This window comes from Fluviirhizobium alvei (assembly GCF_030551875.1).
Lineage (GTDB): Bacteria > Pseudomonadota > Alphaproteobacteria > Rhizobiales > Rhizobiaceae > Rhizobium_E > Rhizobium_E alvei.
Genome location: NZ_JAUOZU010000014.1, coordinates 1 through 56,210, shown reverse-complemented (window position 1 = coordinate 56,210; position 56,210 = coordinate 1). Strand labels below are relative to the sequence as shown.

Below are 56,210 nucleotides of genomic sequence, written 5' to 3'. Positions count from 1 at the left end.
GGCATGCTGATCTGGCGGCCCTTGAGGCCGAGAGGGTAGCCCTTGCCATCCAGCGATTCATGATGGAGATGACAGACATCGAGAATGATCTCGGAGATCTCCGGTTGCCGTAGCAGCAGATCATAGCCGAGCGTGGGATGTTGCCGCATCGCGACGAGTTCTTCCTGGGTCAACCGGCCGTTCTTGTCGAGAATGCTGTTGGGCATGAGATTCTTGCCGATATCATGCAAGAGGCCGGCAGTCGCTAGCTCCTGCTGCATCTCGATATCGTAGCCGAGCTTGTTGCCGACCTGTGCCATCAGGCCACCGACCGCGATCGAATGCTGAAAGGTGCTCTCGTTCTTAGTCCGCATGCGACTGAGCTGCTGGAAGGCATTGGGAGCTTCGACAGCGAGATTCTGCATGATGGCGGCCGCCGGGACGATCCTGTCCATATCGACGGTCTGGTTTTCCCGGAGGTCGCCGATGCTTTCCTTCAGTTGGGTGACCGTGTTCTGCAGCAATTCAGGTGCAGCTGCAGCCAGGACCGGATCGTCCTGCATCACGCGTTTGGACGCGCTTTGTCGCGGCTTTGATTGGCCGGCACGCGTGTTGATGAGAACCTTGACAGCTGAGGTTGCCTGAATCGCGGCCAGTTCCGAAGGGTCGGTCAGAAGAAAGCGGCGGCGCGAAAACTCGGCGACGGGGCACTCGACGGCCTCAACGAACATTCCCGGTTTAAGCTGCTCCTTGGCAATATGCACAAGCATTCGGATCTCCGGTCCCAGAACGCGATCTAAGACTCAGATTCATGAAAAATGTCCTAAAACAGTGGGTAATCCATTTTTTCTTCGGTTCGATCAGCGACGGCGCAGCAGTGTGGCGATGACGAACAGCGCTCCGATGGAACTGGTGATGACGCCAACAGGAAGCTCCTGCGGCGGCAGGATGGTTCGCGCCAGAAGATCGCTGCCGAGTAGAAGGCCGGCACCGAGGAGGGCCGAAAGCAATGCAAGCCTTAGATGGAGGGGACCGGCGAGCGGGCGGGCAATGTGGGGAACCATCAGTCCGATGAAGCCGATCACGCCCGCGACCGAGACGAGAAGTGCCGTTGCAAAGCTCGAGACGACGAAGGTAACCGTGCGTAGCTGCGTTACCGGCACACCGAGGCTCTCGGCGGTCTGCTCGCCGCCCAGCAACGCATCGAGCTTGCGATGACGCACAAGCGCATAGACGAGCGCCAGCATCGCCCCGGCAATGCCGATGCCGATATTCTGCCAGTTCGCGAGACCCAGCCCGCCCATGGTCCAGAACAGCACCGAATGGGCAGCGCGCTGATCGCCGGAAAAGACGAGATAGTTGGTGAGGGCGGTAAAGAGGAAGGAGACGGCAAGCCCGGCCAGGATCAGCCGTTCGGGCCCGTGGCCACGGGTGCGCTGAATGAGGAGAAGCACCACGAAGGTCGCACACATGCCGCCGGCAAAGGCAGCCAAGGGCAGGGTCAAGGTTCCCACCGCATCGCCGATACGGGTGATGACGGCAACGGCACCGGCGGCGGCACCCGCCGAAAGACCGAACAGGAACGGATCGGCGAGGTCATTGCGGGTGACGGTCTGCAACAGCAGACCCACCACGCCGAGACCGGCCCCGACCGCGATCGCCAGGATGGCGCGCGGCAGCCTGAGATCGACGACGATCCGGTCGATCGGTCCCGCAACCGCTTCTGGTGCCAGCCCGGTGGCGCGGGCAAGTGCAGACAGGACCTCATCGATCGGAATGACGGTCGAACCATAAGCGACCGAAAGGCAGGCCAGAAGGACGACGGCCAGAAGGGCCGCCGACATTGCCACGGTGAAGGTCGGTTTCACCATCAGAATGCTTCGGGATGCAGCGCCCTGGCAATCTTGCCGATCGCCGCGATATTGTCCGGACCCGGGGTCAGTTCTTCATAACGAAGCGCCACGAAACGTTCGTTCTTCACGGCATCGGTTTCCTTCATGGCCGGATGGGCCTTGAGGAAATCGAGCAGTTTGCGGTAGCCGGCACCATCCTGGTAATCGAGGAGAACGAGGAATTCCGGATTGCGGGCGGCAACGGATTCCCAGTCGGTCGTACCCCAGCTGGTTTCCATGTCGGACATGATGTTTTCGCCGCCGGCAGCGGCAATCATGGCGGTGGTGATGGCAAATTTGCCGGCCGTGAACGGCTTGTCCTCGCCGGAATCATAGAGGAACACGCGCGAACCGCCCTTGTCGCCGACCTTGGTCTTGATCTCGGCCAGTTCCGCCTTCCAGCCGGAGACCAGCTTTTCGGCTTCGGCATCCTTGCCGAAGATCTTTCCGAGCTTCTCGATATCGCCGAACAGCAGATCCATCGAGGCAGCCGGACGGTTCTTGTCGAGATGGACGCAGCTCTCGGTCAAGACCAGCGTCTTGATGCCGTGCGGCGCCAGCGTGTCCGGCGTCACTTCGCCACCCGGCTTCATGCCATAGTACCAGCCGGCGAAGAAGAAATCCGGATTGGCGGCGAGGATATTCTCCATCGACGCATATTTCGGCGACAGTTCCGGGATAGAGCCTTGCTGCGCCTTGAACGTATCGTCCAGCTTGTACCAGCCGGAAATGCCGGCAACGCCGACAATCGACGGCTGCAGGCCAAGGGCGAATGCCATCTTCGACATGTTGATGTCCTGGATGACGGCGCGCTTGGGTGCCGCGTCAAAGGTGATCGGCGTACCGCAGCTTTCCACCGTCACCGGAAAGGCAAATGCGCTCGATGCAGCGAGGGAAAGCAGCGAAGCCAGAATAAGGCGCTTCATGAAAACTCCTGTTGTTAAAGTTGGGATGGAATGTCGAACACGGTCACCTGACGGTTCTCGACCGGATGGGGAAGCCGGAAGAGATCGATGCCGAAAACCCGCTGGACCGTCTCGCGCGACAGGGCCTGGTCGGGCGGTCCGCAGGCGACGATGCGGCCGGCATCGACCACCGCGACCTGGGTTGCGAATTCCGGCACGACATGAAGGTCATGCAGCACCGCCACCACCGTCAGATCGAGCCCGGCGACGAAGCGCATCAGGTCCGAACGGGCGCGGGGATCGAGGTGATTTGTGGGTTCGTCGAGGAAGAGGATGCGCGGTTCCTGGGCCAGTGCGCGGGCGATCTGTGCCCTTTGCCGCTCGCCACCGGAAAGCGACCCCATTTCGCGTCCGGCGAAGGCTTCGATGCCGGTCCGCACGAGCGCCGCATCCACAATGGCCCTGTCATCGGTTTTCTTCACCTGGCCATGATGCGGAACGCGCCCGAGCCCGACATAGTCGCGAACGCAGATACGATGGTCGGGCTGGTCGACCTGGCCGACAACGGCCACCAGTCGGGCGCGATCGACCGGGCGCATGGCCCGGATATCGCGATCGTAGAGCCGCACGGTCCCGCTCGTCGGACCTTGCAAGCCGGCGAGAAGGCGCAGAAGCGTAGTCTTGCCGGCACCGTTGGGACCGATGATGGCAAGCCTTTCGCCATCGGCAACGGAAATCGACACATCCTCAAGAAGGTTGCGGCCCGAGCGAGGGGAATAGGCGAGGCTGTCGCCCGCAATGGCGAGATTGGTCATGGGTTCCAGCCTCCGCTTGCCGGAATGCGGGCCAGCGTCTTGCCGCGCAGACCTTCGGGCCGGTGACCCTCGTTGCACCAGCCATCGTCAAGCCTTGAGTAGAGCGCTCCAAACGCGAGCAATGCCGGGATATCGTTTACGGGGTCGATGTCGCCAAAGAGATAGGAGGCCTTGTCGGGTGCGGTGAAACCCACCACCATCGGCCGTTCGCAGCCCGCCATGCAGCGCACGGACACAACGCGGGCGCCGCAATCCTCGGCTTTTGAGGCCAATTGCTCGGTCAAGTCGTTGATGGCCTGCGGATCCCGGACCTTGTCCGTACCGCAGCGATCGCAGACATGAATGGTATAGGCGTGCTTCGACACGTCTTTGATCCCTGTCAGGATCGGGGTCTGGGGAACGGATGAGAGACCGCCATCGCACAGGCGCGGCGCTTTCAAACGCTTCCGGCACACCCCGTCCGGTTTGTCGCTCACTGGATACGGCAGGTCTCCTGGCTCGCGGGTCGATGGTTTGTCGGCCTTCCCGATCTTCCGATCAGTGGCGTTTTCGACGAAACCTCACCGCTTACAGTTGCGGGGGCAGCCGCGGTTTCGGCCCCGTTTGACGGGTCGTCCTCACCGCGTTCCCTTTTAATCCCTCCGGCTTGGCCATCGGGAACCGTCCGTCCAGTTAGTTGACGAATGACCTTTCTGTCAAGCGGCCTGCCGGTCCCAGCGTTCGAACGGATCCGGCAACTGGCGCCATTGTTCGGGCGTGAAGGTCGCGCTCTTGACCAGGCAGGCATCGAGTTCTGCCCTCAGAACCGCTTCGTCCATGTCGGCTGTGCCGATGAAGACGATCTCCTGGCGTCGGTCGCCCCAGACCGGATCGAGATAGGGGCGCATGCGGGCAACGAAGTCGGGATCCTGCGGCCAGCGGTCGAAGGGAACCGACGCCCACCAGAGCCCTGCCTTTCCGGAGCGGACCTGGGCGCCTGCCTGGCTGATCTCGCCGACATGGTTCGGCCTTGTCGCGAGCCAGAAGAAGCCCTTGGCACGCACCACCTCCGGCCAGGAGCGGTCGATGAATCGCTTGAAGGCGGCGGGTTCGAAGGGAGCCTTGGCGCGATAAACGAAGGAGCGGATGCCATATTCCTCGGTTTCGGGCACATGGTCCTTGAAACCATGCAGTTCCTTGAACCAGAGCGGATGTTCCGAAGCGCGCTCGAAATCGAACAGATTGGTTCCCAGCACGTCCTTCAGCGCCACCTGGCCGAAATCGGCCTCGATGATCCGTGCATCGGGGTTGAGGGCGACGACGATCTTGCGCGCCGCATCGCGCTCTGCCGGCGTCGCCAGACCGATCTTGTTGAGCACCACCACATCGGCGAATTCGATCTGCTCGACCAGAAGGTCGACGATCGTGCGCGTATCGCCTTCGCCGGCGATTTCGCCGCGATCGGCCAGGAAGTCGGAGGAGGAATAGTCCTTGAGCAGATTGGCGGCATCGACAACGGTCACCATCGTATCGAGCCGGGCGACATCCGACAGGCTCTGGCCGTCTTCGTCGCGGAAATCGAAGGTCGCGGCGACGGGGAGTGGTTCGGCAATGCCAGTGGATTCGATCAGCAGATAGTCGAAACGACCCTGTTCGGCGAGCGCGCGCACCTCCTTGAGCAGGTCGTCGCGCAGGGTGCAGCAGATACAGCCATTGGTCATTTCGACCAGTTGCTCCTGCGTGCGCGACAGGTTGGCGCCGCCATCACGCACCAGTGCCGCATCGATGTTGATCTCGCTCATGTCATTGACGATCAGTGCAACGCGCAGACCTTCGCGGTTGGCGAGGATGTGGTTGAGCATTGTCGTTTTGCCGGCGCCGAGAAATCCCGACAAGACGGTGACGGGCAACCTGTTCTTCATGCTTGGTCTCCTTTGGTCGTTCCGGTCCGCGCCGCCTGCGCGCTGGCAGGCTGCGCCGTTCAGACGGATTGAACGAGTTGATGATTTTCTCCGGCAGTCGGAGCGTCAAAATCGCCGCGCTATTGGGCTGCAACCGGCAAGGCCCTGCACTTGCCGAACCCGTCGGTGAGAATGTCGCGCGGCAGGTTCCGTCCGATGAAGACGAGGCGGGAAAGGCGGGTTTCTCCGGCCTTCCAGGCGCGCTGGTGGTTGCCTTCCATCAGCATATGCACCGATTGCACCACATAGCGGTCGTCATCGTCTTCGAAGGACAGAATGCCCTTCATGCGCAGGATATCGGTGCCGTAGGCCTGGACGATATACTCGATCCAGCGGAAGAATTTCGACGGATCGAGCGGCATCGACTCAAGGAGCGAAATGCTGGCGACGTGGTCGTCATGATCATGCTCATGCACCTCTTCCAGAAAGCCGGGCTCTATTTCGAGGATGCGATCGAGATCGAAGGCGTGACGGTCGAGCAGGCTCGCAATATCGACATCGCAGCGGCTCGTGCGCTCAATCGAGGCAAACGGGTTGAGGCGCCGGATGCGCGCTTCGACTGTTGCAATCTCCGCTTCCGTGACCAGATCGATCTTGTTGAGAATGATCGTGTCGGCAAACGCCAGTTGCTCCTGCGCCTCGTGGGCCTCATCGATCTCCCCGAGCAGATGTTTGGCATCAACGACCGTGATGATTGAATCAAGGCGCGTTTTGGAGCGAACGTCGTCATCGACGAAGAAGGTCTGGGCCACAGGCGCCGGATCGGCAAGACCCGTCGTTTCGATCAGGATCCCGTCGAAACGGCCGCGCCGCCGCATGAGACCCTCGATGATGCGGATGAGATCGCCGCGCACGGTGCAGCAGATGCAGCCATTGTTCATCTCGAACACTTCTTCATCGGCATCGACGATCAAGTCGTTGTCGATCCCGATCTCGCCGAATTCGTTGACGATTACCGCATATTTGCGCCCGTGCGGTTCGGACAGGATGCGGTTGAGAAGCGTCGTCTTGCCGGCACCAAGATAGCCGGTGAGCACGGTTACCGGTGTCGGAGCGATCGGCTCTGGCTGTGTCTCGGTCATGGTTTCATCCTCGCGGGCAATGTCTGATCGGGGATTGCTTGAATGTAACGGTATAACATTCAAGTTGACGAACGTAATAACATTACATAGGACATTGCTGTCAAGTGCCACCGGCGGAAGCTGCGCAAATTGACGATCAGGAAAGGGGGAAACCCATGACGACACTTCTTGCAAATCCGCTCGCGCGGCAATCGCCCGAAACGCTCGCGGCCTCGCGCAACCTGAAGAAATGGGCTCGCGAACTGCTCGATCTCGGCTTTGCCGACATCATCTTCGTCAATGAACTGGCCTGTTCCGTTCCCGGCTGTGCGCCCAAGGAAACGGTCATCATCTTCATGCCCAGCGGACAACCAAATTGGCAGGTTTCCATCCACAAGGCGCTGGTCGAGATCACCCACACGGACCTGGTTGCCGTTCTGACCTGACCGCCACGCCTGTTGTCCCGGCATCATTGCGCCGAAGCGCAAAAGCCCTAATATCGGTGTCTGTCCGGTTCGGAAAATCATTCCGGAGGACAAACCGAAAGGCGCCTGCACAACGTGAACCGCTATGAACTGAGCGAATTCGTCCTGACACTGATCGACAAGGCGAACACCCACACGCCCTTGCGGTTCCAGCAGTTCATGATCGATCTGGTCCGCGACGTGATCGTCTTCGATGCGGCCTGGTGGGGTTGGTCGCTGTTTCGCGGCGGCCGCATCTCCATTGTCCACACCAATCTCAGCGGCCTGCCGCCGGAATTCGAGACGGCGGTGCGGTCGCGTCTGCTCAGCGATCCGTTCGTACGCACGGGCCGCACCCTCAAACTGTTCACCAAGTCGCTCACCATGGCGGAGTCTGCCGTGGATCCGACCTTTCGATCCCTGGGCGACGAATTCAATCTGACACAGATGCTGAACGGCCATTGCAATGTGCGCGAAGGACCGTTCAATTTCTTCATGTCGCTTTATCGGTTCGGCAAGGCGCCCGCCTTCTCCGAGACCGAGAATGCCGATTTCCTGGCCATCCTGCGCCACCTCGAACAGGCCCTGTCGCTCAGCCTGCAGTTTGATCTCAGCCTGCGGGTCGATCCGCACAGCCAATGGGCGCTGCTCGATCATGATGGCGAGCTGTTTCTGAGTTCGTCCGGGTTCGATGCGGCCCTGACATCGACCCTCAATCGTGGCGAGCGAAGGCCCACGCGTTTGCGCGAACTGGCCCAGCAGGAGCGCTTTTCCAGCCGTCACGGCACCGTCTTTTCCCGCCAGCGCTATTCGGACGAACTGTGGATCGTCTCCGTCCAGCCTCGCAGCCCCTGGAAGATGCTGTCGACCAAGGAGCGACGGATTGCGGAAATGATCTGCGCGGGCATGACGGCCCGGGTGATTGCGGACAGTCTGGGCGTGTCGGTCAATACCGTGCGCAACCAGACAAGTTCGATCTACCGGAAGATGGGCGTTCACAACAAGGTGGAACTTGCACGCTTTGCCGGTCCGCAGGACCAGGACAAGGAACGTCTGCCGGTGGAGGCAGCAGACTGATCCTCAGGGATCGCCTCTTCATAGGGCTGACGTAAAAGCGCTCCTGTAGACGATTTGCTGCCGCTTTGTAGTGCAAATGCACTATATTCTCGTCTTAAGGCTCCCCTAAGATCAACCACAACAAAAGCCCTGTGTTGAAGCATGGAGGCGATGTCCGGAACGGACAAGCGTGAACTGGGAGGTTCTCGAACATAGAAGTCGCTGCCGCTGGCAGTGGCCTGAAAGGACAACGGACGGAGCCATGCTCCGCGCTGAACGCTGGCGGCTGCTCTGCACGCTGCCTGTCATGAACATGAGAAGGTTTTGGGGAAGACATGAACAAGACAGCCGACCTGATTTTGACCGGAGGACGCATCTATACCGCCGATCCTGGCGGGCGCTGGGTGGAAGCCGTTGCCGTTCGTGGTGGCCGCATCCTCGCCATCGGCACAGCGGCGGAGATGAAGGGACTGCAAGGAACCGACACCGAAACCGTCGACCTTGCCGGGCGCATGGTCATGCCTGCCTTCAACGATGTCCATAATCACATTCTGCTCGCAGGCCAGTCAGCGCTTTACGAGCTGCAATTTCCTTCGAGCGCCTCGGTCGACGAGATCTGCGACCATGTCCGCAACCATGCCAGCCGCATGAAGCCCGGCCAGTGGGTAGTGGGCAATGCCTGGGGCGCCGACATGATCACGGCGCTCAACAAGGAGACCTCGCTTGCCAAACTCGATGCGGCAAGCCCCGACAACCCTGTGATGCTGCGTGACGAATCCATGCATAACCGCTGGGTCAACACAGTCGCGATGCGGATCGTCGGCATTTCCGACAATGTCAGCCCGCCGCCCCAGGGTGGTTTCGGTCGCGATCCGGAAACCGGTCGCCTGACCGGCATTCTGATCGAAGCCGCCTCGGGCGCGGTGGAGTTTGCCGCCGACCAGGCCTTCACGGACGAGATGCGCAAGGCTTCGGTGAAGCGGGCGGTCGAGATTGCCAATGGTCTCGGTATCACCGGCTTCCAGGAAGCGGCCACGGCGCTGCCGATCCTGCAGGCGCTCGCCGATCTCGATCGGGCCGGCGAACTGAGTGGCTGGGCCGTCGGGTCGCTGCCGCTGGTGCAGCCGGGCTTCCTGTTCGGCACGGCAGGCGATGCGCTGCTCGACGTCCGTCATCAGTATCGCACCACGCATGTGAAGCCGAATTTCACCAAGCTTTTCCTCGATGGCGTTCCCGGAGCCCAGACAGCTGCCTTCCATGAAGCCTACTTGCCGGATGGCGCTCATCCGCATGGCCATCGTGGCGAGATGCTGGTCGAGATGCCGGAACTGATCCGCATGATCGACAAGTCGGAAAAGCTCGGCATGGCGCTCAAGATCCATTGCACCGGTGACCTTTCGGTCAGCACCATGCTCGATGCCGTCGAGGCTGTCCGTCATTTCAACGGGCCGACCACGCTTCGGCATCAGATTGCTCATGCAAGCTATATCCGGCCGGAGGACATCAAACGTTTCGCCGAGCTTGGCGTCGTGGCCGATCTCTGCCCGATGATGTGGTTCCCAACCGCCTTCCTCGAAGGGCACAAGGAAGTCATGGGCGTCGAGCGTGCGACTGCCTTCTGGCCGATCGCCGACCTCAAGAATGCCGGCGCGCTGATTGCCGGTGGGTCGGACTGGCCCGTGGTTCCGCTGCCCAATCCGTGGATCGGCATCGAAGGCATGGTGACCCGCCAGAACCCGTTCGGCGATTTTCCGGGCGTCTCGCTCTGGGCCGAACAGGCAATCGATCTCGAAAGCGCCATTCGCGCCTATACGATCAATCCGGCGACGGCCATGGGTATCGACGATCTCACCGGCTCGCTTGAGCCGGGCAAATCGGCCGATCTCATCATCCTCGACCAGAATGTCTTCGATGTGCCTGCAAGCCGCATCGGCAAGACCAAGGTCCTGACTACCTATTTCGAAGGCCGTGTCGTGCATCAGGCATGAGGCGGCGCGCAACAAAGATCACCTGGATCAAAAGAAAAGGGGAGACTACATATGAAAACCAGACTTTTTGCCGCGGCCATCGGCGCATTTATCAGCATGGCCTTGCCCTATGGTGCCGCTCAGGCCGCACCGACCTGCGAGGCCGGCCCGATCAAGATCGGGTCCGTTTCCACCATCACCGGCATCGTCGATTTCTCCGATGCGCCGAAGGCTGCCAAAGCGGTGTTCGACCAGCTGAATGAGGCTGGCGGCATCCATGGCTGCAAGATCGAATATACGATGGCCGACGACAAGGCCGATCCGCAGGTGGCCGCGCAGGCTGCTCGCGACCTGATCGACAACCAGGAAGTCTATGCCCTGTCGGGCGGCGCCAGCCTGCTCGATTGCGCCGTCAATGCCGGCACCTATGCCAAGAATGACGTGCTTTCGGTTCAGGGCGTCGGGGTCGATCCGCTCTGCTTCAATGCGCCGAGCGTTGCGCCGGTCAATGTCGGTCCCTACACGCTCACCACCGTAATGCTGGATTATGCGACCAAGAATCTGGGCGCTGAAAAAGCTTGCGCCTTCATCGCCGTTATCGGTGGCACCCAGGAAGCCTATGCCGGTGCCATCGCCGACTGGGAGAAGATGAGCGGCAAGACGATTACGCTTGCCGACTATACGCTGCCGTTGCAGGGCGATCTCACCCCCTACCTCATCAAGGCTCGCGATGCCGGCTGCGATGCGGTGATCACCAACCAGGTCGAACCGGGCATCGTCCAGTGGATCAAGACTGCGGATTCGCAGAAGATCTCCGGCATCAACTGGCTGTTCCTGGCGCCTGGCTACACGGAAGGCGTTGCCAAGGCGCTCGCCGACAGCAAGCAGCCGCTCTATATCGGCACCGAATGGGAGCCCTACACCGAAGCATCAAGCGATGCGAACAAGGAATGGGCTGCCACCATGGACAAGGCCGGCCTGCCGAAGACCGCTTTCTCGCAGGGTGGCTACATGGCGGCGAAGGTAATCATCGACACGATTTCCGGCATCGAGGGCGAAGTGACACGCGAAAGCCTGACAGCCGCACTGAAGGCAGGCAAGCCGCTCACCTATCCGATCGCCGGTACGCCCTATGTCTTTGGCGATGCTGCAGTCCATTCGCCGATGAAGGCCTCCAAGATCATGCAGCTGGTCGATGGCAAATGGACCGTCAAGACACCGGAATGGTTCACCCTGACCAAGCCTGAGTAAGGCGTTTGCGCGGACGGCCCGGATCCGGTGGTCCCCATCGGATCCGCCTGTCGCGCCATCGGGGCGGGACAAGGACAGGGCGAAAGCGATCCGCCCCTGCGGTCCCGATCTCACCGCAGCAACCTTCTTGTCTTTCGGCACATTGGCTGGGTTAATGCTTGCCTTGCAGAGACCCCGTGACCATTGGAGCATTGCGTGAACTCTCTCCTGACTGCCGCGGTGGCGGGACTTTCGGCCGGTGGCGCCTATGCCATCCTCGGAGTCTGCGCCATCTTCACCTACCGCCTCGTTGCGGTCGTCAATTTTACAGGTGCCGCCATCGGAGCTGCCGGTACCTTCGTCATGGTTGGCCTCTATGATCTCGGCACGCCGCTGTTTCTTGCGTTGATCCTCGGCATTCTAGGCGGGGCGATTGCCGGTATTCTTGTCGGCCTAGTCATGACGACCTGGTTTGCCAATGCCAATGCCTCAACCAAGGCGGCCGTTACGGCAGCCCTTCTTGTCGGCGTCATCGCCCTGGGCCTGCGGCTCACCGGCGGCCAGCATCCGCACTATTTTCCCGAGCTCATAGAGGGTTCGGCCTTCCGGCTTGCCGGTGTCGAGGTGACCTGGGCGTCTATCGCAACGCTGGTGCTGGCGATCGCCTTTACGATCGCGACCGAACAGTTCCTGGCCCGTACGCGGACCGGCCTGCAATTGCGGGCGCTTTCGCAGCGACCGATGGCAGCGGAACTGATCGGCATTCGGGTGCGGACGCTGGCACTGGGCGTCTGGGCCGTTACCGGAGCTGTCACGACCTCAGCGCTCATGATCATCGCGCCGCTGCGCTCTCCCGATTTCGCCTCGCTCAGCCTCCTGGTCGTGCCGGCGCTCGCTGCTGCGCTCATCGGCGCCTTTACGAGCCTCAGGGCCGCCCTTCTCGGTGGTGTCCTGATCGGGGTAATCGAGGGCGCCGTCAGCGCAGTGGATTTCGTCAGCCAGTATCGCAGTACGGTCCCCTTCCTCATCATTCTCGTCGTTCTCTTGTGGTCGCAGAGGGGAGCCCGCTGGGATGAAGCACGCTAACATGAAAGGCGCTCTCACCACGGCGCTGTCGCTTGCGGTCATTGGCATTCTGGTGCTGTTGCTGCTTCCGAAATACTGGGTCTTTCTGCTGACTGCGGTCTTCATCGTCGGGATTGCGCTGCAGAGCCTCGGGCTGGTTGCCGGCCGAACCGGCATGATCTCGTTGTCACAGCTGTCCTTTGCCGGCGTCGGGGCCTGGGTCACGGGCTATCTCAACGTTATCGATGCGCCGGGCGGGCTCGTCGTCTGGACGATTTTGGGCGGACTTGCCGCCGTTCCGGTCGGCATTGCGCTCGGTCTGCCTGCACTCAGGTTGCGCGGCATCAATCTGGCCATCGTTACGCTTGGATTTGCCGCCGCTTTTGATACGGTTCTCGCAACAATCACCTTTCCGGGCCAGACCACCTTCACGCAGGTTGCGCGTCCGGCACTGTTCGATACCGACCGGGGCTATTTCGTCTTCGTGCTCCTGGTCTATGGTGTCATTGCCGTGGCGCTCGAATTTCTCAGCCATTCGCGGCTCGGGGCCTCCTGGCTGGCGGTGCGCCATTCGGAGCGGGCCGCAGCGGCCCACGGCATCTCGATCCCGCGCGCCAAGCTCAGCGCCTTTGCCATCAGTGCCTTTATCTCGGGCATTTCGGGCGGATTGCTTGCCGGCTATCTCGGTACGCTTGTCGCCGATAATTTCTCGATGATGCAGTCGCTGGTTCTGTTCGCCGTCTCGACCATGGTGGGGGCGCATTTCGCCCTCGGTGCCATCATCGGCGGGCTGATGATCACACTGTTTCCCGAGATTCTGCGCCGGCTCGGCCTGCCGCAGGATATCGGCAATGTCGTCTTCGCACTCGGCGCCGTCCAGGCCCTTTCCACCGGAGAAACGATCGCGGAAACCTGGATCAGGCTTGGCCGCAAGTTTCGTCGGACCAAAACCATCGAACGATCTGCCGGCGCTTTGGATCATCTGCCGCAGAAGGCGCATCATGCCAGCGGGACTGCGCTTGAGATCCGCGATCTGACGGTGCGCTACGGTTCGGTTACGGCGCTCGACAAGGTCACATTGTCGGTTCCTGCCGGCAAGGTTGTCGGCCTCGTCGGACCGAACGGTGCCGGCAAGTCGACGCTTGTCGATGCCATCGCGGGATTTCTGGCCCGCTACGACGGTTCGATCCTGCTCGAGGGCCGGCCGCTCGAGGGACTGTCTGCCACCGATCGCGCCCGTGCTGGCGTGCGGCGGACCTGGCAGACCACCCGCATCGCGCCCGAACTCAGCGTCGGCGAGTATATGAAGCTGGCGGCCGGGGGCGTTTCCGCGAGCGAAATCGAGGCGCTGCTAGCCTGGGCGGGCGCGCCGGCACCCGAGACCCCGATCGCCGCGATCGATGCCGGGACCCGTCGCCTGCTCGATGTCGCCGGTGTCGTCGCGGCCCGGCCGCCCGTCATTCTGCTCGATGAGCCGGCCGCCGGCGTATCCTATGACGAGGCGCTGAAGCTCGGTGAGCGGATTGCGGCCATTCCCGCGACCTTTGGTAGCGCGGTGCTACTGATCGAGCATGACATGGATCTCGTGCGCAGCGCCTGTTCGGAAATCACGGTGTTCGACTTCGGCCGGGTCATCGCGCATGGAGCGCCCGAAAGCGTGCTTGCCACGCCGATCGTCCAGAAAGCCTATATGGGAATTGAGTTCGAGGAGGCTGCGCAATGACATCGCTCCAGATCGAAGGGCTGAAAGTCGATCGCTCGGGTATTGCCGTGATCCGTGGCGTTGATCTTGTTGCTCAAAGCGGCGAAATCAGCGTCCTGCTTGGCTCTAACGGCGCAGGCAAGACCACGCTTCTCGAAAGCCTTTCGGGCATCATTCCATCCCGGGCGGGCTCGATCAGCCTCAACGGGGTGGAACTCGCCCGGCTGCGGCCGGGTACAAGGGCTAAGGCAGGCATCAGCCACGTGGAGCAGGGGCGCACCGTCTTCAGCGACATGACCACCGAGGAAAATCTCAAGGTGGCCCTGCATGAGGAGGCCGACCTCTCGGACGCCTATGACCTCTTCCCGGAACTCCTGCAGCGGCGCAACGTCAAGACCGGCATGTTGTCCGGCGGCGAGCAGCAGATGGTCGTCATCGCAAGGTCGATCGTCAATCGACCGCGTGTGATCATGATCGACGAGATGTCATCGGGTCTGGCACCGGTGATCGTCAACCGTCTGATGCGGGCTGTGCGGAAACTGGCCGATTCGGGCATGGCGGTGATTCTTGTCGAACAGTTCGCCTCGCTGGCCCTGTCGATCGGCGACCGCGCCTATGTTCTGCGGCGGGGGGAAATCGTTTATGATGGTGGCTGCAAGACACTCGCCGATGATCCGGCCCTCATGCACCGGCTCTATCTTGGCGAGGGAGAGAAAGCGGCTGCTCTTTGAGCGGCGCGAGAGCCATGTCGCTGGTCTCGATCCCCCGACCGATCGTCGTTCCGTAAAGATGCCAGGTTCCCTTGCCGGTGGCCTTGCCGTGGTAAAGCGCCGTATCGGCTTTGCGCATCAGTTGATCGAGCGTCTCGTTGTCGCCTGACGACAGCGTGGCGCCAATCGTGGCACCGATCCGCAACTGTTCGCCGCGATAGCTCATAGGTCGACTCATCACGGCCTGCACCGAGGCACAGAGTGACGCGATCTCATGGGCGGCGGCAAAATCGGGAATGACGATGACGAACTCGTCGCCACCCATCCGGCACAGAATGTCGTTCTCGCCGACCAGGGATCTGAGGCGCTTCGCGGTTTCCATCAGCACGAAATCACCGGCGGCATGGCCGAGATTGTCGTTCACCAGCTTGAAACCATCGAGATCGATCATGGCCAGGGCCACTTCGGCCCCGGTGCCTTGCAGCCTGTTGCGGATATGGTCCCAGCGCCTTTCCAGGTCGCGGCGGTTGGCAAGTCCGGTCAGGGGATCCTGATATGCTGCAGCACGAAGTTCGGTCTCCAGTCGCACGCGCTCGGAAATATCTTCGAAAAGTGCGACGCCGATCTTCAGATCATGCAACAGGATGCCACGATTTTCAAAGGTCGAAATGGTGCCGTCGCGTCGTTTGACCTGATACACCTGCGTTCTTATTTCCGAGACACCGGTCAAACCGTCGGCCCACAGGTCTCGCCAGGTCTCGCGCGCTGTTTGCTGCTGTTCGGGAAGTGGGTAATATTGTTCGACCCAGTCTTCCACAGTGATGCAGGTTGGTGGCAGGTAGCCGAAAGTGTCGTGAAATGCGCGGTTGTTGAAACGGATGATCCGATCGGCAAGGGTCGCGTAGGAAATCGGAATTGGCAGGAAATCGAGGATGGCCAAGCCCTTGTCCTGCAGAGCATCGGCGATATCTGCAATCGCACGCATGTGCATTTCCTGACCTCATAGTACCAGCGTTCGCGACATCGGAAGCCTGTTGGAGGTTTCCTCATCGAGCGAGACTATGAGCAGTTTCTTGTGAATTGATTATCAGCAGTTTCTAACGCTTGCAGATGGTTAAGAAAGTCTGACGCGTTATGCCAGACCAACCCCGATCAGATCGAACGCCTGTCCTGAAAGCCTGCTAGAGCACTTCCTGCAAATTCCGGGTCATTCTGACGGAGCGATTTTGCGGCAAGATCAAGCAAAGGCCCGCAGGGCATATCCTTAGATACGTTCAAGGGCCTTTGTGCAGGAATTGGTGCAAAAGCGCCCGTCTCTTCGGGTTTCTGATTGGTGGGTGCCCGATGGCGATGCGGTCTTGCCCGATACATCAGTATCGCGCTTCAACCGGCTCACCACCGGATCACACGCACCAATCAAGAAACAGAACTGACCCCGAATTGGCAGGAAGTGCTCTAGTAAACCTGACCCTTAGAGGATTGCGGCAGTTCTGCGCCGTCTCGGAAGCTCTTGAGCAGGTTGGACGTGGCATTGACCAGGAGGCCAACATCGCTGCCGATTCCGACAAACGTTGCGCCCAGCTCGACATAGCGACGTGCGAGCGTCTGATCGGCGGTCAGAATACCGGCGGCCTTGCCGAAAGACTGGATCCGCACGAGCGCGTCGGTAACGGCTTTCTGAACCTCTTCGGCGCCGGGCTTTCCAAGAAAACCCATATCGGCGGCAAGATCGGCCGGACCAATGAAGACGCCGTCGACGCCGTCAGTCGAGGCGATCGCATCGATATTGGCAAGGCCCGCCCGGCTTTCGATCTGCAACAACAGGCAGACCTCGTCATTGGCGGTTTGCAGGTAATCGGGAATGCGGTTGAAGGCGGATGCGCGCGCCAGCGAAGCGCCGACACCGCGGATGCCGTGCGGCGGATAGCGCACGGCCCGTACCAAGGCTTCGGCCTGCTCTTTCGATTCCACCATCGGCACAAGAATTGTCTGGGCACCGATATCGAGAATCTGTTTGATCAGCCAGGCTTCGCCGATCGGTGGGCGCACGATTGCATGGGTAGGATGCGGCGCCATCGCCTGCAGCTGCGCGACGAGCGTCGGAATGTCGTTGGGCGCATGTTCGGCATCGAGCAAAACCCAGTCATAGCCCGCGCCAGCGCAGATTTCGGCAGTGAAAGGGCTCGTCAAGGCAGCCCAGAGACCGATCTGGGTGCGGCCTTCGGCGAGCGCTGCCTTGAAGTTGTTCCTGGGCGCGGGCATGGTCAATCCTACTTGAAATGGCAGCTGATGGTGCCGTAAGGGCCGAAATCGCCGGTGATCGTGTCGCCATGGCGCGCTTCGATCGGCCGGATGAAGGAGCCGGCAAGCACGATCTGGCCGGCCTCGATCCCGTCGCCATACTGGGCGAGACGATTGGCAAGCCAGGCGATGCCGCGGGCCGGATGGTTGAGCACGCCGGCGCCCAGACCGGTTTCCTCGACCTCGGCGTTGCGCGAGACGATCGCACCCATCCAGCGCATGTCGACGCTATCGGGACGCATCTGGCGGCCACCGATGACGATGCCGGCATTGGCGGCATTGTCTGAAATCGTATCGACGATCGTGCGCGTCTTCTTCGTTTCAGGATCGACACGCAGGATGCGGGTGTCGAGGATCTCGAGTGCCGGCGTCACATAATCGGTGGCATTGAGCACGTCGAACAGGGTAACGCCCGGACCCTTGAGCGGCGACTTCATGACGAAGGCGATTTCGGCCTCGATGCGTGGCTGGATGAAGCGATCGGGAGCGATCACTGCGCCGTCTTCGAACGCCATGTCATCGAGCAGAACACCGGAATCGGGAATGTCGATGTTGAGCGCATATTGCATCGCTTTCGACGTGAGCCCGATTTTCCAGCCGATGACGCGCCGACCGGACGCGATCTTCTGGCGCACCCAGGCGGCCTGAACGGCATAGGCATCGTCCATGGTCATGTCCGGATGCCTGAGCGACAGGAGCCCGGTCTGTGTCCGGCTCCTCTCCGCCTGTTCCAGCGCGTCGGCGGCGGCAGCGATCTGGTTCTGTGTCAGCATGGGTCAGCCCTCGTCGGCGATCGTGTTGCGCAGAAGACCGATACCATCGGCCTCGACTTCAACGACATCGCCCGGTTTCAGCCAGATCGGCGGATCGAACCGCGCACCTGCGCCGGTCGGCGTACCGGTGACGATCACATCGCCGGGCACGAGCGTCGTGAAGGTCGATATATAGTTGATGATCTTGCGGAAGGAAAAGATCATCCGGCTGGTGCGGTCCTGCTGGCGCACTTCGCCATTGACGCGGGTGGTGAGTTCGATGTCGGCGATCTGGCTTTCATCGGTATAGGGCACCAGCCAGGGGCCGATCGAGCCGGTCCGGTCGAAATTCTTGCCCTGGGTGACGTTGAATTTCGCGTGCCGCACCCAGTCGCGGATCGTGCCTTCGTTGCAGAGCGAGAGGGCTGCGATGTGATCGAGCGCATCGGCTTCGGCAATGCGGCGACCGCCCTTGCCGATGACGATGACGATCTCGCCCTCGTAATCGAGCTGCGGACTTTCCGGCGGCCGGATCAGCGGCTGGTCGTGGCCGGTGAAGGAGCGCGGAAAGCGGATGAACAGCGACGGATTGGAAGGTGCCGCCTGGCCGTCCTTGTATTCCTCGTTGCGATCGGGAAAATTCACCCCGACGCAGATGAGCTTTTCGGGCTGCGGAATGGGGATTTCGAAGCGGAAGCTTCCTGGCGCGAGATCCGGCGCAAGGTCGGCGCCTTCCTCTGCCAGTTTCGCGAGCGCACCGGCTTCGATGACTTCGCGCAAGGTCGGCCATTCCGGATGGCGGGACGAGAGATCCACCAGGCCATCATCCTTCAGGAGGCCATAGCCATGGCCCGATGCGGTGGAGTAGGTGACAAATCTGGCGGTCATTTCGGTTCCTTGCTCATGCTGGGCGGATGCAGGCGGATCAGGTCCGCCTGCTCGTTTTCTGAAATGTCTGGCGTCGGATCAGGGCGCGATGATCGGTTGCGCTTTGAGATCGGATTCCCGGACATCGGCGCCGGCAAACAGGCTGCCTTCCTCGAACCAGGAGCGCGGGGCAGGCGCCCCCCACAGCGTCTGGCGCTGCGGATCCTTGAGGTCCCACTTGATCGGTTCGAGATCGGGATCGACCGTCTGGTAATCCGAGCAGTAGATCTCGATACGATGGCCATCGGGATCGCGGACATAAAGGAAGAAGGCGTTCGAGATGCCGTGGCGGCCGGGGCCGCGTTCGATGTTCGGCAGCCAGCCGGTGGTCGACATCAGATCGAGCAGGTCGATGATGTTGAGCGGCGTCGGCACCCAGAAGGCGGTGTGGTGCAGGCGCGGACCGCGGCCATTGGTAAAGGCGATGTCATGCACACCGCCCTTGCGGTGGGTCCAGGCTGCCCAGAGACGACCGGTTTCCTCGTCGGCGGTATATTCCGTCACCCGGAAGCCGATTTCGTTATAGAAGGCCACGCTTTCATCGACATTCGGCGAGAAGCAGTTGAAATGGTCAATGCGGAGCGGCTTCACACCCTTGTAGAGCGCGTATTTCTGATGGATCGGCGGCAGACGGTCCATCTTCGAATAGAATTCGAGCGGCGTGCCGTGCGGGTCGCGGGTGCGGAACGTGCGGGCCTGATAGGGCCTCTCGACCCATTCGACACCGAGGCCCTTGGCGTCGAAGAATTTCGCCGCCTTGTCGAGTTCGTCCTCGTCATAGACCTTGAAGCCGAGGTCGCGGGCTTCGGCCTTGTCGGACTTGCGCAGCACGATGCAGTGATGACCGCGTTCCTCCATGGCGCGCAGATAGATCGCGTCGGAGGTTTCGTCGGTCACCTGCAGGCCGAGCGTATCGACATAGAAGGCGCGCGACTTGGCAAGATCGGTGACGCCGAACTCGACATGGCTCAGGCGCACGATGTTGAAGGGCGGGTAGAGATTGGGGGTCGGCAGAGCCATGGGTTCCTCCTCGGGTAAGATCAGCCGCCAAGCTTCTGGATGGCGTGGGCGGTGTTTGCGAAAGCGATGTTCTTGGTTTCCATATAGAAATCGAACGACCAGTCGCCGCCGTCGCGGCCGATGCCCGAATTCTTGACGCCGCCGAACGGGGTCGGCAGATGGCGCACATTTTCCGAATTCACCCAGATCATGCCGGCTTCGAGCGCATCGGTGAAGCGGAAGGCGCGGGTGACATCATTGGTCCAGAGATAGCCAGTGAGGCCATATTCGACCTCATTGGCGAGGGCGAGCGCCTCAGCCTCGTCCTTGAAGGGGATGGCGGTGAGAACCGGTCCGAAAATCTCCTCCTGGGCGATGCGCATCTGGTTGTTGGCGTTCGTGAAGAGGGTGGGCGACACGTAGCAGCCACCGCCGGGGCCATCGAACTTCTCGCCGCCGGCAGCGACGGTTGCGCCTTCGCTCTTGCCGATGCCGATATATTCGAGAACCTTCTTCTCATGAACCGGATGGATGAGCGGGCCGATAACTGTTGCCGGATCGAGCGGATGGCCGACCTTGATGCGCTTGGCCTTCTCGGCCACCATGGCGGTGAACTTGTCGTAGATGCTTTCCTCGACCAGCAGGCGCGAGGACGAGGTGCAGCGCTCGCCGTTGAGTGAGTAGATCATGAAGACGGCAGCATCGGCGGCGCGCTCGAGATCTGCGTCGGCAAAGACGACGACCGGGTTCTTGCCGCCCAGTTCGAAATGCACGCGCTTCAGCGTATCGGCACCCTGCTTCATGATCATCGAACCGGTACGACTTTCGCCGACGAAGCCGATCGCCTTGATGTCGCGATGTTCGGTCAGCGCCCGGCCGGCATCTTCGCCGAAGCCGTTGACGAGGTTCCAGACGCCCTTGGGCAGACCGGCCTCTTCGGCGATCTCGACCAGCAGGCGGGCGGTCAGTGGCGAAAATTCGGCCGGCTTGTGGACCACCGTGCAGCCGGCGGCGAGGGCTGGGGCGATCTTCCAGGTCGACAGCATGAAGGGCGTGTTCCAGGGCGTGATGACACCGACCGGGCCGATCGGAACCCGGGTCGTCATGTTGATCTGTCCGGGGCCGCGCAGAGCCTTGCCATCACGGGCTTCGGGTGCCCGGTCGGCAAAGAAGCGGAAGTTTTCCGCACCGCGCAGGGCCGCTTTGGCCATGAATTTCAGCGACTGTCCGGTATCCATGCATTCGACGAAGGCGATTTCTTCGGCACGCGCGACGATCGCATCGGCAATCTTGTGCAGGAGCTTCTTGCGGGCGGTACCGTCCATGGCGGCCCAGGCCGGAAACGCGGCCTTTGCCGCTTTCGCTGCGCGATCGATATCGGCAGCCTTGCCGCGTGCGATCCTGGCGAGCGGCTTCAGGTCAACCGGGGAAATGGTTTCGAACGTCGTCCCGTCTTCAGCCGGGACATCGTCTCCGCCGATGCGGTTGAGCACGGTGTCGCCGAATTTGGCGAGATAGGTCCGGGCCTTTTCAATATTTTCTTCGAGTTGCGACATGTCGTCTCCATCGGTCAGTCAGGCGCCCGAGGTCAGGCTTCGGGCAAAAAGGGTAGTCGGATGTGAAAGGTCAGGCGCCCTGGGCGCGCAGCCGCGGGTGGATGGCGTTCTTCTTCCAGCTCAGCACGGGGTCGATCTCGCGGATCTCGAGTGTCAACGCGAAATGCGGCGTGGCAAATTGCGGCTTGAGGAAGTCGGTAACGGCGGCAAAGATCGCATCGCCCGTGCGTTTGCGATCCTCTTCGCTGCGACCCTTGCCGACACGGAAGGACATATCGATGAAGCCGTTCTCTGCCAGCAGGTCTGCCACCGCATAGGCCTCGCAGCGAATGGCGCGCACCCGCACGGCGCCGAGTTCGAACAGGCCGGTGTCGAGAATCACCTTGTGCACCAGACGGCACAGATCCGCAAAGTCCACCGCGCCATCGAGATTGGCGGAATATTCCATCGTGAAGTGGGGCATGGATCCTCCCGATCCGTTCTTATATTTAACATGTTAATAAAACGGCTGCGAATGTCAAGCCCTTTCGGCCGGTGATGCGAAGGTTGTCCCAATTGCAAAAGGCCGGGAAATGAAGGATAGAACCCGGCATGACCGACGCTCCGAAAAACAAACTCGCCCAGGATGCCTTTCTGCCACGCAACACGCGGCGTTCTTTGCCGATCGCACTGTTGCGTGCCCGTGAAGCTGTGATGAGCCATTTTCGGCCGATGCTGAGCGCGCATGACATTACCGAACAGCAGTGGCGGGTCATTCGTCTTCTCGCCGAGCAGGAGACGGTCGATGCTTCCGAGATGGCCGACAAGGCCTTCATCCTGGCGCCCAGCCTCACGCGCATTATCCGTTCGCTCGAAGAACGCGGCATCATTGCCAAGCTCAAGGACGAGAATGACGGTCGCCGCGTCCTGCTGAAGATCACGCCTGCGGGCATGGCAATCATCAACGAGGTCGCACCGGAGAGCCGCCTCATCTACGATCGCCTCGAGAAGCAGTTTGGTCGCGAGAAGATCGATTTGCTGCTCGATCTTCTCGACGAGGTTTCGACCTTCAACGAGGGCGCCTGACCTCCGCTCAGCACAGGGCCTCACACAGGCTTTCGGCCTCGATCACGAAACGTTCGTTACGTTCGATGCCGCCTTGCTCATGCATGCGCGTGATGATCCAGCCGACATAGGTCAGGGCCCTGAGCGCGAGGAAGAGATCGAGATTGGCAAGATCGAGCGACCGGACGCTGGCATAGCCTTCGATGAGAGCCGCCCTGAGATCGGCATAATCCGGCTCGGCCCTGTTCTTCAGCAACACCGTCGCCACATCGAACGCGCGAAAACCGAAGCCACCGTCATCGAAATCAATCAGCGCAATCCTGCCGCCGTCGAGAAGAACGTTTTCGCGAACCAGATCGGCGTGGATCAATCCGTAATCGAGAGAGGGCGCCAAATCCGTCAACCGGTCGCGGGCCTGGTTCCGAAAGCGAACGAAGAGGGCACGCGTCGCATCCGAGAGCGAGGGATTGTCCCAGAAACGGTCCCATAGCGGAGCCTCGCCCAGCAGTCCCTCGAGATCCCAGTGGCAACGCTTGAAACCGTCCGGGCGCTGCCAGCTGTCGCACGCCGCATGCAGGCGCGCCATGGTTTCGCCGATAGCGAAAACCGTACCGCATCGGTCGGCCAGTTCGAGCGGCTGCCGGCTCTTGCCCAGCGGTTTGCCGGGCAGCCAGCTGACCATGTCGACATGATAGGCGTCGATCTTTTCGAGCAGGCGTCCGGCGCGTGATGGAAGCGGGCGCGGCACTCGCAGCCCCGCCCGTTCCATCGCCTGCAACCAGTTCAGTTCGGAAACAAGCTCGGCTTCATCGCGATAGCCGGGCCGCTTGATCCTGAGCGCGAAATCGCCCGCCTTTGTCGTTACCCGAAAAACCTGGTTTTCCCGGCCGGCGACGAAGGAGCAGGGCGCGCCTTCGAGACCCCATGCGCAAAGCGATGCATCCACCGGCAGGGTCATGCCGCCTCCAGCGTTTCAGCGATCACCGCATCGAGCGTGGTCATCAGGAGATCGAGATGCTCCTCGGCAAAGGGCATCGGTGGCCGGATCTTCAGGGTATTCTTGTGGCGACCGAGCTTCGACAGAATGATGCCGCGCTCGCGCATCCGGTTGACGACCCTGTCCGTGAAGGCGACCGCCGGTTCCTTTGTTTCCCGGTCGAGGACGAATTCGGCGCCGAACACCATGCCGGACTGGCGGACATCGCCAATTATTTCGTACTTTCCGGCAAGCTGGCTCAGACGCTCACGGGCCAGTTTGCCCATCCTTGCGGCGTGGGCCTGCAGGTTCTTCTCCTGCAGTTCCTCGAGCACGGCCATGGCTGCGGCCGTACTGACGGGATTGCCACCGAACGTGTTGAAGTACCGGAAGGATTTTCGGAAGCGGGTCATGATTTCGGTGCTGGTGACCAGCCCCGCAACCGGATGGCCATTGCCCATCGGCTTGCCCATGGTGACGATGTCGGGAACCACGCCCTGCTTCTGGTGGGCCCAGAAACGGCTGCCTGAGCGGCCGAAACCGGACTGGACCTCATCGCAGATCAGCAGGCCTCCAGCGCGCCGGACAGCTTCGGCGGCCGGTTTCAGCCAGCCCTCTGCCTGCGTCGGGAAGCCCTCGTTGAGAAAGAGGGGGCAGACGATCAGTGCTGCAAAGCCGATGCCGCGCTGTTCGAGATCGTCGATCGCTTCCTGCACCTTTGCGGCAAAGCGCTGCCCGTCAGGATCGGCGATGCGGTAGCTGTCCGGCGCTTCGACATGGCTGAGATACTGGCCCAGACCGAAGCCCACTTCCGGCACATTGCTCTTCGACAGATGGCTGACCAGCGTCGTGTTGCCGTGATAGGTGGCGTCGGTGGCGATGATGCCGCGCTTGCCGGTCATGGCTTCGGCCATCCGCAGCGCGATATCATTCGCCTCAGAGCCGGTACAGGTCAGGATTGCCGTCTTCAGGGGTTCCTCGAAGGTTGCCGTCAGGCGCTCGACATAGTCGAGAATACCCTCATGCAGGTAACGCGTGTGGGTATTGAGCGTCGAGGCCTGACTGCAGATGGCCTCCACAACGCGCGGATTACAATGGCCGACATGTGGCACATTGTTGTAGCAGTCGAGATATTTGCGCCCGTCGGCATCCCAGAGCCACACACCTTCTCCCCGCACGATATGCACGGGGTCGTCGTAGAAGGTTGACATGTTGGGGCCGAGAAGACGTTGGCGACGGGCAAGAAGCGCGGTCTTGTCGCTCACCTCATTTCCCTCCGGCGGCGGTAAGCCCGGCGTCGAGTGCAGAAACGATCCGCGATACATCATCGGCGGTGATGACGAGCGGCGGCGAGATGATGACGTTGTAACCCGAGGTGCGGATCATGACGCCCTCGGCATAGGCCGTGTCGAAGACTTTCTGGACCGTATCCTTGGCGGCGCCTGCCTTGGTCTTGCGGTCGGAGACGAGTTCGAGCGCGCACATCAGACCGCGACCACGGACATCGCCGACGAGTTCGTGCTTGGCCTTCAGGTCTTCAAGGCCGGCAAGAAGCTCGGCGCCACGGGCTGCGGCATTGGCGGCCACGTTAAGCCGGTTCGTTTCCTTGAGCGTTGCGAGGGCTGCGGCAGCACCAACCGGATGGCCGGAATAGGTGTAGCCATGGCCGATCGAGCCGACCGCACCCTTCGATCCTTCGAACACGGCGGCGACCTTTTCGGCGATCATTACGGCACCGAACGGGAAATAGCCGTTGGTGATGGCTTTCGCCGTACACATCAGGTCCGGCTTCACACCCCAGCCGCGCGATCCGGTCCAGGCGCCGGTACGGCCAAAGGCGGTGATCACTTCGTCGGCGATCAGCAGAATGCCGTGGCGATCGCAGATCGCGCGCATCAGCGGCATGAATGTCTCATGTGGAACGATGACGCCACCCGACCCCAGAACCGGCTCCATGATCATGGCCGCGATCGTATCGGCGCCCTGGAAGGCGATCTCGTCCTCGAACTGGCGGGCGATTGCCTGGGCGATTTCCGCCGGATCAGTGGTGTTGAAGGGGTTGCGGTAGCTGTAGGGAGCGGCGAGATGGAACACGCCCGGCAGCAGCGGCTCGTAGTTGCGGCGGAAATTCGCATTGCCATTGACGGAGGCGCCGCCGAAATGGGTGCCGTGATAGCCCTTCTTGAGCGCCACGAACTTGGTGCGCTCCGGCTGGCCGTTGATCTTGTGATACTGGCGGGCAAGCCGAAGGGCAGTCTCGACCGAATCGGAACCGCCCGACGTGAAGAAGGCACGCGTCAGGCCATCCGTCTTGAACCATTCGGCCAGTTCATAGGAAAGCTCGATCGCCGTGTCGGTCGAGGTGCCGCGGAAGGTCGAATAATAGGGCAGCGCATCGAGCTGGTCGCGGATGGCCTGCTTCACCGGCTCGCAGGAATAGCCGAGATTGACGTTCCACAGGCCGCCGACCGCATCGAGCAGCGTCTTGCCTTCGACATCGGTGACTTCGACGCCCTTGGCCGCCTGGACGATATGGGGTGGATTGGCTTGCATCTCGGCAGGATGCGCCATCGGGTGCCACATGTGGCGGGCATTGTTCTCGATCAGGAAATTGGTCTCACGCATGGGGGTTCCTCATAGTTTCGGTTGTTTCAGAGTCCGAGCATCGCTAGTGCGCGGTGGTAGCCTTCGGCAGGGCGGGTGACGTCGAAATGCACATGCGGCAAATGGACGGCGACGGCGCCCTCGATGTTCTTTTTCTGGTCGTCGACGAAGACGCAGTTCTCGCGGTCGAGCCCGAGTTCGGCGAGCACCAGCTCATAGGCGCGCGGATCGGGCTTGAGGATCTGTGTGTAGGTCGCATCGACGATGACATCGAAGAGATCGATCAGCGGAAAGCGCTTGCGGAACTCGACGCCATAGAACAGGTCGAGTTCGTTCGACAGGATGGCGAGTCTCACCCCCGCCGCCTTGGTCTTGAGGATCGCGTCACGCGCTTCTGGCCGCAGCACCAGCTCCGGCTCGGCGCCACGGGCGCGCTGGACGAAGGTCTTCATGTCGGTCCAGGTCTCGCCGAGCTGTTCGCCGACTTCGCGGGTGCGGGTCATCCAGTAATCGCGTTCGGTAATCTCGCGGTTCTGCATGCTGACCCAGAGCGGATCGGTCGACGGATCGAACGGACCGCGCCAGGTCAGGCTTCCCGGCGGAAGGCTCAGGGCACGTTCGGTCACATCGTGGGTTTCGAAGAGGGTCCGGGTAACGACGCCGCCGAAATCGAGAATCAGCGCCTTTTTAGAATTGTCGTTGCTCATGGGCGTCCTTTCGCAACCAGTCCCTGATCCACCCAGGCATCGAGAATCTCGAGTGCCTTGGCAGCAAATTCGGGTGCATTGATATGGGCGTCGATTTCCTCATAGCGTGCCTTGGCCGGCACGGCCTGACGCATGGCGTCGACGAAGGCGTCGAGCGCCTCGGGCTCATAGAGCGGCTCACCCTCCTGGTCCCATTCCTGGATGCCCCGGACGGGCAGGATGAAGGCGACGGGCGAATGAGCCGCTGCCAGTTTCTCGCCGATGACGCGGGCAATCTCGCGACGTCCATTCGGATCGGTGGTGACCGAAGCGATCAGGCGGTTATGGGCATGGAAGGGCCGTTCGGCGAAACGGTCGGGCAGGGGGCGCCAGGCCTGCAGATCCACCATATCGACTGCACCCGGTGCCACGATCTGCGGAATACCGAAGCGACCGGCATTTTCCATCCGGTCCGGGCCGGAGGTGACGACAGTGCCGTTATGGTGGTTGGAGATTTCCTGAATGCAGAAATCGAAGACGGCGGCAAAGCCCTTCTGCGCCGCGATGGCCTCGAAGGCGCGGCCGCCCATGCCGGTTGCATGGAAGACCGCCACGTCATAGCCGCGGCGTTCCAGCTCGGGCCGGAGATATTTCATGTATTTGAGGCAGGAAGAGCCGAGCGAAGTCATGCCGATCAGCGGCCGGTCGCCCTTCGGGCGCGTGCCATGCTTGGCCGCACCCACGACAGCGCCACAGGCCTGCGACAGAACCGAACTGCAGATATCGTTGAGCCCGTAGAGACCGCCGGCCCAGAGGATCATCATCAGGTCGGGCGCGATCCGCTCGGGCGGCAAAAGATGCGAATAGGCGATCGTGGAGACCACGAATTTCGGGACGCCGAGCGGTAAAACAGCGGCGACATCGAGCGCCAGATCGGTGCCCATGGAGCCGCCAAGCGCGATCATCCCGTCCATCAGCCCTTCGTCATGAAGCGTACGTATGAGGTTGCAGGCGCCCTTCGCCATCAGCGCCATGGATGTATTTTCGTCGCCGCTGCCGATGATGTCCTCTATGGTTGTTTCGGCCGCAAAGGCGATGTCATGCTTGGAATATTCCGGTACGTAGGGCGGATCGCCCAGCACGCTGACATCGACCATGATGGCTTCGCCGCCGGCTTCCGAAATCTTGCCAGCCATGAAGTTCAGTTCGTCGCTCTTCGTGTCACCCGTACCGATGACCAAAATTCTGGGCCTTTGCGCCGTTTGGCTCATCCCGATTTTCTCCCTTCTTGCAGCGCAGCCGGTTCCTTGCGGTCAGCGCCGAAAAATGCTTGTGAAATCCGTCTGGCGGCCGCTGCGGCTGCCTCCCCATGCTTGCGAATGGTATCGGGATCGGTGCGCGCCAGGGGGGCTGCGACGGTAACGCAGCCGATCGGTCGGGCGCCCGGTGCAGCGATTGCCGCCGAAGTGCTGAACACGCCGATTTCCATGCCCTGGCGATTGACGGAATAGCCATCGCGCCGCGTCTGCTCGACCGCCTTGCGGAAAGAGGCTGCGTCGCGGGTCGTGTGGTCGGTGTAGGCAGTAAGGGGCAAAGCAAGTGCTGCTTCGACATCCTTGTCGGGACAGGCGGCGATGAAAGCGAGGCCTGAAGCCGTGGCATGAAATGGCAACAGGGTGCCGATGGCGATGAAGACGCGATGGGCCTTGGTCGAATCCTCGACATGGACGGTCGAAAGGCGCCCGCCGGAATATTCCGACAGATGAACCGTTTCGCCGCTTTCCTCCATCAATTGCCGTACAAAGGGCAGGGCGGTCTTGAGAAACGGATAGCGGGCTTCGCGAATGCGTCCGAGCCTGACGGGTGCTGAACCCAATCGGTACTTTCGACTGTCTGCGACCTGCTCGACGAAGCCATGCTTCTCAAGCTCGACCAGGAATCGCCTGGTCGTCGCCTTGTCCAGCCCACAGGCGGTCGCGACCTCGGTGAGGCCGGCATCCTTCTCCATGAGCGACAGCGTGTCCAGCAATGTCAGCGCCTTACTGATCGTTCCCATTTTTTCCTCGTCTGCCGGGTTTTGACGCCCGGCTCTGGTGGTTGCCCACCTGTCAAGTGCGCTTCTGGCGGCGCCTAGATACTTAACATGCGAAATAACTTGACAGGTGATATGGCATTTTGCAAGTCTATATTTGAAGCGAAGGTTCAATATTTGAACCGTAGCGAACTGCACTGCCAAGAACAACAACAAAATCGGCAGCAGGTTCTAACTGGAGGATCGTCGTTTTCGGGCGACGGTTAAGATCGCAACGCCAAAGGGGAGCTTAAGCGATATGAGCAATTCAGGCACACAAGCCAGCGGTGACAACCAGCTGCGCAAAAACAGTCTCGGCGTCAGCGCCGTTACCTTTCTGGTGGTTTCTGCCGCCGCGCCTTTGACAGCGGTCGCTGGCGGCGTACCGCTGGCCATGCTGCTCGGCAATGGCGTGGGCATTCCGCTGACCTTCCTTCTGGTCACCGTTATCCTGATCCTGTTTGCCGTCGGCTATGTCGCCATGGCGCGGCATATCCGCAATGCGGGCGCCTTCTACGCCTATACCGCCCAGGGACTGGGTGGCATGATGGGTGGCGCTGCTGCCATGATCGCCATTCTGGCCTATAATGCCATGCAGATTGGCGTCTTCGGCCTGTTCGGCGCGGCCACATCCGGACTTTTCGCCGGCTGGGGACTGGAAATGCCCTGGTGGGTCTGGACCTATATCGGCATTGCCATCGTTGCAGTGTTCGGCTACCGCCGGGTTGATCTCTCGGCGAAGGTTCTGACGATCCTCGTCATTCTCGAATATCTCGTCGTGCTCGTCATCGATGCGGCAATCGTTACAACCGGTGGCGATAGCGGACTTTCGATGGCGCCGTTCACGCCTACAGCCTTCATGAGCGGCGTGCCGGCAATCGGTATCCTGTTCTGCTTTGCCGCTTTCATCGGCTTTGAAGCCACCACGATCTACAGCGAAGAGGCTCGCGAACCGCACAAGACCGTGCCGCGCGCCACCTATATCTCGGTGCTCATCATCGGCCTCTTCTACATGCTCACCTCCTGGCTGATGGTCAACGGTGCCGGTGTCGACAAGCTGGTGCCCGAACTGCAGGGCCTGCAGGACCCCACCACCTTCCTGTTCATCCTGGCGGATCGCTATGTCGGTCACGGCATCGGCACCATCATGGGCATCCTGCTGGTCACCAGCCTGTTCGCCGGCGTGCTGGCCTTTCACAATGGCGTCGCCCGCTACATTTATGTTGCCGGCCGCGAAGGCTTGCTGCCGAGAAGTGTTGGAGTCACGCATCCGAAATATCAGAGCCCGCATGTCGGCTCCGTCATCCAGACCGTGATTGCCATTCTGGTAGTGGCCCTGTTTGCTGTGACCGGGCAGGATCCGGTGCTGGCACTGTTCTCCTGGCTCACCAATGTCGGTACGCTCGCAATCATCCTGCTGATGGCATTCACCGCTTTTGCGATCCTGATGTTCTTCAGCCGCAACCCAGGCCTTGAGAAGAATGCGATCGTGACCAAGGTTCTGCCGGTCATCACCGGTGTCATCCTGCTTGCGCTCGTCTACAAGATTGCAGTGGATTTTGGCGCGATTGCCGGTGCGAATGGCGTCCTCGCGATCGTCCTGCCGGGGCTGGTGGTCATCGCTGGCGTCATAGGACTGGCTTTGGCGGCGCGTCTGAAGGCTGCCGATCCGGCCGCCTTTGCAAGACTGGGCGCCGGCCAGGACAACTGATAGCAACGACTTCGGATGGCGGGTCTTGTGCCCGCCATCGCACCAATTGAGGAACGACGAGATGCAGGACAAGATCGACCAACTCCGCCAACTGCCGGTGGAAACGCAATCGCTGTTCATCGGCGGACGCTGGACGCCAGCCGCAAGCGGCGCCACCATGGAGGTGATCTCGCCGCTCGACGGGCGACGGCTCACGACCATTGCAGATGCGGGTGCCGACGATGTCGATCTCGCCGTCAAGGCCGCGCGATCGGCCTTCGACAAGGGCATCTGGTCCAGGGCTGCGCCGGCAGAACGCAAGAAGGTGTTGCTCAGGATCGCCGATCTGATCGAGAAACATGCGCTCGAACTCGCCGTGCTGGGCGTGCGTGACAACGGCACCGAAATTTCCATGGCGCTGAAAGCCGAACCCGCAAGTGCGGCGGGCACCTTCCGCTACTATGCCGAAGCGATCGACAAGATCTATGGCGAGATTGCGCCCACGGCCGGCAATGTGCTCGGTCTGGTGCATCGCGAACCGGTGGGTGTCGTCGCCGCCATCGTGCCTTGGAACTTCCCGATGATGATCGGCGCCTGGAAGATCGCGCCGGCGCTCGCGGCCGGCAATTCGGTGGTGCTCAAGCCCGCCGAGGGAGCCTCACTCACGCTCCTCAGGCTTGCAGCCATTTGTGCCGAGGCGGGCCTGCCGGAAGGTGTTCTCAATGTCGTCACGGGCCGCGGCGCGGTGACCGGTGAGGCGCTGGGCCTGCATATGGATATCGATGTGCTGGCCTTTACCGGTTCGGGTCCGGTCGGGCGGCGCCTGCTCGAATATTCGGCCCGATCCAATCTCAAGCGGGTCTATCTCGAACTCGGCGGCAAATCGCCCAACATCGTCTTTGCCGATGCGCCGGATCTCGATCAGGCCGCCAAGGTCTCGGCCTATGGTATCTTCCGCAATTCCGGACAGGTTTGCGTTGCCGGTTCGCGCCTGCTGGTCGAGCGCTCCATCCTTGCCGAATTCTCCGAAAAGGTAGCGGCGATCGCCCAGTCGATGAAGCTCGGTGATCCGCTCGATCTCAAGACCGAAGCCGGCGCCGTTTCGAGCGAGATCCAGCTACTGAAGGATTTGGGCTATGCCGAACAGGCTCTCGGCGAAGGCGCGCGCCTCAGGGCCGGCGGCCAGCGCATCTTCGCCGAAACCGGTGGTTACTTCATGCAGCCTACCGTTTTCGAGGTCGAACCGACGATGACGCTCGCAAGGGAAGAGGTGTTTGGCCCGATTCTCGCGATCATCCCCTTCGATGGCGAGGAGGAGGCCCTGCGCATTGCCAATTCCACCGATTACGGTCTCGCCTCAGCCGTCTGGACTTCGAACCTGTCGCGGGCGCACCGCATGGTGCGTGGCATCAAGGCCGGCGTCGTCCATGTCAATACCTATGGCGGTAGCGACAACACGGTGCCGCTCGGCGGCGTCAAGCAATCCGGCAATGGCCATGACAAGTCGCTGCATGCGCTCGACAAGTATGTCGATCTGAAGACCGCCTGGATCCAGCTCTGACGCGATCATACATCCTCCTGATCAAAGGCCCTTTCCGGATGGAGAGGGCCTTTTGCGTTGGTGCGAAAGAACCCGGTCTTGCCCAGTTGAAATATCAAGAAAATATGCCTTCAAGCTCCTGAAAATGCGATGTCTAATGCGTTAGGAAATGAAAAAGAGAGCCCTCTGGACTTCTGAATTTCAATCTGATATATCAGATGCATCAGATCAAACGCGGCTGGCGCTGCAAACGCAGGAGATGACAATGACGGCAAATGTATTCAGCGGCTGCATGCCCGCACTCATGACCCCTTGCAACCCGGACCGCACGCCGAATTTCGACCTCCTGGTCCGCAAGGGCAAGGAACTGATTTCTGCCGGTATGTCCGCCGTCGTCTATTGCGGCTCGATGGGCGACTGGCCGTTGCTCACCGACGAAGAACGCCAGGAAGGCGTGCGCCGTCTCGTCGAAGCCGGCGTTCCCGTCGTCGTCGGCACCGGTGCGATCAACACCAAGTCGGCCGTCAGCCATGCCGCCCATGCTGCAAAGGTGGGCGCCAAGGGCCTGATGGTCATCCCGCGCGTGCTGTCGCGTGGAACCTCCGTCTCAGCCCAGCGCGATCATTTCTCGGCCATCCTGTCGGCTGCCAAGGATCTGCCGGCTGTCATCTACAACAGCCCCTACTATGGCTTTGCCACCCGCGCCGATCTGTTCTTCGATCTGCGTTCGAAATTCTCCAATCTGGTCGGTTTCAAGGAATTCGGCGGCAAGAAGGACATGACCTATGCGGCGGAAAACATCACCTCGGGTGATGATGCGCTGACGCTGATGGTCGGCGTCGATACCGGCGTCTATCACGGCTTCGTCAATTGCGGCGCAGGTGGTGCCATCACCGGCATCGGCAATGCGCTGCCGAAGGAAGTGCTGCATCTGGTATCGCTGTGCGAAAAGGCTGCCAAGGGCGATGCAGCGGCCCGTCGCGAAGCGCTCGAACTTGAAGAAGCGCTGATGGTTCTGTCGACCTATGACGAAGGTCCGGATCTCGTTCTGCACTACAAGCATCTGATGGTGCTGAATGGCGACACCGAATATACGCTGCATTTCAACGAGACCGACAAGCTCAGTGCCAGCCAGCAGCGCCATCTCGAAAACCAGTATGCCCTGTTCAAGGCCTGGTATGCGGCCCGCTACGCCTGAGCGATCGACTACTGAACTCTTGCATAAAATCACCCCGTCTCGGTTCGAGGCGGGGTTTTTCGTCTAATGCCCTACCGAATCCCGCGCTCAGCTAGTCTGTGGGATTGCGAAGTGAGTTGATTGCAATATCCCTTTGTGATCAACTGAGAGTAATCAACGGGGTGCAAGATAATGTGGACCGAAGTCTTCAGGGCGATCCTGGTCGCATGCGTCATGGGCGTTTTCGGAATTCTCGGATCCTATTGTCGCAAGATCTGGGAAAAGGACGAAACGGAACGTGCCCGATCGAAGGTCATGTTGCCGGGTCTCGCAGCGGCCTTCGTCGTGCCGCTGTTTCTGTCGGTCGGCGATAGCGGCATCTTCAAGGATGCGCTCGCTGGCGGCGTGGATTTCTGGCACAATCTCTTTGTCATCGCCGGTTTCTGCATCCTGGCCGGCGTCTCCGCCCCAACCTTTATCAATGCCCTGGCTCAGCGGGCCCTGCAAACCGCGGAGGAGGCGAAGGAAGAGGCCAAGGCCCGCAGCGAAATCGTCGAGAACAAGGTGGAAGCGGTTTCCGAGGTGATCGAGAACAGTCCGGAGGCTTCTCCGCCTGCCGAGACGCCCTTCGATGCCAGACTGTCGATGGAGACCATGGCGCCCGATCTCAAAAGCAGTTTTGCGCCATCCTCCGCCGAGGCGAAGCTTTTTGCCGCATTCAGTAGGTCCGGCTTTACAAAACGGACGATCGGCGGGCTGGCAAAGGATACGGAGCTCGACAGAACCAGCGTCAAGCTGGCCCTGTCGGAGCTTGTGAAACAGGCAATCGTCGAGGAAACCGTTTCGCAGAAAACCGGCAGTTCCCTCTACTCCCTGCGGGCGCGAGCAGGTTCTTAACCCCCGAAGCTGCCAACCTGCGTCGGCACGTTGACGTAGGAGCGATCGAAATAGAGCAGGGCATTGCCATCCTGCCGTGAGCGGATGCCGATCACCTGGCCGATGAAGATATGGTGGGTGCCGACAAGCCTGGCTTCCACCAGTCGGCAGTCGAACGACACCATCGCATCGGCAAGTGCCTCGCTGCCCGAGGGCATGTCCACCCAGTTGGCGGCGGCATACCGGGCGGCCATGTCGGCCTGCTTGCCGGCAAAATAGCCGGCCAGTTCCTGGTGATCATTTGCGAGCACATTGACGCAGAAGCGACGATTTTCGAGGAAAAGGCCGCATTGCGCCGATTTGCCGTTCATGCAGACGAGCAGCGTCGGCGGCTCGTCTGTGACACTGCACATGGCGGTGGCGGTAAAGCCGCCGCGCCCGGCGGGTCCGTTGGTGGTGATGACGTTGACCGGCGCGCAGACCCGCGCCATCGCATCGCGGAATTCGAGTTTCGAGACCGTCTCCTCCATGGTCCTTCTCCTCAGCCCTGACCGAGCGGCGGCAGCCAGGTATTGCCCGTCCAGCCGTTCTCGTCGTAATCGCTCATGCAGGTATCCACCAGCGCTTCCATTTCGCGCAAGCGGCCACCGCGTTCGGCACCCTTCAGAACCTGCAGGCGCACTTCTTCCGGCGCACCGGCATAGTTGAGTTCATAAAGCGCGTGGCGACCGCCGAATTCGGTGCCGGTCGCATCCCAGAGCAGCTTCATGATCTTGATGCGCTCGACATGGCCCATGTCGTTGGAGCCGCGCACATATTGCATCAGATAGCGGTCGATGTCCGGATTGGCGAAATCCTTGGCCGACGACGGCAGGTAGATCAGGCCCGATGCGACGGTGCGACGGACGATATCGATGACCTTCGGATAGGCTTCCGACATGAAGGTGCGGTAGCAGAGCGCGGCTTCGAGGTTCGGCAGTACGGCGCCATTGGCCCAGGGAATGGGGTTGTAGGCCATGGCGTTCGAGAAGGTCCAGAACTGGTGGCGAATGGCAATCACCTCACCCAGCATGGCCTGGTTGCCGCGGAAGGCATCGCCGCCGGTGGCGCGCAGCGCCTTGGCCAGAAGGCCGGCGATGAAATCGAGCTTCACGGCCAACCGGGTGCAGCCCTGGAAGCAATAGCCATGCATGAAGCCGGAGGCAGGATGGAAAGACAGGATCTTGGCCGCATCGCGCAGCACCAGAACGTCTTCCCAGGGAATGAAGACATTGTCGAGCACCAGGATGGCATCGTTCTCGTCAAAGCGCGACGACAGCGGATAGTCGAACGGCGTGCCGACCGTATTGGCCGTCTGCTCGTAGGAGACGCGGCAGAACATCTTGATGCCCGGCGCATTCATCGGCACGATGAACATGACCGAGAGCGAGGGATCTTCCGTTACTGTCGCCGAGCTCTGGGCGAGGAAGTTGTAATGCGTGAGCGCCGAGGAGGTGGCCACGACCTTGGCACCCGAGACATAGATGCCCGCGTCGGTTTCCTTGGTGATGTGGACGAAAACGTCCTTGACCTGGTCGGCAGGCTTGTGGCGGTCGATCGGCGGATTGACGATCGCATGGTTCATGAACAGAACCGATTCCTGCGCCCGCTTGTGCCAGGCCAGCGCATTGTCCTTGAAGGGACCATACCAGTCGGCGTTGGCGCCGAGCGTGTTCATCAGCGCGGCCTTGTAATCGGCCGTACGGCCCATCCAGCCATAGGACATGCGGGCCCAGTCGGCGATCGCGCCCTGCTGGGCAACCAGTTCTTCGGATGATTTGGCAACCCGGAAATATTTGTGGGTGTAGCCGCCGTTGCCGGTGTCGGTCGGCGAGGTCAGCCGGTCCTTGGTCTTCTCGTCATGCAGCGCATCATACATGCGGGCAATCGAGCGGGCCGAATTGCGCATCGACGGGTGCGTGGTGACATCCTCCACCCGCTCGCCGTTCACATAAACCTCGCGGCCATCGCGGAGGGAGGCGAGATATTCCTCGCCGGTGAAGGGGCGGGTCTTGTCGGCGCGGTAATCCTCGGGCAGCAGGCCGGGACGGCGATCCTGAATGTTCATGCAACTCCTCCTTTGACGTTGATCAAGATATTAGGACTTGAACTCGCCGCCCTCCATGCACAGAATGGCAAAATCACTTGTACTTTTTCGGGTATGCCCGTGCCACGTTCCGTGCCTTCCTTCTTTGTCTATGGCGAACCGGATCGTCCGCTCGACGTCGGCTTCATGCATGTCGAGACAGTCATGGCGCGGCGAAATGTGCATCTCGGCCAGGTTTCAGCCCATCGCCATGCGCGGATGGCGCAGATTACCTTCTGGACCAGCGGTCACGGGACCTATTTCATCGAAGATCGGCGCTTGGATTTTTTGGCGCCCGCCGTCAGCTTCGTGCCGAGCGGGGTCGTCCACGGCTTCAGCGTCGAGCCGGCCAGTTCCGATGCGATCGTCGTTTCGGTGGCCGACAGCGCGCTGTTGCCGATCCGCCAGCAGACCATCCTGCCCCTGGACGCGCCGATTATGATTGCCGGCGGAGGCGGAGAAGCGGATTGGGCGAGGCTCGGCGGCCTGATGGACCAAATTACCGGCGAATATCGCGACAACCGCCCGGGTGCCGAACAGGTGCTTTCGGCATTGACGGCGGTGGCGCTGACGGAGATCGCGCGGCTGGGACCGGACCGCGCCATCAGCCCCGTTTCGGAGCATCGCCTGCTGGCTTCGGAATTCCGCCGTCTGGTGGACCAGCATTTTCGCGACAACTGGGCGGTGGAGCGCTATGTCGCCGCACTCGGCACCACGCCGCATCTGCTCGCGCGAGCCTGCGAGCAGGCGTTCGGCCTGTCGGTAAAGGCCTTTCTCAACGAGCGGCGGCTTCTCGAGGCCAAGCGGTTGCTGCTCTTCACCATCCGGTCGCTGGAAGATATCGCTTTCGAGATCGGCTTCAAGGATGCGGCCTATTTCTCGCGCTTCTTCAAGCTCAGGGTCGGCATGCCGCCGAGCGACTGGCGTGCCAGCCATGGCGACGGTGGAACCGGCTGACCCGGCGCTACCTTCAAGATTCTGGATTCCGGGTCAAATCATGTTCATTCCGGATCAAGACACCCTGATCTTCTCTTCATAGATTTCTCCCGAAAGGGAGGTTCTCATGAGGTTTTCAGGCAAGACTGCGATTATCACCGGCGGCGGTACCGGAATCGGCGCGGCCGTCGCACGACAGATCCATCTCGATGGAGGCAATGTTGTGCTCGTGGGACGGCGGCTCGAGCCGTTACAAGCGGTAGCAGCAGAGACAGGTGCCACCGTCCTGCCGGCAGATGCGGCCGATACCGCGTCGATGAAGGCTGCGGTAACGGCGGTGGTCGAAAAGTTCGGATCCATTGACATTCTGGTGGCAAATGCCGGCGGCCACGGGGTCGGTCCAACCATTTCCATGTCTGATGATACATGGGAACAGGCCGTTCGTCTCAATCTCAACACTGCCTTTGTCAGTGCCCGCGAATGTCTGCCGCATCTGATCACCAGCAGGGGCAACATCGTGGTGCTGGCATCGATTGCCGGACTTTTTGCCGGCCCGGATGCGGCTGGCTATGTGACGATGAAACATGCCTGCATCGGTCTGGCCAAGTCTCTGGCGCGCGATTATGGCCGCCAGGGTGTGCGCACCAACTCTGTTTGCCCCGGATGGGTGACCACCGCCATGGCCGACGAACAGATGCAGGTTCTGGTCGAAAAACATGGACTCAATTCCATTGAGGAAGCCTACGCGCTGGTCACGAAGGACGTGCCGCTTGGCCGCCCTGCGACCCCGGAGGAGGTTTCGCATGCGGTCTGCTTCCTGGCTTCAGCCGAAGCGGCGATGATCAACGGCGCCATTCTGACCGTCGACGGCGGCGCCAGTACCGTCGATCTGCCGACATTGGCTTTTGCAAACTGAACCAGAGGGAGAAGGATATGGAACAGCAAAACCCCAAGGATTGGAAGACATACGATCAGTTCGCCTACGGCATCGATACCAACCGCCTGCCCGCGACCGACGCGCTTGCCGGGACGAGCCATGTCATCGATTTCGAGGATGGCCGCTGGCTCTCGCTCCGGCTGATGGCCGGGTCGGTAGAATGGTCGGATGGCGATGAAGCAGACATCGATCCGGCCGAAGTCATTCTGGTGGCGCCGGATACCTATTTCATCGAGATCGTCTTCAAGTCGCGTCCGAAAGAATCCGAAACGCTGATCCTGAATGTTGCCACGCGCCGCGTGCTCTCGATCTACTCGCTTGTTCGCAGCAAGGAGGATTCGATCGGCGAACCGCAGGTCGCGCAGATTTTCCGCGCTGGCACAGTAGGGGAGGCAACGGGGTTCAGACCACAGGAAACCCGAGACCTGATCGGACTGCGTGCCCACTTCACCTATAGTCCGAACCATGTCTACGAACACACCTATCTGTCATCGCAGCGTTATTGCTGGCAGTGCCTCGTGGGTGTGCAGCGTGGCCATGGCGATGTGGATCTCACCACCACCTACAAGTTCGACGAGGATCTGTACATCTTCACCTTCCGCGAGTTCAAGATCGCGGTGGCCTCGACATTCTTCTACAATTTCAAGGATATGCGTTCGACCGGAAAATTCCTGGGCATCACCGGCGACGGTGCCATCCAGAACAGCCCCGCTGGTGCCCATATCCGCAAAGTGTCGATGTCCTATTATCTTCCGGGTCAGGAACCCGTCTGAAAGGCTATTCCCATGCGTTCGACCTATGAAATGGTTCGCGACCATTATGCTGCCAACGACCGGCGTGATCTGGCCGGAATGCTGGCCGACCTCGCGCCCGATGTCCGCTGGACCGAGATGGACGGCTTCCCCTGTGCCGGCACATATGTCGGTGCCGATGCTGTTGTCGAAGGGGTGTTCGTGCGGCTCGGGTCGCTGTTCGACAATTATACGTTCACGCTCGAACGGCTTCTGGATGCCGGTGATGACGCAATCGGCATCGGCAACTACACGGCAGTCCACAAGGGCACCGGCAAGGCGATGAATGTGCGTGTCGTCCATGTCTGGGGCGGATCCGGAGGGAAGATCCGCCGCTTCGAACAGTTCACCGATACCCTGAAAGTGGCTGAGGCTATGGGCTGATCAGCCAAGCGCCGCGCGGCGGAAGTCGCGCGGCGTCATGCCGAACCGGCTACGGAAGGCTCTCGAGAAATGCGCGCCCGACGTGAAGCCCGCCGCGAAGGCGATATCGGTGACAGACCGGTGCCGCGCAACTGGCGATGTCAGTACCGCCCGCGCACGTTCCAGTCTCCGATCCCAGATATACTGTGCCGGCGACAGGCCTTCGGTCTGAAAAGCGCGGAAGAGATAGCTTTGCGAGCAACCCATGCGGATCGCGATCTGTTCGACAGTGAGGTCAGGCTGATCAAGGTTGTCATCGATGAACATCCTGGCGCGATACAGCAGGAGATTGAGCGAATGGGCGCCGGTCATTTCCGATCGCGCGAGACCGCCTTCGATCAGCGGGCGGATCAGTCCAATCAAGCCGTCGCCCATGCCGGTCCGGCTGGCATCATCCAGGTGATCGACCTCCGACAATCCGCTGTCGATCATCGAACGCACCACCCGGCATAGGCCCGAGAAAGCGCGCGGAATTAGAACCGGCGACGATAGCGACTGGATGGCCGATCGCGAAAAAGCCTCTCTTGGCACCTGCAACATCAACAGATGCACCCGCGTTTGATTGACGAGCGTATAGGCGCGCGTCGGATCGTAGAGCACCGGCCTTGCGCGCCCGAACTCCACCTGCCGTCCACCCTGCTCAATTGTCGACGACCCGTCTGATTGGAACAGCAGCTTGAGACAATCCGGATCGTGCGTCGCCTTCACCACATGTTCGCCCTGTACCGTGTGGGGACCCGCCCGCAGATCCGAGACCCGCACCGAACCCAGCGCGGCAGATGCAAGACGTTTGCTCTGGTTGGGTTCGCCGGCGAAGGAAAGCCGGACATTTCCGAACAGTTGGCGGGCCAGTGCCGGAAAATCTGGCCCGCTAGCCACCGAACATGCCCCTGCCATGGTCATCTCCTATTGTGCCAGATAGGCGCGGTGCAGGATCTCCGGCTCCTCGAGCAAGGTGGCCGGAGCGCCGGAGAATGTCAGGCGACCGCGCGACATCACGCTCGCCTCGCTCGCAACCTTGAGCGCGATATGGGTGAACTGCTCGATCAGCAGAATGCCGGTTCCCTGTTCGGCGAGCTTGACGATGACGCCCATCAGACGCTTGACGATGAGAGGCGACAGGCCAAGCGACATTTCGTCGGCCAGGATGAATTTCGGCCGTGCCACCAGGGCCTGACCGAGCGCCAGCATCTGCTGTTGTCCGCCCGACATCGAGCCGGCAAGCTGGGCCTTGCGTTCGGCAAGTTCGGGGAAGATCGCGAAGACATCGGCAACCGCCCTGTCCGCTTCGACCCGGCTGTGGCCGAAGCCCGCCGCCAGCAGGTTGTCGAGCACGCTGAGGCCCGAAAGCACCCGGTGTCCTTCGGGAACGGCGGCAAGGCCTGCGGCCCGGATCACTTCCGGGGCCTTTCCAGCCAGCGCCTTGCCATCGATTTCTACCGAACCGCTCTCGATCGGCAGGACGCCGGCGAGCGCCAGAACAAGGCTGCTCTTGCCGGCCCCGTTCGGGCCGAGAAGGGCTGTGATGCGCCCCGTTTCCAGAGTGAGCGAGAAATCGTCGACGGCCCGCTTGTGGCCGCGCCGGACATTGAGATTGTGAATGGTAATGCGGCTCATGCGACCTCCTCGACGCCGAGATAGACAGCGCGCACGCGCGGATCGCTAAGCACGTCGCGCGTGGGACCGGCAACGACCAGCGAACCGAAATCGAGCACCATGGTGGAACTGCACACAGCCTGGATGAGGTCGACATCATGGTCGATCAGGAGCGTCATGGCGCCATTGAAAGAATGGATGTCGAGAATGACCTGGCGCAGCCTGTCCATCTCGATCTGGCTGAGGCCTGCGCCGGGCTCATCGAGCATCAGGATCTTCGGCTTGCCGGCGGCACAGCGGGCAATCTCGGTCATGCGGCGCTCGAAGGCATTGAGGCCACCGGCCCGCGTCTTGCGCAGCGCCGACAGGCCGCAGAATTCGAGGGCGGCTGCAAGATGCCGTTCGCGTTCGGCAGATCCGAGACCGAGGCTGTCGAGCACGACGCCGACATTGTCCTCGATCGTCAGTTCGTCCACCACCTGCTCCTTCTGGAACGAGCGCCGGATGCCCCAGCGGCTGCGCCGGTGCGGCGGCATCGGCAGAATTTCGCTGCCGAAGGCCCGGATCGAGCCGGACAGTGGTGTGATGAAGCCGGAAAGCACATTGAGGAACGTGGTCTTGCCGGCGCCGTTCGGGCCGATGATGCCGACCACGGGATCGGAGAGATCGACGCTCACTTTGTTGAGCGCCCGCACGCCGCCGAAGGCAACGGTGATGTCGCTGATCGAGATCATGGGCGATCCTCCTTGCGTCCTGTCAGTCGGTTTGCAAGGCCTGCAATCTGCCCGGCAATGCCCTGCGGCGCGGTCATCAGCGCGTGAATAAGGGCTGCGCCGAAAATGATATAGGCAGCGTCACCATTGACGCCGATATCGTTCAGGAGCGCCGGCATGAAGCGATAGAGCAGGGCGGCGATGACGGCGCCATACCAGTGCCATGCGCCGCCAACGATCGTGAGCGCGAAAATCATCACTGATTCCGCCGGCGGGAAGGACCGGGCATCGAGAAGCTGGAGATTGCCGGCCAGCAGACCGCCGGCAACGCCGGCCAGGAAGCCCGACAGGCCGAAACCCCAGATCTTGTAGCCGGTGACATTGATGCCGACCGACATGGCAACCGCCTCGCTGCGACGGATCAGCGACCAGGCCCGGCCGGGTTTCGTCCGTTCATGCAGATGGATGAGGCCGAAGCCGAGGGCGACGACGATGGCACAATAGCGCAGATAGGCCGCATCGGTCTGGGCCAGCCAGGGGCGGGGCATGTAGGAAACCGACTTGACGGCAAAACCCAATAGGCCCGGTCCGCCGTTCGGAAACTGCAGCACATTGATGAGAATGCCGAAACCGCCCGCTGCCATCAGCGTCACCAGCGCGAGATAGAGACCGCGCATCTTCAAAGCCGGATAGGCGAAGATCATTCCGACAAGGGCCGCAAACAGCCCGCCCAGCAAGATGTTGATTTCGAAGGGCATGCTGGTGCCATAGGCGAGCCTGAGAGCGACCCAGCCGCCGCAGCCCATGAATGCTACCTGCGCCAGCGAAACCTGGCCGAGCTTGCGGTAAAGCAGGCCGATGCTGGCGGCGGTCAAGGTATAGATGACGACCGACGTCATGACCTTGAGCCAGAGTGCGGCCGCAAAGGCCGGCAGCACCATGGCGACGATCAGGAGGGCCAAGGGCGCGCCAAGCTCGGAAAGAAGGCGGGATCGGCCGCCTTCGCTGCGATGGCTCACCGCAGCTTCGGATGTTTGAACCTGAACTTGCATCAGTCGGCTCCGGCGAATGTCAGCTTGCGGCCGCGCTGCAGCCACAGAAGGGCGAGGATCGCCACGATGAAGGGCGATGCGACGCGGAAGGGCGCAAGCGGTTTGTAAAGGGTCAGGAAGCTCTCGATCACACCGATCGCCAGCCCGGCGAGGAAGGTGGTGCGGATCGAGGTCAGCCGCCCGACGACGGTGGTGGCGATGATCGGAATGACGATAAAGGTCAGAACGGCCGGATCGAGCCGCACGAGATCGCCGAACAGCATGCCCGTGATCCCCGCCATTACCCCGGAAAAGCCCCAGGCGATGGTTTCCACCTTGCGGATGGGCGTTCCGAGCACAGCTGCCTGCTGGCGATCGTCGGCCAGCACCCGCATCATCAGGCCAAGCCGTGTCTTGACAAGAAAGAGGCTCATGCCGGCAGTGATGGCGAAGCCCGCGATCAGGGCGAGCAACCGGGTGCCGGTCATTCTCAGGCCCAGCACGTTGATGGCGATGCCATCGAGTGCCAGGGTGAGCTTGCGGGGATTGACCACCCAGAGCAGGTTCATTGCACCGAGGATGGCGATGCCGAACCCGAGGGTGGCCACCGCCTTGACGACCGGCTCGCGATGGGCAAGCTTCGGCGCAATCGCCGCGCCATAACCAGCCGAAAGCAGAAAGGCGATTGCCAAGCAGACGGCCCAGGCGATCGGCTCCGGATAGCCCCATTGCAGAATCTGCCATGCCGCCATGGCGCCGAGACCGCCAATCGCGCCATAGGCAAAATTCAAAACGCCCGTTGCGCGGTTGAGCAGCACCAGCCCGACCCCGCCGAGGGCGTAAAGCGCGCCCACGGCAAGACCGGATACGAGGAAGAGGCCGTAGGCACCCATCGTATCATCCGTTCATCAGTTGCTGGAGATTCCGAGCTCTTTTTCCTGAGCGCGGATCGGATCGAGATAGGCGCTGTCCACGTCCGTGCATTCGCCGACCTGCTTGAAGCCACCATCGATCATCTGCATCATCACGTTGGCGTGGTTCGGCATGTGGCGATCGCCGGGACCGACATAATAGGGACCGCAGAGAAGATCGGACTTCTCGTTCTTGATCGCCCGGATAGCCTCAGTGACGGTCGCGCGGTCGATCTTGGCCGGGTCGAGCTTCATCATCGCATCGACGAAGAAGCGGGCCGAGAGATAACCAGCCTGGCTGAACGTGTCGCGCGGATCGCTGACATCGCCATACTTGTCCATGATCTCGCGCCAGTTGGTGGCGTCTGGACCGGTGCCGTCGATCGGGGTCAGCTCTGCATTGACATACATCTTGCCCGACCAGGCATCCCCGAGCAGGCCCGGAACGTCCTTGTCGTAAAGCGGCGTGGACGAGATCCACTTGAAATCATCCTGGGTGCCCGACTCCATCACCACCTGCAGGAAGGCGGCAGCCATGCCGGCGGGCAGGTTGACGAGAACGGTGTCAGCACCGGAAGCGACTGCTTCCAGATAGGCAGAGTTCATATCGGCCGTGCCCGGATCGATCAGCACGCTCGAACCGTTGAGGCTCTTGGACTGCATGTATTTCTCGGTCCAGCCGCAGGAATACTGGCCGACGGTCGGGATCGTCAGGCCGATGCAGACGACATTCTTCGAGCCGAGATTGGCTACAGCCCATTGCGCGGCACCGACGCTCGACGGCAGCGGGCCTTCGTTGGTCGAAACGATGTTCTTGGATTCGAAGCATTCGGCGACGGCGCAGCCCGATGCCATCGACATGACATTCTCGTCGGCATAGAGCTTGGCGTTGACGCCCATTTCAACGAAGGAGGCGCTGGCAACGAGTGCGACGACCTTGTTGTCCTTGACCAGCTTGGCGGCTACCTGGCCGGCCACTTCCGGGTTCCACTGGTCGTCCTCGACCATGTATTTGACCGGCCGGCCATTGATGCCGCCATTTTCGTTGACGCAGTTGAAGAAGGCCTGCGCGGCCTTGGACGAAGACGAGAAATCGTCCGGACCGGTGCGGCCGACGACGGCGCCGACCAGGATCGGTTCGCCTTCGGCCTTCTTGCCATTGTTGAGACCGCAGCTTGGGGCCGCCATGGCGCTTGCGCCACTGGCCAGAATGAAGCCCGCCGATGCGGCGAGCAGATAGGCAGTGCGTTTCATAACTTCTCCTCCAGTTAAGCTAAACCCACCTTGCGGCGGGGCGACCGGCCACCTCCATGGTCCGGTCTTTCCAGTCCTGATCGTCAGGCCGAAATTGTCTTGCCGGTGATGAAGGATGCCGCACGGGCTGCAATCATCATCGCTGGCGCATTGGTATTGCCCGATACGAGCGTCGGCATGATCGAGGCATCGCTGACGCGCAGACCTTCGACGCCATGCACCTTGAGGTCGGAACCCACCACCGCCATCCGGTCGTCGGGACGGCCCATCTTGGCGGTGCCGGACGGATGGAACACGGTCTTCGCCGTCTGGCGGATATAGTTCCTGAGCGCGTCGGGATCCTTCTCGATGCCGGGTTTGGGCAGCACCCGCCGCTTGAGGATCCGCGCCAGCGACGGCGCTTCGAGAATCCGGATCGCAATCTCGACGCCGCGGACCAGCGTTTCGAGATCCTGCGGATCGGAGAGCGAATTGGCGTTGAAGAGCGCGCCTTCGCGCGGATCGGCGGACTTGAGCTTCACGGTCCCACGGGAGCGGGGTCGCAGGAAACAGGGGCCGATCGAAAGACCATGGCCGGGCTCGGGTTCGCGATCGGCAAAGCCGACAAGCACTGGCAGCACGTGGAACTGGATATCGGGCTGTCCGGTACCGGCGGAGTCCACGAAACCACCGCTTTCCACCACGTTCGAACTCAGTAGGCCACGATGGGTCAAGAGATAACGCAGCATATGCATGGCTGCGCGAATGCCCTTGTCTTCCCCCAGAATGGAAATCGGATCGCGCGTCTCGCCTTGTACCGGGACTTCGAGATGGTCCTGGAAATTGGCGCCGACGCCGGGAAGGTCCGCGACCACCTCGATGCCGAGTGACGAGAGGTGCTCAGCGTCGCCGATCCCCGAGAGCTGCAGGATTTTCGGCGTCGCGATCGCTCCGGCCGCGAGCACGATCTCGCGTGTCGCGCCGATCCTGCGACCGTCGAGCAGTTCGACCCCGGTCGCCCGCTTGTCGGTGAAGAGAATGCGGCCGACCTTCGTTTCGGTCATGATCTTCAGGTTGGGCCGCTTTTCCGCATCACGCAGGAAGGCCTGTGCTGACGACCAGCGGCGGCCATTGCGCGTCGTGCTCTGGTAGAAGCCGACGCCTTCCTGGACGGCACCATTGAAATCGGCATTGTAGGGAATGCCGATTTCGGTCGCAGCCTTGACGAAGGCTTCGTTGAGCGGATGGCGATGGCGGGGATCGGAGACAGAAAGCGTTCCGGCCTTGCCGTGGAACTGGTCGCTGATCCGCTGGTTGTTTTCCAGCGAACGGAAGGCGGGCAGAACATCCTCGTAGGACCAGCCCTTGCACCCCATCTGCGACCAGGTATCGTAATCGTTGCGATGGCCGCGGATATAGATCATCGCATTGAGAGAGCTGCCGCCGCCGAGCACATTGCCCTGCGGTACGATCGACGGGCGGCCATTGAGACCCTTTTCGGGTTCCGACATGTAGGGATGGATGTCGATGCCCTTTTCCAGCACCTTGAAGAAGGTGGCCGGAATATGGATGAACGGATCCTTGTCGGCGCGACCGGATTCGATCAGCAGCACCTTGTGCGCCGGATTTTCGGAGAGGCGGTTGGCCAGCACGCAACCGGATGAACCGCCACCGATGATAATGTAGTCGAAATTGTCCATGGTTCAGCTCAGCACGGTCTGGATGGTGGTGAATTCCTTGAGGCCTTCGGCGCCGAACTCCACGCCGATGCCGGAATTCTTGACGCCGCCGAAGGGCGCGTTCGGCTGGATGGCGCCGTGCTTGTTGATCCAGACGGAGCCGCATTCGAGCTTGAGCGCATAGTGGCGCGCCTTGTCCGGGTCCGACGACCAGACCGACCCGCCGAGACCGGCCGGATTGCGGTTGGCACGCTCGATCACCTCATCGATGTCGGAGTAACGGATGATCGGCAGGGCCGGTCCGAACTGCTCCTCATCGACAAGCCGCATGCCGTCGGTCACATCGGCCACCAGCGTGATCGGATAGAAATGACCGGGCCGATCCATCGGTTCGCCGCCGGTCAGGATGCGGCCACCGTTGGCGCGGGCGTCTTCCACCAGTTCGCGCACCTTGTTGAACTGCATCTCGTTCTGGACCGGGCCCAGAATGCTCTTCTCGTCCATGCCATCGCCGACCGGAACATTGGCCGCATAGGCTGCCAGCGCCTCGCAGACCTGATCGTAGATGCTGTCATGGACATAGAGGCGTTTGAGCGCAGCGCAGGTCTGGCCGTTATTGATGAAGGCGCCCCAGAAAAGACCCTCGGCGATCCCCTTGGGATCGACATCGGGGAGCACGATGCCGGCATCATTGCCGCCGAGTTCCAGTGTCAGACGCTTCAGGGTTTCGACGGCGGAGGCCATGATCTTCTTGCCGGTCTCGGTCGAGCCGGTGAAGGTCATTTTCGCAATGCCGGGATGGGCCGAGAGCCGGGAACCGATCGCGTTGTCGCCGGTGACCACGTTGACGACACCGGCTGGCAGCACGGTATTGATGATTTCGACTAGCCGAATGGTCGACAAAGGCGTCATCGGTGACGGCTTGATCACCACCGTATTGCCGGCGCGGATTGCCGGAATGATATGCCAGCAGGCGATCATCACCGGCCAGTTCCAGGGCGTGATGGAGCCGACGACGCCGATCGGCTTGCGGTGCAATTCGACGCGGCCCTCATTGTCGTCCTGAAGAATTTCGACCGGCAGCTGAAGTTCGGCGGTATAGCGCGTCCAGGCCATGGCGCCGCCGATCTCGAAACGCGAACCGAGACCGTTCATCGGCTTGCCCTGTTCGAGCGTCAGAAGATGGGCCAGCTCCTCGGCGTGGCTTGCAATGGCATCGGCGATGGCACGGCAGGCGGCTGCGCGGTCCTCGTCCGGCGTCTGGCTCCAGCTCTTGAAGGCTTCCGCGGCAGCTGCAACGGCCTGGTCGAGCTGCTCAGGGGTCGCAAGTGGCATCATACCGACGATATCGCAGTTTGCCGGGTTGCGAATGGGCGCGTGGTTCTCCGTCGGCACGCTTTCGCCGCCGATCATCAGATTATAGGTCATTGGTCTCTTCCTCCCGGGCGCCGCTTGGGAGGCGGCGCTGATCTTACGGGGGAACTATGAACCGCGGCCTATTTGCTGTCTTGGAGGATTGCGCGCCGCGACTTGGAGAAAAACGCAGGTGCAGCGCACAAGATTGCGCGATCAGTTCTGCTTATCGGAGCCTTGCTTGAGGCAGTCCGTCGGCGCGCAGTTGAACAGTTCCTTGAAGCTGCGGTTGAAATAGGAAATGTCGTTGAAGCCGGCGGAATAGGCCACGTCGGCAATCGTCTTGTTGCCGCGTTGGTCCTTGATCTGTTCGATCTTTTCCTTGGCAAGCTTGAGCCGCTTGTCACGGATGATGGTCGTGCAGGTAACGCCCAGTCCCTGGAAATCCTGCTGCAGGGTGCGGATCGAAACGCCGATGCGCGTGGCCAGCCATTTGGCGGAGAGGTTGGTGTCCGTCAGGTGACGGTCGATCAGGATATCGACCATCTGCAGGCGTCGGCTGGTGCTGTCGTTGATCGAGCTTGTCAGCGTCTGGGCATCGGACACGAAGGCCTGACGCGTGGCGCTGAAGATGAGGTCCTTTAGCTGGGCCGAGTTCGTGTCGCTCTCGGGTGTCGAGAGGATCTTGGCAATCAGCGCACGGAGCATGATCGCCATCGGATCGAAACCCTGGAGCTTGCGGGATATGTCGAATGCAGTCCGCGTTTCCGAGAACATGATCTGCCGCGGCAGATGCATCGACAGGTGGTTGCTGAAAACGCCGCCGAAATGAAAGGTGGTCGGCTTGGTGGAATCGACCAGAATGCAATCACCGACATCGAGCGTGTTGCGTTGGCCGATGTGATCGACGCCGCAGGACCCTTCGAGCTGCACGATGAGGAAGAGATGTTCATTGGCGTCGCGGCGAATATCGTCCCAGTCGCGATGAACGCGGTCGAGATCGTTCGAGACATGGGCGAACTGCATGCCGCAGACATCAATGCCGCGGGCGGCACCCCGCACGGACTTGCCCCGCTCCGTCAGGCGCGGGTTGAAGCTGCCGCAGATGGATTGCAGGTCATCAGCCCATTGATCATAAGAAATTGCGTTCCAGTCCGATGGCATCAGACTGCGACTGTTCAATAGCTCCATTTCCGCCTCCCAACAGAACAAAGCCCGCCTTTGGCGCCTCCACGCCAAGGAACTTAACATATTCAGTATCTGGCAAACGCCCAAACCGGTCAAGCCATCTGCGGTAGCGAAATCCTCCGACTGCCAGAGACCGGTTTGCATAGGGTTTCGCCTGCTTCCGGAATAAGGCAGGCCAGCGATTGATCCAGATCAACTCATCGGCGCCAGATCGTGATAGATAACATGTTAACTAAATGGAGGAGGAAGCCATGGGTAAACTGGTTCTGGCCGCAAAGGTCACGCATGTTCCGACGATGCTGCTCTCGGAAATGGAAGGATCACTGAAGGGATTGCGCAAAGCCGCGATCGAGGGTCACGCCGAAATCGGCCGTCGCGCCATTGCGGCGGGCGCCGATACGGCCATCGTTCTCGATACGCACTGGCTGGTCAATGCCGGCTATCACATCAATGCCAACAAGCATTTCAAGGGCACCTTCACCAGCCATGAGTTCCCGCAGTTCATTCGGGATCTCGATTACGAGTTCGAAGGCAATCCGGCACTTGGCGATCTGATCGCCGAAAAGGCCAATGCGAAGGGCGTGTCGACCCTCTCGCACCAGATCGACAGTCTCGATCTCGAATATGGCACCATCGTGCCGATGCGTTTCATGATGCGCGATCTCGAAAAGAAGATGAAGGTTGTGTCGGTGGGCGCCATGTGTACGGTGCACAGCCATGAAGCCTCCCGCAAGCTCGGAGAAGCGATCATGGAAGCCATCGAGGCGAGCGATTCCAACGTGGCACTGATCGCCTCGGGCTCGCTGTCGCACAAGATCTGGCCGAACGATATCTATGCCCAGAACAATGGCACGATGACGATTTCGTCCGAATTCAACCGTCAGGTCGATCTCAGGGTGCTCGAACTCTGGCAGAAGGGTGATTTCGACACATTCCTCAAGATGCTGCCCGACTATGCCGAATATTGCGATGGCGAAGGCGACATGCATGACACGGTGATGCTGTTCGGTGCTCTTGGCTGGGACAAGTACAAGGGCCGCGGCGAGGTCATCACCGAATATTTCCCCTCCTCCGGGACCGGCCAGACCAACGTTCTCTTCAGCCTGCCGCAATAGTGGCGGGCTGACCATCGCAACGATCGGTCGCGTGGAGGAGCGTGTCATGTCGCGTGCAAATCCTGCCTGGATGCCTGCCCGAACCGGCACGGTCCGGGCCAGCCATCCCATCCCGGATATCGATGTCATGGGCCTCTGCGGTGGAGCGGATGCCGCCGCCGAGATCCAGTATGAATCAATCAACCGTCTTGCGGAACTGATGGGGCGCAGCCCGGCACCGCACAGGCATATCGATTGCCTGCAAATCCATTTCATCGAAGCCGGGCAATATGATTTCACCCTGGATGAAAGCCGGTACACGGGCGCCGGGCCGGCGATCTTTCTCACCCCTCCCGGTGTGCCGCATGCCTTCACCCTCTGTGGCGATGCTGTCGGCCATGTGCTGACGATCCGTCAGGATCTGCTCTGGGCGATGGCCCGCCAGCATGATCTGCCGCTGCAACGGGAAAGGCTTCTGCCCTTCTGCGCCGGCTTTGCCGGTCCGCGAGGGCAAGGGGCAGCACGATCGATTGCTGCCAGCCTCGATCTGTTACGCAGCGAGCTCGGTTCCGATGGAGCCTCTGCGACCGCGCGCCTGCTCGTGGCCTTCGTCGTCACCAAAGTCATCGACCTCAGGACGGAAAGTCCGCTCGAAGCCGTATCCGGCAACCGCCAGATATCGCTCTACAGGCGGTTTCTCGATCTCCTCGAGCAACATCATGCGGACCATTGGGCGATCGCGCACTATGCCGATCAGCTGAACATCACCCAGTCCCGGCTCTACGAACTCTGCCTGCACAATGCGGCCCGATCGCCCAAAAGCATTCTGAACGACCGGCTGGTGCAGGAAGCGCGCCGCTACCTTTCCTTCTCCGACAGTTCGATGAAGGAGATTGCCGGCATCCTCGGGTTTGAAGACGTGAACTATTTTTTCAGGTTCTTCAAACGCTTGACCGGTGAGACGCCGTCGCAATGCCGTCAGCGGACCCGTCTGGCGACCCCGCCTGAAAATGTCCAGTAGAAGCCGGATTGTATCCATTGTTGCGGCCCGGCCGACAGAGCAAGCTCTAGAAACAAGCGGCATAGCCCGCCTTGCCACGCAGGAGGAGAGATCATGGCAGCACGGACAGGAAAACAATTCATCGAAGGACTGAAGGACGATCGCGAAATCTGGCTCGGCAACGAACGCGTGAAGGATGTCACAACCCATCCTGTTCTTTCGGGCTCCGTCAGGGGCATGGCCGGCTATTTCGACTGGCAGCACACATATGCGGATGATTGCCTGGTGCCCGATCCGGTGACCGGCGAGCCGATGAATGCCAGCCTCATCGTGCCGCGCAATGCCGAGGATCTTGAAAAGCGCCATCGCGCGTTTGAGCGTTTCGCCCGCTATTCCTGCGGTATGCTCGGCCGTACGCCGGACTATGTCAATGTGACACTCGCCGGTTTCGTGGCCCGCAAGGATATCTTCACCGCCAAGGGCGACACGACCTCCTATGACCGTCTCCATGCCTTCTATCGCGAGGTGGTGGAGAAGGACCTGTCGATGACGCACACAATCATCCAGCCGGCCATCGACAAGAGCATCGGCGAACTGATGGGCCTCAATGGCGACATCGCACTCAAGGCCGTGGGCCGCACCGACGAGGGCGTCATCGTTCGCGGCGCCAAGATCCTTGCCACGCTCGGACCCTTCGCGGATGAAATCTTCGTCTATCCGGCCGGACCGCTGCCGCCCGGAAGCCCTGTCGAACATGCGCTGATGTTCTCCATTCCGGTCAAGACCAAGGGCGTGATCCAGGTCTGCCGCGATCACTACGGCACCACGGCATCGCAGGCCGACCAGTCGTTCTCGAGCCGGTTCGACGAGCAGGATACCTATGTGATCTTCGATGATGTGCTGGTGCCGCACGAGCGCATGTTCATCGATTGCGATCTCGATGCCTATAACAATCTGCGCGCTGCCGGCTGGGCTGCCAATGTGTTCCAGCAGACCTCGACACGCGCTGCCGTGAAGCTCGAATTCGCTTATGACCTCTGCACGAAGATGGCAAAGATCATGAATGTCGAGAAGAAGCCGGATGTTGCCATGCGGCTGGGTGAACTCTGGTCCTATTCGCAATTGACGCGCGCAGCCACACGCGCCGCCATGATCGATGCCCGCGACTGGGGTTCGGGCGCCTTCTTCTGCGATGATCGTCCGCTTCGGGCCGTGCGTGCCCAAATGCCGGGATGGATGGCGCGCATGTCCGAACTGGTAAAGTCGATCGGCGCCCATAACCTGCTTGCAACGCCGTCGCTCGAGGCTTTCAATAATCCGGCCATGCAGCCATTGCTCGACAAATACATGCCGTCGGCGAATGGCAAGGATGCCGAGGAGCGGGCGCGGATCTTCCGGCTTGCCTGGGATTTTGTCGGCTCGGCTCTGGGTGCCCGTGTCGATCTCTACGAGCATTTCTACCTGGCCAGCCAGCCGACCAACTTCATCCGCGAGCATATGCAGACGCTGGCAGAGGGCGGGTTCGGGGTGCTGGACGAATATCTCGCGCAGCAGGGCTGACGACAATAGGTGCGGGGCATTTCTTGCCCCGCGCCGGCCGTTAGATCAGAGGCTTTCCAGCGCCATCGTTGGCTGTTCGAGGAGCCTGAGCGTCAGGGATGCGCCGTCCAGATCGCCTGTCACCATATGAGAGGTATGCAACTCGCCTCGAAGCGCTGTCGCGGCCTCAGCCAAAATCCGGGCATTGCTGACGCGAACTTCGTAACCAAGAAGTCGGGCAGCGTCGGCTGGCGGTTTTTTGGCATTCGGTCCCTGCCATACGTTGACGGCGATGCGATGGGTGTAGGCGCCGCCAGCGCCAAGATCGGCCATACCGATCTTTGGCAGGTTCAGATTGCGTATAAACCCGAGTTGCTCATAGAAGCGGATGGCCGGTTCGAGCGCCCGAACATGCAAATGAAGATGGGCGATGAAAGCACCATCGGAAATCGGCCCATCCAGCCCCGCTCGCGGCGCATGCGACAGTTCGAACCGCAGATCGAGGGGATCGCGCCCCAAGCGCAGCCTGCCATCGGCGTCAATCATAGCGATGCCGGATGGATGATCGACAAAGCGCTGGAACCTTTCGGGCGTTTCATAGGCAATCTCGATACCGTGGCCATCCGGGTCGCTGAGATAGATCGCCTTTGACATTGTATGGTCGACCGGGAAGGCCTGAATTCGACGCGCCATCAGGCGAGCGAGGTAGCGGGAAAACTCCTGTTGCGACGGCATGCCGATCGCCACGTGATACATGCCGGTATGGCCGGAAAGAACCGGCTGCCTGGCGCCTGGATGCAAGACGATCAGCGTTTGCAGGCGCGTGCCGAGTTCGATGGCGCCCGATGATCGCGTTGCACGCGCCCTGAGGCCCATGACATCTGTCCAGAACTGGACGGATCTGTCGAGGTTTGTCACCTGAAGCTCGATAGAGCCCCATGAAAGGCGTTCGGGCGTACCAGCTGCACGATAGTCTTCCGCTAACTTGATGGCGGGCGTGGTCATGGTCATGCTCCTGGTTGAATGGAGCCCCGAGGCTTCGGACGTCCCGGGACGTGGCGTCTTCACAGTGATCGTGTCAGCGCGATGGGATCGGCGCCTTGTTGCGGCGACCCCAAAAGACGAGAACGGCGATGGCGAGCAGAATGAGATTGACCGGCAGAACCATATATTCGCCGCGGGTGATGTGAACGGGGATAGCCAGCAACTGAATGGCTGCAAGGCCAAGTGCCGCCAATGGTGTGAGTTGCGGCATGATACGGGTGGCGGCCGGCAGAAGGATGCCGATCGTGCCCATGACCTCGGCGAAACCGATGAAGCGCACCAGCCATAGCGGTGCATCGGCAACAAAGCCCATTCCCATCTGGATCAGCTGATCCGGGCTCATGGTGAGTTTGTTGAAACCTGCCATGCCGTAAACGGCGGCCAGAGCGACCTGGGCGACCCAGAGACCGATGGACCAGGCGCGGGAGGGGCTGTTGGAGATTGCAGCGGAATCGGCGTTCATAATCTGTACCCTTCGTGGTGATTTAAAGAGGACTGTCTGAGGTCTTGCTGTCTTTGTAATCGTTTCTTGAGAAAGCATCATTGGCTTGATATGAAAGGTATGGTTTCTTCAGGAGAAATGATATGGATACGTTGCTGAGCTTGCGCGTGCTGGATGCCGTTGCCGAACTCAAGAGCTTTGTCGGCGCCGCGGAACGGCTGGAAATGTCGCCTGCGATGGCAACCAAACATGTCAAACATATCGAGGCCCGGTTGAAGGCACGGCTGCTGAACCGGACCAGCAGAAGTGTCAGCCTTACGGAAGCCGGTAGCATCTATCTCCAGCGCATGCGGCCGCTGCTGGAAGGTCTAGATGAGGCGGAAGCCCAGATATCGCAGACAGGGGTGCGGCCATCGGGCCGGTTGCGGGTCAGCCTCCCGGTATGGATGGCAACGGTATCGTTCGCATCATTGGTCACACGATACGGCGAGCAATATCCCGATGTCGTGCTGGAGCTCGATTTCAGCGCCCGCCAGATCGGCCTTGTTGAAGAGGGTTTCGACCTTGCAATCCGTGTTGCCATGTCGCTCGAGCCCGGGCTTATTGCGCGCAAGCTCGGTCTGGTTCAGTTCAAGATGGTCGCCAGCCCCGCATTTCTTGAAAAGCATGAACCTCCAGAGACCATCGAGGCATTGGAGAACAGCCCGTTCCTCGCCTATTCCCAGGTCTCGCGTGACGGTCACCTGCGACTTCCCTTTGGCGAAGGGCATGCTGAAGTGCAATTCAAACCCGTGCTGATCAGCAGTAACGAGGCGTTCCTGATGCAATGCGCGTGCGAGGGCATGGGCTATACGATTTTACCGCAATGGCTGGTCGACGGCGAACTGGCCGCCGGCCATCTGGTGCATGTACTGGGAAATGAGGTGCGACCAGCAGCGCCTCTGCACGCTGTCTATCCGGATCGTAGTTTCATGCCGGCCAAGTTGCGCAGCTTCCTGGACTTTCTGGTGTCCGCCGGCTTTCCTGAAAAGATGTCCTGATCGCTATCATCGCGCGCTGGGACATTGTTGATAGGTCGCTGGGCAAAACCCGAACCTTTCTCGATTTCGTGGCAGGCCCGGACGGTGTCGGCGGGCTAGGGGAGGCCAGTAATTCTGAACCGGATTTCCATCCTGTCATTTCCTGATGTGAAATTCTGTCTCAAATAACTGGCAGATGATCTCCAGATAGGAAATCAATACTGTCAACTCATCGGAACAAATCGCCACGGCGAATACGCTCCGATGACAACAGACCCCGGACGCCCCCAGGCCCAATAACGCCAATCAGGAGATTGAGAATGTCTAACCTTACCCGTCGCGCCACACTCACCTTTGCCGCCGTCACGACTGCGATTTCGCTATTTGCCGGATCGGCTTTCGCCGAAACCGACTACAAGACCAAAATCCAGCTTTTCTACGACACGTTCCGCAAGAACGATCCTGCGATTCTCGACCAGATTATCGCGCCGGACTGGGTTCGGGTTCCCACAACCCCGGACGTTGAGCCTGGTCGTGAGGGTTTCAAGAAAATAGTGCCCGGCTTCGCGAAGGTTTTCACGGACGCAAAGCTGATTGCCGAAGACACGATCCAGGAGGGCAACAAGGTCGTCGTCCGGTCGACTTACTCTGCCACGCAGGCCGCCCCCTTCATGGGCTTCCCGTCCAAGGGGCGTTCTTTCACGATCATGACTATCGACATCCACGAGTTCAACGATGAGGGCCTGGTTCAGACCACCTGGCACCTTGAGGACTGGACCGGTGCCCTCTTCCAGCTGGGTGCCTTCGACAGATAATCGGTAACACTCCGGAACAGAGTGGGGGGCGGTACGCACGCCTCCTTCCTTCACGTCCAGCGCCGCTCATAAAGCATCTTTCGCGTCACCGCCGGTCTTGTCTGCGGAGAGGTCGATGTGCTCCGGCGAGGTCGTATTCCGCTCTACAGCGGGCGTGCCGCCATTTCGGCAGCAATAGCGTCATCGATCGGCGTATCGTAGCTCATCAGCATGTAACCGAGCACGGAATAGAAGCCCACCGTCGCAATCAGGTCCAGCACGGCCTCTCGCCCGATCATCGCGGCAAGTTCGGCTTCGAGGGCGGGCGGCAGACGTCGCTGGTCGAGGAGACTGTCAACGGCTTCGGCGATTGGCGC

The 56,210-nt window shown here is 60.9% G+C and carries 54 protein-coding genes, 1 pseudogene and 1 riboswitch (1 of these 56 running past the window's edge); of the genes and pseudogenes, 21 read left to right on the top strand and 34 right to left on the bottom strand.

Annotated elements, in window-relative coordinates; genetic code table 11:
- From Q4481_RS18445 to Q4481_RS18415, 7 genes are all read right to left on the bottom strand, one after another.
- Nucleotides 1–749, bottom strand: partial view of an HD-GYP domain-containing protein gene (locus Q4481_RS18445; protein ID WP_304377874.1) — the 5' portion only. Its footprint begins 160 nt before the window's first position; the window shows 749 of its 909 coding nt (coding positions 1–749); its start codon is at nt 747–749; the stop codon falls past the left edge of the window.
- A 90-nt stretch (nt 750–839) separates the two neighbouring features.
- Nucleotides 840–1,850, bottom strand: a complete 1,011-nt coding sequence (locus Q4481_RS18440) for a FecCD family ABC transporter permease (RefSeq protein WP_304377873.1) — start codon at nt 1,848–1,850, stop codon at nt 840–842.
- The gene (locus Q4481_RS18435) at nt 1,850–2,797 is read right to left on the bottom strand and encodes an ABC transporter substrate-binding protein (RefSeq protein WP_304377872.1); all 948 of its coding nucleotides are present in this window, start codon (nt 2,795–2,797) and stop codon (nt 1,850–1,852) included. The genes Q4481_RS18440 and Q4481_RS18435 overlap by 1 nt, the downstream gene beginning before the upstream one ends.
- 14 nt (nt 2,798–2,811) lie before the next feature.
- Nucleotides 2,812–3,591, bottom strand: a complete 780-nt coding sequence (locus Q4481_RS18430; protein WP_304377871.1) for an ABC transporter ATP-binding protein — start codon at nt 3,589–3,591, stop codon at nt 2,812–2,814.
- Entirely contained in the window at nt 3,588–3,956 is a 369-nt protein-coding gene (locus Q4481_RS18425; protein WP_304377870.1) for a DUF1636 family protein, read from the bottom strand. Before Q4481_RS18425 ends, Q4481_RS18430 begins: the two co-directional genes overlap by 4 nt.
- A 101-nt stretch (nt 3,957–4,057) precedes the next feature.
- Nucleotides 4,058–4,271, bottom strand: a riboswitch (cobalamin riboswitch).
- 15 nt (nt 4,272–4,286) lie between these two features.
- Entirely contained in the window at nt 4,287–5,492 is a 1,206-nt protein-coding gene (zigA, locus tag Q4481_RS18420; protein WP_304377869.1) for a zinc metallochaperone GTPase ZigA, read from the bottom strand.
- Between the two features lie 119 nt (nt 5,493–5,611).
- A complete protein-coding gene (locus Q4481_RS18415; protein WP_304377868.1) occupies nt 5,612–6,613 on the bottom strand; it encodes a CobW family GTP-binding protein in 1,002 nt (333 codons plus the stop codon).
- 155 nt (nt 6,614–6,768) lie between these two features.
- Here Q4481_RS18415 and Q4481_RS18410 point away from each other — a divergent pair, with 155 nt between their 5' ends.
- From Q4481_RS18410 to Q4481_RS18380, 7 genes are all read left to right on the top strand, one after another.
- Nucleotides 6,769–7,038, top strand: coding sequence for a hypothetical protein (locus Q4481_RS18410; RefSeq protein WP_304377867.1), 270 nt, complete (start codon nt 6,769–6,771; stop codon nt 7,036–7,038).
- A 114-nt stretch (nt 7,039–7,152) separates the two neighbouring features.
- A complete protein-coding gene (locus tag Q4481_RS18405) occupies nt 7,153–8,133 on the top strand; it encodes a helix-turn-helix transcriptional regulator (protein ID WP_304377866.1) in 981 nt (326 codons plus the stop codon).
- Between the two features lie 314 nt (nt 8,134–8,447).
- The gene (locus Q4481_RS18400; RefSeq protein WP_304377865.1) at nt 8,448–10,100 is read left to right on the top strand and encodes an amidohydrolase; all 1,653 of its coding nucleotides are present in this window, start codon (nt 8,448–8,450) and stop codon (nt 10,098–10,100) included.
- 96 nt (nt 10,101–10,196) lie between these two features.
- Entirely contained in the window at nt 10,197–11,330 is a 1,134-nt protein-coding gene (locus tag Q4481_RS18395; RefSeq protein WP_354542318.1) for an ABC transporter substrate-binding protein, read from the top strand.
- A 195-nt stretch (nt 11,331–11,525) separates the two neighbouring features.
- A complete protein-coding gene (locus tag Q4481_RS18390) occupies nt 11,526–12,395 on the top strand; it encodes a branched-chain amino acid ABC transporter permease (RefSeq protein WP_304377864.1) in 870 nt (289 codons plus the stop codon).
- On the top strand, nt 12,382–14,097 hold the full coding sequence (locus Q4481_RS18385) for a branched-chain amino acid ABC transporter ATP-binding protein/permease (RefSeq protein WP_304377863.1): 1,716 nt from the start codon (nt 12,382–12,384) through the stop codon (nt 14,095–14,097). Before Q4481_RS18390 ends, Q4481_RS18385 begins: the two co-directional genes overlap by 14 nt.
- Nucleotides 14,094–14,807 (top strand): ABC transporter ATP-binding protein, encoded by a 714-nt coding sequence (locus tag Q4481_RS18380; protein ID WP_304377862.1) that lies wholly within the window; start codon nt 14,094–14,096, stop codon nt 14,805–14,807. The genes Q4481_RS18385 and Q4481_RS18380 overlap by 4 nt, the downstream gene beginning before the upstream one ends.
- Here Q4481_RS18380 and Q4481_RS18375 read toward each other — a convergent pair.
- The 7 genes from Q4481_RS18375 to Q4481_RS18345 form a co-directional block, all read right to left on the bottom strand.
- Nucleotides 14,758–15,771 (bottom strand): GGDEF domain-containing protein, encoded by a 1,014-nt coding sequence (locus Q4481_RS18375; RefSeq protein WP_304377861.1) that lies wholly within the window; start codon nt 15,769–15,771, stop codon nt 14,758–14,760. The two genes, Q4481_RS18380 and Q4481_RS18375, sit on opposite strands and share 50 nt — an antisense overlap.
- 470 nt (nt 15,772–16,241) lie before the next feature.
- The gene (hpaI, locus tag Q4481_RS18370) at nt 16,242–17,048 is read right to left on the bottom strand and encodes a 4-hydroxy-2-oxoheptanedioate aldolase (protein WP_304377860.1); all 807 of its coding nucleotides are present in this window, start codon (nt 17,046–17,048) and stop codon (nt 16,242–16,244) included.
- Nucleotides 17,049–17,056: 8 nt separating this feature from the next.
- Nucleotides 17,057–17,860 carry a 2-oxo-hept-4-ene-1,7-dioate hydratase gene (hpaH, locus tag Q4481_RS18365; protein WP_304377859.1) on the bottom strand — a complete coding sequence of 268 codons (804 nt, stop codon included), beginning with the start codon at nt 17,858–17,860 and terminating at the stop codon, nt 17,057–17,059.
- Nucleotides 17,861–17,863: 3 nt separating this feature from the next.
- Entirely contained in the window at nt 17,864–18,727 is an 864-nt protein-coding gene (locus tag Q4481_RS18360) for a fumarylacetoacetate hydrolase family protein (RefSeq protein WP_304377858.1), read from the bottom strand.
- 78 nt (nt 18,728–18,805) lie between these two features.
- Complete coding sequence (hpaD, locus tag Q4481_RS18355) at nt 18,806–19,786, bottom strand: 3,4-dihydroxyphenylacetate 2,3-dioxygenase (protein WP_304377857.1); 981 nt, start codon at nt 19,784–19,786, stop codon at nt 18,806–18,808.
- A gap of 20 nt (nt 19,787–19,806) precedes the next feature.
- On the bottom strand, nt 19,807–21,321 hold the full coding sequence (gene hpaE, locus Q4481_RS18350) for a 5-carboxymethyl-2-hydroxymuconate semialdehyde dehydrogenase (protein WP_304377856.1): 1,515 nt from the start codon (nt 21,319–21,321) through the stop codon (nt 19,807–19,809).
- A 70-nt stretch (nt 21,322–21,391) separates the two neighbouring features.
- Nucleotides 21,392–21,784, bottom strand: coding sequence for a 5-carboxymethyl-2-hydroxymuconate Delta-isomerase (locus Q4481_RS18345; protein ID WP_304377855.1), 393 nt, complete (start codon nt 21,782–21,784; stop codon nt 21,392–21,394).
- 128 nt (nt 21,785–21,912) lie between these two features.
- On the opposite strand from Q4481_RS18345, the gene hpaR reads away from it, so the two are divergent.
- Entirely contained in the window at nt 21,913–22,386 is a 474-nt protein-coding gene (hpaR, locus tag Q4481_RS18340) for a homoprotocatechuate degradation operon regulator HpaR (RefSeq protein ID WP_304377854.1), read from the top strand.
- Nucleotides 22,387–22,393: 7 nt separating this feature from the next.
- Here hpaR and Q4481_RS18335 read toward each other — a convergent pair whose 3' ends face one another.
- Genes Q4481_RS18335 through Q4481_RS18310 form a run of 6 tightly spaced genes read right to left on the bottom strand, consistent with a single transcriptional unit; the run spans nt 22,394 to nt 28,687 of the window.
- A complete protein-coding gene (locus Q4481_RS18335; RefSeq protein WP_304377853.1) occupies nt 22,394–23,323 on the bottom strand; it encodes a homoserine kinase in 930 nt (309 codons plus the stop codon).
- Entirely contained in the window at nt 23,320–24,606 is a 1,287-nt protein-coding gene (locus Q4481_RS18330; RefSeq protein ID WP_377353653.1) for an aspartate aminotransferase family protein, read from the bottom strand. The genes Q4481_RS18335 and Q4481_RS18330 overlap by 4 nt, the downstream gene beginning before the upstream one ends.
- A 1-nt stretch (nt 24,607) precedes the next feature.
- A complete protein-coding gene (locus tag Q4481_RS18325; protein ID WP_304377852.1) occupies nt 24,608–25,966 on the bottom strand; it encodes an aspartate aminotransferase family protein in 1,359 nt (452 codons plus the stop codon).
- Nucleotides 25,967–25,992: 26 nt separating this feature from the next.
- On the bottom strand, nt 25,993–26,652 hold the full coding sequence (locus Q4481_RS18320; RefSeq protein WP_304377851.1) for an HAD family hydrolase: 660 nt from the start codon (nt 26,650–26,652) through the stop codon (nt 25,993–25,995).
- Nucleotides 26,649–27,902, bottom strand: coding sequence for a Tm-1-like ATP-binding domain-containing protein (locus Q4481_RS18315; RefSeq protein WP_304377850.1), 1,254 nt, complete (start codon nt 27,900–27,902; stop codon nt 26,649–26,651). The genes Q4481_RS18320 and Q4481_RS18315 overlap by 4 nt, the downstream gene beginning before the upstream one ends.
- Nucleotides 27,899–28,687 (bottom strand): IclR family transcriptional regulator, encoded by a 789-nt coding sequence (locus tag Q4481_RS18310; protein WP_304377849.1) that lies wholly within the window; start codon nt 28,685–28,687, stop codon nt 27,899–27,901. The genes Q4481_RS18315 and Q4481_RS18310 overlap by 4 nt, the downstream gene beginning before the upstream one ends.
- Nucleotides 28,688–28,961: 274 nt before the next feature.
- Between Q4481_RS18310 and Q4481_RS18305 the strand changes: the two genes are divergently transcribed.
- The 4 genes from Q4481_RS18305 to Q4481_RS18290 all read left to right on the top strand — a co-directional run bounded on the left by Q4481_RS18305 (nt 28,962) and on the right by Q4481_RS18290 (nt 34,006).
- Nucleotides 28,962–30,413 (top strand): APC family permease, encoded by a 1,452-nt coding sequence (locus Q4481_RS18305; protein WP_304377848.1) that lies wholly within the window; start codon nt 28,962–28,964, stop codon nt 30,411–30,413.
- 61 nt (nt 30,414–30,474) lie between these two features.
- The gene (locus tag Q4481_RS18300; RefSeq protein WP_304377847.1) at nt 30,475–31,953 is read left to right on the top strand and encodes an aldehyde dehydrogenase; all 1,479 of its coding nucleotides are present in this window, start codon (nt 30,475–30,477) and stop codon (nt 31,951–31,953) included.
- 244 nt (nt 31,954–32,197) lie between these two features.
- A complete protein-coding gene (locus tag Q4481_RS18295) occupies nt 32,198–33,130 on the top strand; it encodes a dihydrodipicolinate synthase family protein (protein ID WP_304377846.1) in 933 nt (310 codons plus the stop codon).
- A gap of 171 nt (nt 33,131–33,301) precedes the next feature.
- Nucleotides 33,302–34,006 (top strand): YEATS-associated helix-containing protein, encoded by a 705-nt coding sequence (locus Q4481_RS18290; protein ID WP_304377845.1) that lies wholly within the window; start codon nt 33,302–33,304, stop codon nt 34,004–34,006.
- On the opposite strand, the gene Q4481_RS18285 is transcribed toward Q4481_RS18290, so the two are convergent.
- Together Q4481_RS18285 and Q4481_RS18280 are read right to left on the bottom strand one after the other, a co-directional pair.
- Nucleotides 34,003–34,515 (bottom strand): flavin reductase, encoded by a 513-nt coding sequence (locus Q4481_RS18285; protein WP_304377844.1) that lies wholly within the window; start codon nt 34,513–34,515, stop codon nt 34,003–34,005. The genes Q4481_RS18290 and Q4481_RS18285 overlap by 4 nt on opposite strands.
- Before the next feature lie 11 nt (nt 34,516–34,526).
- Entirely contained in the window at nt 34,527–36,065 is a 1,539-nt protein-coding gene (locus Q4481_RS18280; RefSeq protein ID WP_304377962.1) for a 4-hydroxyphenylacetate 3-hydroxylase N-terminal domain-containing protein, read from the bottom strand.
- Between the two features lie 120 nt (nt 36,066–36,185).
- Here Q4481_RS18280 and Q4481_RS18275 point away from each other — a divergent pair, with 120 nt between their 5' ends.
- The 4 genes from Q4481_RS18275 (at nt 36,186) to Q4481_RS18260 (ending at nt 39,158) form a co-directional block, all read left to right on the top strand.
- Nucleotides 36,186–37,067 (top strand): helix-turn-helix domain-containing protein, encoded by an 882-nt coding sequence (locus tag Q4481_RS18275; protein ID WP_354542316.1) that lies wholly within the window; start codon nt 36,186–36,188, stop codon nt 37,065–37,067.
- A gap of 106 nt (nt 37,068–37,173) precedes the next feature.
- The gene (locus tag Q4481_RS18270) at nt 37,174–37,962 is read left to right on the top strand and encodes an SDR family NAD(P)-dependent oxidoreductase (RefSeq protein ID WP_304377842.1); all 789 of its coding nucleotides are present in this window, start codon (nt 37,174–37,176) and stop codon (nt 37,960–37,962) included.
- 17 nt (nt 37,963–37,979) lie between these two features.
- Nucleotides 37,980–38,756, top strand: coding sequence for a MoaF C-terminal domain-containing protein (locus Q4481_RS18265; RefSeq protein ID WP_304377841.1), 777 nt, complete (start codon nt 37,980–37,982; stop codon nt 38,754–38,756).
- A 12-nt stretch (nt 38,757–38,768) separates the two neighbouring features.
- On the top strand, nt 38,769–39,158 hold the full coding sequence (locus tag Q4481_RS18260) for a nuclear transport factor 2 family protein (RefSeq protein ID WP_304377840.1): 390 nt from the start codon (nt 38,769–38,771) through the stop codon (nt 39,156–39,158).
- Here the strand turns inward: Q4481_RS18260 and Q4481_RS18255 are convergent, their stop codons facing one another.
- The 9 genes from Q4481_RS18255 to Q4481_RS18215 all read right to left on the bottom strand — a co-directional run bounded on the left by Q4481_RS18255 (nt 39,159) and on the right by Q4481_RS18215 (nt 48,904).
- On the bottom strand, nt 39,159–40,094 hold the full coding sequence (locus tag Q4481_RS18255) for a helix-turn-helix domain-containing protein (protein ID WP_304377839.1): 936 nt from the start codon (nt 40,092–40,094) through the stop codon (nt 39,159–39,161).
- 9 nt (nt 40,095–40,103) lie between these two features.
- Complete coding sequence (locus Q4481_RS18250; RefSeq protein ID WP_304377838.1) at nt 40,104–40,814, bottom strand: ABC transporter ATP-binding protein; 711 nt, start codon at nt 40,812–40,814, stop codon at nt 40,104–40,106.
- Complete coding sequence (locus Q4481_RS18245; protein ID WP_304377837.1) at nt 40,811–41,527, bottom strand: ABC transporter ATP-binding protein; 717 nt, start codon at nt 41,525–41,527, stop codon at nt 40,811–40,813. The genes Q4481_RS18250 and Q4481_RS18245 overlap by 4 nt, the downstream gene beginning before the upstream one ends.
- Nucleotides 41,524–42,558 carry a branched-chain amino acid ABC transporter permease gene (locus Q4481_RS18240; protein WP_304377836.1) on the bottom strand — a complete coding sequence of 345 codons (1,035 nt, stop codon included), beginning with the start codon at nt 42,556–42,558 and terminating at the stop codon, nt 41,524–41,526. Before Q4481_RS18240 ends, Q4481_RS18245 begins: the two co-directional genes overlap by 4 nt.
- On the bottom strand, nt 42,558–43,430 hold the full coding sequence (locus tag Q4481_RS18235) for a branched-chain amino acid ABC transporter permease (protein WP_304377835.1): 873 nt from the start codon (nt 43,428–43,430) through the stop codon (nt 42,558–42,560). The genes Q4481_RS18240 and Q4481_RS18235 overlap by 1 nt, the downstream gene beginning before the upstream one ends.
- Nucleotides 43,431–43,445: 15 nt before the next feature.
- Complete coding sequence (locus Q4481_RS18230; RefSeq protein WP_304377834.1) at nt 43,446–44,702, bottom strand: ABC transporter substrate-binding protein; 1,257 nt, start codon at nt 44,700–44,702, stop codon at nt 43,446–43,448.
- A gap of 83 nt (nt 44,703–44,785) precedes the next feature.
- Entirely contained in the window at nt 44,786–46,381 is a 1,596-nt protein-coding gene (locus tag Q4481_RS18225; protein ID WP_304377833.1) for a GMC family oxidoreductase, read from the bottom strand.
- Nucleotides 46,382–46,384: 3 nt separating this feature from the next.
- Nucleotides 46,385–47,788 carry an aldehyde dehydrogenase family protein gene (locus Q4481_RS18220; RefSeq protein WP_304377832.1) on the bottom strand — a complete coding sequence of 468 codons (1,404 nt, stop codon included), beginning with the start codon at nt 47,786–47,788 and terminating at the stop codon, nt 46,385–46,387.
- Between the two features lie 141 nt (nt 47,789–47,929).
- Nucleotides 47,930–48,904: a helix-turn-helix domain-containing protein gene (locus Q4481_RS18215; RefSeq protein ID WP_304377831.1), complete on the bottom strand. Its 975-nt coding sequence runs from the start codon at nt 48,902–48,904 to the stop codon at nt 47,930–47,932.
- A 248-nt stretch (nt 48,905–49,152) separates the two neighbouring features.
- Here Q4481_RS18215 and hpaD (Q4481_RS18210) point away from each other — a divergent pair, with 248 nt between their 5' ends.
- The 3 genes from hpaD (Q4481_RS18210) to Q4481_RS18200 all read left to right on the top strand — a co-directional run bounded on the left by hpaD (Q4481_RS18210) (nt 49,153) and on the right by Q4481_RS18200 (nt 52,555).
- A complete protein-coding gene (hpaD, locus tag Q4481_RS18210) occupies nt 49,153–50,016 on the top strand; it encodes a 3,4-dihydroxyphenylacetate 2,3-dioxygenase (protein ID WP_304377830.1) in 864 nt (287 codons plus the stop codon).
- A 46-nt stretch (nt 50,017–50,062) separates the two neighbouring features.
- Nucleotides 50,063–51,016, top strand: coding sequence for a helix-turn-helix domain-containing protein (locus Q4481_RS18205; RefSeq protein WP_304377829.1), 954 nt, complete (start codon nt 50,063–50,065; stop codon nt 51,014–51,016).
- Between the two features lie 93 nt (nt 51,017–51,109).
- The gene (locus Q4481_RS18200; RefSeq protein WP_304377828.1) at nt 51,110–52,555 is read left to right on the top strand and encodes a 4-hydroxyphenylacetate 3-hydroxylase N-terminal domain-containing protein; all 1,446 of its coding nucleotides are present in this window, start codon (nt 51,110–51,112) and stop codon (nt 52,553–52,555) included.
- A 45-nt stretch (nt 52,556–52,600) separates the two neighbouring features.
- Here the strand turns inward: Q4481_RS18200 and Q4481_RS18195 are convergent, their stop codons facing one another.
- Together Q4481_RS18195 and Q4481_RS18190 are read right to left on the bottom strand one after the other, a co-directional pair.
- On the bottom strand, nt 52,601–53,539 hold the full coding sequence (locus Q4481_RS18195; protein ID WP_304377827.1) for a VOC family protein: 939 nt from the start codon (nt 53,537–53,539) through the stop codon (nt 52,601–52,603).
- A 73-nt stretch (nt 53,540–53,612) separates the two neighbouring features.
- Nucleotides 53,613–54,041: a DoxX family protein gene (locus Q4481_RS18190; protein WP_304377826.1), complete on the bottom strand. Its 429-nt coding sequence runs from the start codon at nt 54,039–54,041 to the stop codon at nt 53,613–53,615.
- A 122-nt stretch (nt 54,042–54,163) separates the two neighbouring features.
- On the opposite strand from Q4481_RS18190, the gene Q4481_RS18185 reads away from it, so the two are divergent.
- Nucleotides 54,164–55,060 carry a LysR family transcriptional regulator gene (locus Q4481_RS18185; protein WP_304377825.1) on the top strand — a complete coding sequence of 299 codons (897 nt, stop codon included), beginning with the start codon at nt 54,164–54,166 and terminating at the stop codon, nt 55,058–55,060.
- A gap of 299 nt (nt 55,061–55,359) precedes the next feature.
- Nucleotides 55,360–55,854 carry an ester cyclase gene (locus Q4481_RS18180; protein WP_304377824.1) on the top strand — a complete coding sequence of 165 codons (495 nt, stop codon included), beginning with the start codon at nt 55,360–55,362 and terminating at the stop codon, nt 55,852–55,854.
- A 143-nt stretch (nt 55,855–55,997) separates the two neighbouring features.
- Here Q4481_RS18180 and Q4481_RS18175 read toward each other — a convergent pair.
- A pseudogene (locus tag Q4481_RS18175) lies at nt 55,998–56,210 on the bottom strand (carboxymuconolactone decarboxylase family protein); the annotation flags it as partial.

Excerpts from the sequence above, each read along its gene's own strand:
- Q4481_RS18275 (WP_354542316.1), top strand. The coding sequence starts at position 36,186 with ATGCCCGTGCCACGTTCCGTGCCTTCCTTCTTTGTCTATGGCGAACCG.
- Q4481_RS18225 (WP_304377833.1), bottom strand. The coding sequence starts at position 46,381 with ATGGACAATTTCGACTACATTATCATCGGTGGCGGTTCATCCGGTTGC.
- Q4481_RS18315 (WP_304377850.1), bottom strand. The coding sequence starts at position 27,902 with ATGAGCCAAACGGCGCAAAGGCCCAGAATTTTGGTCATCGGTACGGGT.
- Q4481_RS18360 (WP_304377858.1), bottom strand. The coding sequence starts at position 18,727 with ATGACCGCCAGATTTGTCACCTACTCCACCGCATCGGGCCATGGCTAT.
- Q4481_RS18220 (WP_304377832.1), bottom strand. The coding sequence starts at position 47,788 with ATGACCTATAATCTGATGATCGGCGGCGAAAGCGTGCCGACGGAGAAC.
- Q4481_RS18245 (WP_304377837.1), bottom strand. The coding sequence starts at position 41,527 with ATGATCTCGATCAGCGACATCACCGTTGCCTTCGGCGGCGTGCGGGCG.
- Q4481_RS18190 (WP_304377826.1), bottom strand. The coding sequence starts at position 54,041 with ATGAACGCCGATTCCGCTGCAATCTCCAACAGCCCCTCCCGCGCCTGG.
- hpaH (WP_304377859.1), bottom strand. The coding sequence starts at position 17,860 with ATGCTGACACAGAACCAGATCGCTGCCGCCGCCGACGCGCTGGAACAG.
- hpaD (WP_304377857.1), bottom strand. The coding sequence starts at position 19,786 with ATGGCTCTGCCGACCCCCAATCTCTACCCGCCCTTCAACATCGTGCGC.
- zigA (WP_304377869.1), bottom strand. The coding sequence starts at position 5,492 with ATGAAGAACAGGTTGCCCGTCACCGTCTTGTCGGGATTTCTCGGCGCC.
- Q4481_RS18180 (WP_304377824.1), top strand. The coding sequence starts at position 55,360 with ATGTCTAACCTTACCCGTCGCGCCACACTCACCTTTGCCGCCGTCACG.
- Q4481_RS18440 (WP_304377873.1), bottom strand. The coding sequence starts at position 1,850 with ATGGTGAAACCGACCTTCACCGTGGCAATGTCGGCGGCCCTTCTGGCC.
- hpaR (WP_304377854.1), top strand. The coding sequence starts at position 21,913 with ATGACCGACGCTCCGAAAAACAAACTCGCCCAGGATGCCTTTCTGCCA.
- Q4481_RS18285 (WP_304377844.1), bottom strand. The coding sequence starts at position 34,515 with ATGGAGGAGACGGTCTCGAAACTCGAATTCCGCGATGCGATGGCGCGG.
- Q4481_RS18240 (WP_304377836.1), bottom strand. The coding sequence starts at position 42,558 with ATGCAAGTTCAGGTTCAAACATCCGAAGCTGCGGTGAGCCATCGCAGC.
- Q4481_RS18265 (WP_304377841.1), top strand. The coding sequence starts at position 37,980 with ATGGAACAGCAAAACCCCAAGGATTGGAAGACATACGATCAGTTCGCC.
- Q4481_RS18290 (WP_304377845.1), top strand. The coding sequence starts at position 33,302 with ATGTGGACCGAAGTCTTCAGGGCGATCCTGGTCGCATGCGTCATGGGC.
- Q4481_RS18380 (WP_304377862.1), top strand. The coding sequence starts at position 14,094 with ATGACATCGCTCCAGATCGAAGGGCTGAAAGTCGATCGCTCGGGTATT.
- Q4481_RS18235 (WP_304377835.1), bottom strand. The coding sequence starts at position 43,430 with ATGGGTGCCTACGGCCTCTTCCTCGTATCCGGTCTTGCCGTGGGCGCG.
- Q4481_RS18395 (WP_354542318.1), top strand. The coding sequence starts at position 10,197 with ATGGCCTTGCCCTATGGTGCCGCTCAGGCCGCACCGACCTGCGAGGCC.
- Q4481_RS18320 (WP_304377851.1), bottom strand. The coding sequence starts at position 26,652 with ATGAGCAACGACAATTCTAAAAAGGCGCTGATTCTCGATTTCGGCGGC.
- Q4481_RS18215 (WP_304377831.1), bottom strand. The coding sequence starts at position 48,904 with ATGGAGCTATTGAACAGTCGCAGTCTGATGCCATCGGACTGGAACGCA.
- Q4481_RS18410 (WP_304377867.1), top strand. The coding sequence starts at position 6,769 with ATGACGACACTTCTTGCAAATCCGCTCGCGCGGCAATCGCCCGAAACG.
- Q4481_RS18400 (WP_304377865.1), top strand. The coding sequence starts at position 8,448 with ATGAACAAGACAGCCGACCTGATTTTGACCGGAGGACGCATCTATACC.
- Q4481_RS18430 (WP_304377871.1), bottom strand. The coding sequence starts at position 3,591 with ATGACCAATCTCGCCATTGCGGGCGACAGCCTCGCCTATTCCCCTCGC.
- Q4481_RS18205 (WP_304377829.1), top strand. The coding sequence starts at position 50,063 with ATGTCGCGTGCAAATCCTGCCTGGATGCCTGCCCGAACCGGCACGGTC.
- Q4481_RS18250 (WP_304377838.1), bottom strand. The coding sequence starts at position 40,814 with ATGAGCCGCATTACCATTCACAATCTCAATGTCCGGCGCGGCCACAAG.
- Q4481_RS18260 (WP_304377840.1), top strand. The coding sequence starts at position 38,769 with ATGCGTTCGACCTATGAAATGGTTCGCGACCATTATGCTGCCAACGAC.
- hpaE (WP_304377856.1), bottom strand. The coding sequence starts at position 21,321 with ATGTCGCAACTCGAAGAAAATATTGAAAAGGCCCGGACCTATCTCGCC.
- Q4481_RS18300 (WP_304377847.1), top strand. The coding sequence starts at position 30,475 with ATGCAGGACAAGATCGACCAACTCCGCCAACTGCCGGTGGAAACGCAA.
- Q4481_RS18230 (WP_304377834.1), bottom strand. The coding sequence starts at position 44,702 with ATGAAACGCACTGCCTATCTGCTCGCCGCATCGGCGGGCTTCATTCTG.
- Q4481_RS18385 (WP_304377863.1), top strand. The coding sequence starts at position 12,382 with ATGAAGCACGCTAACATGAAAGGCGCTCTCACCACGGCGCTGTCGCTT.
- Q4481_RS18415 (WP_304377868.1), bottom strand. The coding sequence starts at position 6,613 with ATGACCGAGACACAGCCAGAGCCGATCGCTCCGACACCGGTAACCGTG.
- Q4481_RS18185 (WP_304377825.1), top strand. The coding sequence starts at position 54,164 with ATGGATACGTTGCTGAGCTTGCGCGTGCTGGATGCCGTTGCCGAACTC.
- Q4481_RS18335 (WP_304377853.1), bottom strand. The coding sequence starts at position 23,323 with ATGACCCTGCCGGTGGATGCATCGCTTTGCGCATGGGGTCTCGAAGGC.
- Q4481_RS18295 (WP_304377846.1), top strand. The coding sequence starts at position 32,198 with ATGACGGCAAATGTATTCAGCGGCTGCATGCCCGCACTCATGACCCCT.
- Q4481_RS18435 (WP_304377872.1), bottom strand. The coding sequence starts at position 2,797 with ATGAAGCGCCTTATTCTGGCTTCGCTGCTTTCCCTCGCTGCATCGAGC.
- Q4481_RS18200 (WP_304377828.1), top strand. The coding sequence starts at position 51,110 with ATGGCAGCACGGACAGGAAAACAATTCATCGAAGGACTGAAGGACGAT.
- Q4481_RS18345 (WP_304377855.1), bottom strand. The coding sequence starts at position 21,784 with ATGCCCCACTTCACGATGGAATATTCCGCCAATCTCGATGGCGCGGTG.
- hpaD (WP_304377830.1), top strand. The coding sequence starts at position 49,153 with ATGGGTAAACTGGTTCTGGCCGCAAAGGTCACGCATGTTCCGACGATG.
- Q4481_RS18255 (WP_304377839.1), bottom strand. The coding sequence starts at position 40,094 with ATGGCAGGGGCATGTTCGGTGGCTAGCGGGCCAGATTTTCCGGCACTG.
- Q4481_RS18195 (WP_304377827.1), bottom strand. The coding sequence starts at position 53,539 with ATGACCACGCCCGCCATCAAGTTAGCGGAAGACTATCGTGCAGCTGGT.
- Q4481_RS18325 (WP_304377852.1), bottom strand. The coding sequence starts at position 25,966 with ATGCGTGAGACCAATTTCCTGATCGAGAACAATGCCCGCCACATGTGG.
- hpaI (WP_304377860.1), bottom strand. The coding sequence starts at position 17,048 with ATGCCCGCGCCCAGGAACAACTTCAAGGCAGCGCTCGCCGAAGGCCGC.
- Q4481_RS18375 (WP_304377861.1), bottom strand. The coding sequence starts at position 15,771 with ATGCGTGCGATTGCAGATATCGCCGATGCTCTGCAGGACAAGGGCTTG.
- Q4481_RS18305 (WP_304377848.1), top strand. The coding sequence starts at position 28,962 with ATGAGCAATTCAGGCACACAAGCCAGCGGTGACAACCAGCTGCGCAAA.
- Q4481_RS18270 (WP_304377842.1), top strand. The coding sequence starts at position 37,174 with ATGAGGTTTTCAGGCAAGACTGCGATTATCACCGGCGGCGGTACCGGA.
- Q4481_RS18310 (WP_304377849.1), bottom strand. The coding sequence starts at position 28,687 with ATGGGAACGATCAGTAAGGCGCTGACATTGCTGGACACGCTGTCGCTC.